29 protein-coding genes are annotated in these 55,522 nt (G+C 56.6%); 13 read left to right on the forward strand and 16 right to left on the reverse strand.

What is annotated here, in order from left to right:
- Positions 1 to 111 precede the first annotated feature (111 nt).
- The 4 genes from JW953_06670 to ftcD form a co-directional block, all read right to left on the reverse strand.
- Positions 112 to 1,242, reverse strand: coding sequence for a hypothetical protein (locus tag JW953_06670; GenBank protein ID MBN1992370.1), 1,131 nt, complete (start codon positions 1,240 to 1,242; stop codon positions 112 to 114).
- Entirely contained in the window at positions 1,226 to 2,479 is a 1,254-nt protein-coding gene (locus JW953_06675; GenBank protein ID MBN1992371.1) for an MFS transporter, read from the reverse strand. The genes JW953_06670 and JW953_06675 overlap by 17 nt, the downstream gene beginning before the upstream one ends.
- A 4-nt stretch (positions 2,480 to 2,483) precedes the next feature.
- Positions 2,484 to 5,861 carry a protein kinase gene (locus JW953_06680; protein MBN1992372.1) on the reverse strand — a complete coding sequence of 1,126 codons (3,378 nt, stop codon included), beginning with the start codon at positions 5,859 to 5,861 and terminating at the stop codon, positions 2,484 to 2,486.
- Between the two features lie 182 nt (positions 5,862 to 6,043).
- Positions 6,044 to 6,934, reverse strand: a complete 891-nt coding sequence (gene ftcD, locus JW953_06685) for a glutamate formimidoyltransferase (protein MBN1992373.1) — start codon at positions 6,932 to 6,934, stop codon at positions 6,044 to 6,046.
- Positions 6,935 to 7,134: 200 nt separating this feature from the next.
- Between ftcD and JW953_06690 the strand changes: the two genes are divergently transcribed.
- From JW953_06690 to JW953_06710, 5 genes are all read left to right on the forward strand, one after another.
- Positions 7,135 to 8,793, forward strand: coding sequence for a GDP-mannose dehydrogenase (locus JW953_06690; GenBank protein ID MBN1992374.1), 1,659 nt, complete (start codon positions 7,135 to 7,137; stop codon positions 8,791 to 8,793).
- 244 nt (positions 8,794 to 9,037) lie between these two features.
- On the forward strand, positions 9,038 to 9,415 hold the full coding sequence (locus tag JW953_06695) for a response regulator (protein ID MBN1992375.1): 378 nt from the start codon (positions 9,038 to 9,040) through the stop codon (positions 9,413 to 9,415).
- Positions 9,412 to 10,014 carry a chemotaxis protein CheC gene (locus JW953_06700; GenBank protein MBN1992376.1) on the forward strand — a complete coding sequence of 201 codons (603 nt, stop codon included), beginning with the start codon at positions 9,412 to 9,414 and terminating at the stop codon, positions 10,012 to 10,014. The genes JW953_06695 and JW953_06700 overlap by 4 nt, the downstream gene beginning before the upstream one ends.
- Before the next feature lie 12 nt (positions 10,015 to 10,026).
- Complete coding sequence (locus JW953_06705) at positions 10,027 to 11,742, forward strand: PAS domain S-box protein (GenBank protein ID MBN1992377.1); 1,716 nt, start codon at positions 10,027 to 10,029, stop codon at positions 11,740 to 11,742.
- Between the two features lie 13 nt (positions 11,743 to 11,755).
- The gene (locus JW953_06710) at positions 11,756 to 15,199 is read left to right on the forward strand and encodes a leucine-rich repeat domain-containing protein (protein ID MBN1992378.1); all 3,444 of its coding nucleotides are present in this window, start codon (positions 11,756 to 11,758) and stop codon (positions 15,197 to 15,199) included.
- 142 nt (positions 15,200 to 15,341) lie between these two features.
- Here the strand turns inward: JW953_06710 and JW953_06715 are convergent, their stop codons facing one another.
- Entirely contained in the window at positions 15,342 to 23,117 is a 7,776-nt protein-coding gene (locus JW953_06715; protein MBN1992379.1) for a tetratricopeptide repeat protein, read from the reverse strand.
- Between the two features lie 294 nt (positions 23,118 to 23,411).
- Here JW953_06715 and JW953_06720 point away from each other — a divergent pair, with 294 nt between their 5' ends.
- The 3 genes from JW953_06720 to JW953_06730 all read left to right on the forward strand — a co-directional run bounded on the left by JW953_06720 (position 23,412) and on the right by JW953_06730 (position 25,936).
- A complete protein-coding gene (locus JW953_06720) occupies positions 23,412 to 23,693 on the forward strand; it encodes a hypothetical protein (protein ID MBN1992380.1) in 282 nt (93 codons plus the stop codon).
- Positions 23,690 to 24,637 carry a pentapeptide repeat-containing protein gene (locus JW953_06725; GenBank protein ID MBN1992381.1) on the forward strand — a complete coding sequence of 316 codons (948 nt, stop codon included), beginning with the start codon at positions 23,690 to 23,692 and terminating at the stop codon, positions 24,635 to 24,637. The genes JW953_06720 and JW953_06725 overlap by 4 nt, the downstream gene beginning before the upstream one ends.
- Positions 24,638 to 24,754: 117 nt before the next feature.
- Complete coding sequence (locus JW953_06730) at positions 24,755 to 25,936, forward strand: LL-diaminopimelate aminotransferase (protein MBN1992382.1); 1,182 nt, start codon at positions 24,755 to 24,757, stop codon at positions 25,934 to 25,936.
- An 85-nt stretch (positions 25,937 to 26,021) separates the two neighbouring features.
- On the opposite strand, the gene JW953_06735 is transcribed toward JW953_06730, so the two are convergent.
- The 10 genes from JW953_06735 to JW953_06780 form a co-directional block, all read right to left on the reverse strand.
- Positions 26,022 to 41,240, reverse strand: a complete 15,219-nt coding sequence (locus JW953_06735; protein ID MBN1992383.1) for a DUF11 domain-containing protein — start codon at positions 41,238 to 41,240, stop codon at positions 26,022 to 26,024.
- Positions 41,241 to 41,300: 60 nt separating this feature from the next.
- Positions 41,301 to 41,603 carry a redoxin domain-containing protein gene (locus JW953_06740; GenBank protein MBN1992384.1) on the reverse strand — a complete coding sequence of 101 codons (303 nt, stop codon included), beginning with the start codon at positions 41,601 to 41,603 and terminating at the stop codon, positions 41,301 to 41,303.
- Between the two features lie 21 nt (positions 41,604 to 41,624).
- Positions 41,625 to 43,046, reverse strand: coding sequence for a redoxin domain-containing protein (locus tag JW953_06745; protein ID MBN1992385.1), 1,422 nt, complete (start codon positions 43,044 to 43,046; stop codon positions 41,625 to 41,627).
- A 36-nt stretch (positions 43,047 to 43,082) separates the two neighbouring features.
- On the reverse strand, positions 43,083 to 43,457 hold the full coding sequence (locus tag JW953_06750) for a hypothetical protein (protein ID MBN1992386.1): 375 nt from the start codon (positions 43,455 to 43,457) through the stop codon (positions 43,083 to 43,085).
- Positions 43,458 to 43,588: 131 nt separating this feature from the next.
- On the reverse strand, positions 43,589 to 44,128 hold the full coding sequence (locus JW953_06755) for a hypothetical protein (protein MBN1992387.1): 540 nt from the start codon (positions 44,126 to 44,128) through the stop codon (positions 43,589 to 43,591).
- Positions 44,129 to 44,204: 76 nt separating this feature from the next.
- Positions 44,205 to 46,730, reverse strand: coding sequence for a S8 family serine peptidase (locus JW953_06760; GenBank protein MBN1992388.1), 2,526 nt, complete (start codon positions 46,728 to 46,730; stop codon positions 44,205 to 44,207).
- 38 nt (positions 46,731 to 46,768) lie between these two features.
- A complete protein-coding gene (locus JW953_06765) occupies positions 46,769 to 46,996 on the reverse strand; it encodes a type II toxin-antitoxin system HicA family toxin (protein ID MBN1992389.1) in 228 nt (75 codons plus the stop codon).
- Entirely contained in the window at positions 46,993 to 47,196 is a 204-nt protein-coding gene (locus JW953_06770; protein ID MBN1992390.1) for a type II toxin-antitoxin system HicB family antitoxin, read from the reverse strand. Before JW953_06770 ends, JW953_06765 begins: the two co-directional genes overlap by 4 nt.
- An 18-nt stretch (positions 47,197 to 47,214) precedes the next feature.
- Positions 47,215 to 48,228 (reverse strand): trypsin-like serine protease, encoded by a 1,014-nt coding sequence (locus tag JW953_06775; protein MBN1992391.1) that lies wholly within the window; start codon positions 48,226 to 48,228, stop codon positions 47,215 to 47,217.
- A 50-nt stretch (positions 48,229 to 48,278) separates the two neighbouring features.
- On the reverse strand, positions 48,279 to 48,542 hold the full coding sequence (locus tag JW953_06780) for a hypothetical protein (GenBank protein MBN1992392.1): 264 nt from the start codon (positions 48,540 to 48,542) through the stop codon (positions 48,279 to 48,281).
- Positions 48,543 to 48,816: 274 nt separating this feature from the next.
- On the opposite strand from JW953_06780, the gene groES reads away from it, so the two are divergent.
- On the forward strand, positions 48,817 to 49,104 hold the full coding sequence (groES, locus tag JW953_06785) for a co-chaperone GroES (protein MBN1992393.1): 288 nt from the start codon (positions 48,817 to 48,819) through the stop codon (positions 49,102 to 49,104).
- A gap of 25 nt (positions 49,105 to 49,129) precedes the next feature.
- Positions 49,130 to 50,767 carry a chaperonin GroEL gene (gene groL / locus JW953_06790; GenBank protein MBN1992394.1) on the forward strand — a complete coding sequence of 546 codons (1,638 nt, stop codon included), beginning with the start codon at positions 49,130 to 49,132 and terminating at the stop codon, positions 50,765 to 50,767.
- A gap of 93 nt (positions 50,768 to 50,860) precedes the next feature.
- Here groL and JW953_06795 read toward each other — a convergent pair whose 3' ends face one another.
- Positions 50,861 to 52,216 (reverse strand): radical SAM protein, encoded by a 1,356-nt coding sequence (locus JW953_06795; GenBank protein MBN1992395.1) that lies wholly within the window; start codon positions 52,214 to 52,216, stop codon positions 50,861 to 50,863.
- 233 nt (positions 52,217 to 52,449) lie between these two features.
- Between JW953_06795 and JW953_06800 the strand changes: the two genes are divergently transcribed.
- The 3 genes from JW953_06800 (at position 52,450) to JW953_06810 (ending at position 55,302) form a co-directional block, all read left to right on the forward strand.
- Entirely contained in the window at positions 52,450 to 53,640 is a 1,191-nt protein-coding gene (locus JW953_06800) for a hypothetical protein (GenBank protein MBN1992396.1), read from the forward strand.
- A 59-nt stretch (positions 53,641 to 53,699) separates the two neighbouring features.
- The gene (locus tag JW953_06805; protein MBN1992397.1) at positions 53,700 to 54,491 is read left to right on the forward strand and encodes an ABC-2 family transporter protein; all 792 of its coding nucleotides are present in this window, start codon (positions 53,700 to 53,702) and stop codon (positions 54,489 to 54,491) included.
- A 106-nt stretch (positions 54,492 to 54,597) separates the two neighbouring features.
- Positions 54,598 to 55,302 carry an ABC transporter permease gene (locus JW953_06810; protein MBN1992398.1) on the forward strand — a complete coding sequence of 235 codons (705 nt, stop codon included), beginning with the start codon at positions 54,598 to 54,600 and terminating at the stop codon, positions 55,300 to 55,302.
- Positions 55,303 to 55,522 lie beyond the last annotated feature (220 nt).

Below are 55,522 nucleotides of genomic sequence, written 5' to 3' on the forward strand. Positions count from 1 at the left end.
GCTCCGAGACGGTCTTGAGACCTAATGACAATCGATCTGCCGTGTCCTGTCTTTTTATATTACCACGTTTTTCTCATACTAATGACACTTTTGGGCAAATGTCAACAGAACCTAAAACCGGCAATAGTTACCGGCCACAATCACCAGGTCAAAAATATCCACCAGGCCATCACCGTTGATATCGGCCACGGAATCATTTGAGCCGTAACGTGCAGCCACAAAGGACAAATCAAAAATGTCAATTCGGCCATCCCCGGTTACATCGCCACGAGGGGTAGGCGTGGGTATGACGGTTGGTGTCGGTTTGGGGGTGGGGGTATAGGTCGGGGTGGCCGGAGGCTGGATGCCGGTGCATAACTGCTCGCTCCACACCCCCTCCCGAAAAGCCACCACGTACATGGCCTTGGCTCCGCCGCCGCCATATTGAGGTCCCCCCAGAGTGATTGCGCCCGGATGGCTATTACAGGCATAGATAACAAAATAATCCAGATTATGGTCACTGACAAAGGCTTTGTTTTCAGTTTGCCGGAACAGGTCCATCCACCCAGGCGGCCGGCTTACCCGCCGGTCGAAATAGATGTAGACAAAAGCGGGTTCATTCAACTCAAAGGTAAGGAAGGTTGAGGTAGAATTGTCCTTATCAGCGTTAGCCGTTTTTATACAGGGAAGATCATCATATTTATCCTTGGAAAAATTGGTGAAAGTGTAATCTCGGTCCAGGTAATACTCATCTCCTATTTTGCACCAACTCAAGTAATAATTTTGGCCGGAGGCTACCCGGATATTTGAAACAAGATCGGTTTCTTGCTGGGGATAGAGGCGCAGCGATGAATATTTTCCACCAAGCACATCTGCACCAAGATTGCCCTCATCTACCATAATCTCTTTGGTCCGGCCCTGCCAATAGGGATGTTCATAGAGTTTGACGATGTACCAGCCCCGCAGTTGAACAGACGAGACATTATTATCGCCAAGAGGGGTTTGGCCCAAATCGGCAATGTCGGTAGTAGTATGGTAACAAACGCCCTTAAAATCTGGCTCCGCGTACAGGTAAACGCCGGGGGTATAATCGGGCGGGCAATCTGGACTGGACTGTAGAAGGTGGCGGGCAATTGCTTGCTCAGGAGGTATCGCCGCGGAAATCGGCTCAAGTTTCAAGAAAATGAGCAGCCAGACCATCACCCCAAAGGCAAACCCTGTAATTATGCTTTGTTTGGTAAAGAACTTACCCTTCGTACCCATATCGCTTCTTTTTTCCCAACCTGACCGCCCACTGCCAAGCCACCCAGAACATCAAGGCGTACAAACCCGCGCTCAAAAGATAAATACCACTCAAGCCAAACAAGGGTATCAGGCCGTAAGCCAAGGGCGGGCCAATGGCGCTGGCTAGATCGCCGGTGGTAAACAACATCCCCAATCGCCGGCCATGTTGTTTTGCCTCAGATAGATCGCCCACCAGCGCTGTGGCCAAACCCTGATTGCTACCACTCGTAATGGCCGTTAAGGGGAGGCCGAGCAGTACGGTTAAGGGCAACCCTAAAGCCAGCAGGCCAAAGCCGGCCACACCGGGCGCTAAACCACCAACGGCTACGGGCCAACGATTATGCAGACGGTCTGACAGTCTGCCCATCACCGGGGCAGCGGCCATCGCCATCAAGGTGGTCAAACCCAACCCAACTCCGGTCAGGGTAGCTACGCCAAACAAACGACCGGCAACGTAAATCGAATCGCCAAACTGCTCCAATAAGAATAAACCAAACGTTGACAGCAGAAACCCGGCCACCACCAGCCGACTCATTCCCAGGAGGGCAAAGGCCGAAGCCAACTGGCTCCGATTGACTGGTTTGACAATGTTAGCAGCAGGCGGCGAGACCTTGCTCCAATTAACGGAAACGGCTCGCCTGAAATGACGAGTTTCGGGCAAGAAAATAAGGGCAATCATCGCTCCTAAAAGAGTCAAACTCGCGCCCACCCCCATGGCGGTATGGTAGCCCAGCCAATCAGTCAGCAAGCCGCCGATCATGGTGCCGCTTGATGAGCCAAGGAAAAAGGAAATCTGGTAAAGGCCAACCCAACGACCCCGGTTGTTTTCACCCGCCAGGTCAAGTACAATGACATTGCCCCCCACCCAGATCCCAGACCAGGCCAATCCCCACAGCAGCCGACCCGCCAGTAAGGGCCAAAATCCCTGGGTGAGCGCGTACAAGGCCGTTGAAACCGCACCGATGACCAAAGCTGCTATAAACAAATACCGGCGCGACCAGCGATCATAAGCCATCCCCGCCGGGCCATTGAACAGCAGCCGAATAAAACGATTGGCCGATAGCAAGATACCCACACTGGCCAATGATACCCCGGCTTCGGTTACGTGCGTAGGCAAAACAACATAGAGTGATGCATCACCAATCAGGGATAAGCTCGTGCCTAACCCAACCGGGATGAGCACGCGCCAGGGCGAGATAACAGTTTCTTCTGGCATAAGCCTACGGCAACAACCGGTCGCCCTGGTCATCAAAGCGGATGACGCCGGTGACGCCTGGATAAGCTGGGATGTTTCGCACGGCCTCGGCCAGAATGTGGCGGCCAATAATCAGGTTGCCGGCTTCATCTTCCACCGAGACAACCTCGATGGCTTGAAGCAGGATGTTTGTGGCATCGTATGTGTAGGCCGCGAAAAAACCTGAGCCTATTTCGGCCAGGGATTGGCCATAGGCATCCTGGTAACTTTGGGCAAATTCCTGGTAGATCGGAGTGTCTACAACTTGTGCATTTTTCTCATCTCCATCCCGGTCATCCCGAAAGACCAGCCGGTTGAACACGTCAAAGCCCTGTTCGGTCAAATTTGGATTGGAGCAGGAAGGAGAAATCCAGACCAAATGAGCGTCTTCGTATACAGGCGCTCCTCCCATGCAAGAAGCCGAGCAAGTGTGACCAACCAGGCCCACAATATTGGCCTCAACGACAACGTCTTGGGCCGCTTTTTGCCCCAAATCAGGATCACCACAGCCGCCATCAACGATGAGACCGGCTTTAATGGGAAATCCTTTGATAGCTGACTTTTCCTCAAGGGCCATCAGAAAAGCGTTTTTTTGGACTGCGCCAAGTTCGGATAGTTCGCCCGAAAGCGCCCCCACAAAAGCCAAGTTGATCGTCCCCCCTGGCGGAATGACAATATCCCCCCACGGGTCAGACGGGATAAGGGTTTCCTTTGATTCTTGAACAGGCGGGCGAACCACCGTTTGTTTGCCTGCCCAGCGTGGCCAGTAACTGGGTATCCAGGTCCAGGGATTCAATATTTCCAGCATCTCGCCTTCTATCAATTTTGGCTCGCCGCTGCCGTTAATATTTACCAGTACTATTCTGGGTTGAGCGTCACCGGCAAACCAGATGGCCAGTTGTTGGCCGTCAGGGTTCCAGGTTATCAGGAAAGGTTCAACGGGCCGGTCAAACGAATGAACCACTTTAGGCGCAGGTTGGTTGGGATCGAGTATGAGAATTTCGTAGGGGATTGTTTCATCGTCAGGGCTATTCAAGAAGGCAATCTGCCGGCTATCGGGCGACCAGGCTGGAATTGAAACACAAAATCTATCATCTCCGGGCAACAATTGTTTGGCCCCCGTACCATCTGGCCGGATGACCCACAGGGAGCAATCGCGCGCAAAAGCGATCAATTGATTATCAGGAGACCAATCAGGGAAAACGTCGTTGGTGTTGCCGCTGGTAAGCTGTTTCAGGTTGGAACCATCAGCCTTGATCAGATAAAGTTTGTGATCATAAATATCGGTTGCCGGGTCTGTACCGGCATCAAAAACGATTTGCTCACCATCGGGCGACCAGGCAAACAGAATAATTGTCTCAAAAGTTAGATTTTGCGTTATTGGCGCAACCCGGTTGGTGACAGCGTTACGGAGGCAAAGTTGGGGCGGTTCCGAGTTTTCACAATGTTCAATGATTTTATCCGTAAGCGTGTCCGCAAAATCGGGCGTCGGCTCCAATGGCGTTGCTGATTCCGGCTCTATTTCAGGGACAGGTTTGGCCTGGCCCCACTGAGGATCCACGGCAGCCGTCCACCAATAAGGAAATTCATCAAGCAGTTCCGGTTGCCCCGAACCATCGGCGTTGACCAACCAGGCGCGGCACTTTTCATCAAGGTAGGTTACATGGGTATTATCGGGGCTGAAAGCCACATCGGGCATTAAACATTCATCATTTTCATAAACGATCGTAGCAATAGACGTAAACGTATGACCCTCATCAGAGACAATCCAAACCTCACGCGTTGCCGGAAAAGTTGGCTCTCCACCTCCGCCCACCATCCCCGAAACTACAATTGACCGGCTATCGGGAGACCACTGCGGCTGTTCCACACATGCGCTTTGTTGTCCATCGCTGTTCCAAATGATTTTCGGCTCAGAACCATCGGGATGCATGATGGCCAGGTCGCAGCCGCTATGGAAAGCCAACCACTCGCCATCCGGGCTCCAGGCCGGACCGATGTCGTTATTAATGGGGGGGAGTTTGGCCAGGTCTGTGCCATCGGCATTGACCAGGTAAAGCGCATGATCTTGCGACGGGTTCCCACCGAGTTCAATGGCCGAAAAGGCAATTTTTTTGCCATCAGGACTCCACGAAACCCCGCCTGTAATCTCAAAATCGGTCTCTGGCAAGATTTTCTGGTCGGGCTGTTCGCGGGGAGGGTCATAGATACACAAGCCGGGACCGTGATCGTCCCAAACGCAGGGTTTCACTCGCCGGGTGCCTTCCGGCAATTCGACCACAGTTACAGAGGGCTGTGTTTCTTCCGCCTGGCCGGATGGAATCAAGCCAACTACAACGGCTACTGCTACTGCCAACAAACCTATCACCAGCACCCCGGCCAAACCAAACGCCCAAACCGGAAACCGGCGGCGCGGCCTGGCAGCCTGACCCGGCACGGCGGTTCCGTGCAGTACGGTGGCGTCTTCAATATCCGGGGTGGTGACCGCTGCCGGAATTTCAGAAGCGATGGTCAGGCTGTCTTCGGCCGGTTGAGTTTGCTCAGGGGAAATTTTGGCTACCGCCCGGGCAAAGGCTGCCACCATATCGCCACAGGTGCGAAAGCGCAGGTTGGGGTCTTTGGTCAGGGCTTTGAGCACCACCCGCTCAATCTCTTCGGACAGTTCGGGGCGGACCTGGCGTGGCAGGGGCAGGGGGTCGTTCAGTTGCATGTGGATCAGGGCAATGGGCGTTTCAGCCTGAAAGGGGGGGCGGCCGGTGACCATCTCGTAGAGGATAATGCCTAACGAGTATTGGTCGGAGGCGGGCGTCAATTCGGTGTTGCCCCGGCATTGTTCGGGACTCATGTAAGCCGGAGTGCCCAGGATACCGCCGCCGGTCAGGTCGAGCGTGCTGGCCACCATTTTGGCAATGCCAAAGTCCATCAGAAAGGCATTGCCGGAAGAATCAAGCAGTACGTTGCTGGGCTTCACGTCGCGGTGCAGCACGCCATGGGCATGGGCGTAATCCAGGGCGGCGGCAATTTGACTCAATAGGCGGCTGGCTTCGGTCAGGGACAACGCCCCTTTCTTCATCCGGTCGGTGAGCGAACCGGCTTCCAGGTAACGCATGACCATATAGGCGATGCCGTTGTCTTCGCCATAGGTGAAGAGGGGCAAAATATGAATGTGTTCCAATTTGGCAATGGCTTTGGCCTCGCGTTCAAAACGCTGGCGAAATTTGGGGTCCTGGGAGAAGTGTTCGGGCAGAATTTTAACGGCCACGTAACGGTCCGTATCGGGATCGTAGGCTTTGTAAACGGTAGCCATTCCACCGATGCCAATTTGTTCAATCAGGCGATAATTACCAAGATTCCGACCGATCATTTTAGGCCCTCCTTCCGGGGAATGGCCAGGGTAAAGAGATCGCGTTAGAAAGCTATCCTGAATGTAGCCAAGGGTTAGCGGCTTATAAAAACCATTATAACACGACTCAACAGGTAATAAAAGGGGGAATCAACGGGGATTTTGCCCGATACCGGACACGGTTACTGCGCCACCTGTTCAACTTATTCAAGCAACGAATACTCCACAATTTGATTTAATTTAAAATCGTGCGCCTGGAGATAGTGTTTGACCACTTCTTCCAATGCCCCCAGGGGCATGGTGCCGATGAGTTCGCTACCGGCAACGCTCACCCCATGCCGGGCCGCCTCCAAACGGATTGTCTCCAGAACTCGAGGGATAGGGGTTTGGGTATAATTGGTCAAATTCATGGAAACCTGCACCAGGCCCTGCTCTTTCACTGCCAGGCCCATGGCTTTAACGTAACGATACCCGCCGCTGCTGTGGCGCACGGCCCGGGCAATTCGCCGGGCAATAGACACGTCGGTTGTGCGCAAATTCACGTTAAAGGCAATCAAGGGAAACCGCGCCCCGGTCACCGTGGCCCCACTTTTGGCATTGAACGTGGCCGGCCCTTCATCCGGCAGCCAGGCCGGGTCTTTAAATTTTTCCGGCAACCCCTCATACTGGCCCCGGCGAATATCGGCCAGATTCACACGCTCCGGTTGCGTGGCGGCGTCTTCATAATAATAAACCGGCACGCCTAACTCGCCCAAAAAGCGGCCAAATTGCCGGGCCAGGTTAACGGCTTCCTCTGTTTCCACCTCGCGCAACGGCACAAACGGCACCACGTCCACTGCGCCTAGACGGGGATGAGCGCCCTGCTGCCGGCTCATATCAATCAGGGTTAAGGCTCTGGCCGCCATAGCTTTGGTTGCGGCCAACACCGGTTCCGGCTCGCCCAGGTAAGTGAGTACCGAGCGATTGTGATCCGCATCAGAGGAATAATTTAAAATTTTGACTCCCTCGATGCGCCGCACTTCAGCCACCACTTGCTCAACAACCTCCCGGTTTCTGCCTTCGCTGATATTAGGGATGCACAGCAAAATCTTCATTTTTCCCTCGCCAAATTAGCGTATCGTTTTGTTTTGGCCCAATTCTACCCGCCCGCATCTTAAATGGCAAAAGTGCCGCAGGGCCAAAGGTTGGTTTTTCTATTTTGGGGCGATTGTCAGTAGAGAGATAGTTATGGTACAATGGGCAAATTGTCGCAACCGCGATATATTATCTTAATTTTGACCAGGAGACATTACAGATGACCAGGGACAAAGAAGTAGCTTATTCGATCAGCCCGGCCGGGGAAAAGTTTGCCTTGCCGCAGGCCGATGAGTATGAGCAGGAATTTAATAAAATCAAAGAATTGGCCGAAAAAGCCCGGCAAGCCGGCCAGGAAGTGGTAGTGGTGATGGGCGTCGGTTTTGTGGGGGCGGTTATGGCGGCCATTATTGCCGACGCCAGGGATAAAGAGGGCCGCCCCAGCAAATTTGTGATTGGCTGCCAACGCCCCAGCACGCGCAGTTACTGGAAAATCCCGCTCCTGAACCGGGGGCAATCGCCGGTGAAAGCGGAAGACCCGGAAGTTGACGCGCTGATTAACCGCTGTGTTAATGAGACAAAAACTCTAGTAGCCACGTATAATAGCGACTGCCTGAAGCTGGCCGACTGTGTGGTGGTTGACGTGCAATGCGATTATGTTAAACACGACCTGGGCGACATGCGCACCGGCGAAACAGATATGGTGGCCCTGGAAGCCACCCTCAAAACCATTGGCGAGAAAATTCCGCCGCATTGTTTAACCCTCATCGAAACAACAGTGGCCCCCGGCACCACCGAATTTGTGGCCTGGCCCATCCTGAAGCGAGCCTTTGCCGCGCGCGGCCTTGAGGCTACGCCGGTGCTGGCGCACAGTTTTGAGCGGGTCATGCCGGGCCGGGAGTATGTGGCCAGTATCCGCGACTTTTGGCGCGTCTGCGCCGGCTGCACGCCGGAAGCCCGCCAGCGCGTGGAAAAATTTCTGCGGGAAATCATCAATACAGACAAATATCCGCTGACCATTATGGACCGGCCAATTGAGTCGGAAACCACAAAAATTGTGGAGAATTCATATCGCGCCACTATTTTGGCTTTTCTCAATGAGTGGAGCATCTTTGCCGAACGTAACGGGGTGGACTTGATCAAGGTCATCGAAGCTATTCGCATGCGTCCCACCCACAGCAATATCATTTTCCCCGGCCCCGGCATTGGCGGGTACTGCCTGCCCAAAGACGGCGGCCTGGGTTACTGGGCCTACCGGCACTTGTTGGGTTTTGAAGACGGCGATAGCGTTTTTAGACTCACCCCAATGGCCATTGACATTAACGATACGCGCGGCCTGCACGTGGCCGAGTTGACCCGCGACGCCCTGCGCAACATGGGCCGTTACATTGCCGGCGCCGACGTGCTCTTATGCGGGGCCAGCTATCGCCAGCATGTGGGCGATACCCGCTATAGCGGCAGCGAGTTGGTGGTGCGCAAGCTGGCCGAGATGGGGGCGCAGATACGGGCACACGACCCCTACGTGGCGCACTGGTATGAACTGGAAAAACAAGAGGCTTACCCCGCGCCGGGACATTCGTGGAAACGGTTTTTCCGCAATCAGGAAGACCTCAAAAACGTGGTGGTGCAAAAAGACCTGTCCACCGCTCTCAAGGGCGTGGAAGCGGTTGTTTTTGCCGTGCCGCATCAACATTACCTTGATCTCAAGCCAGATGATGTGGTGGCCTGGACAGGCAAACCTTTGGCCGTGATTGATTGTTTTGGCATCCTGGATGACGACGCCATCCGGCGATATTTTGAGCTGGGGTGTGAGGTGAAGGGGTTGGGCCGCGGCCACATCCAACAGATCAAAGACGCAGTGCGTAAACTAAAAAGGTAGTCCTTTTAGCCCACATAGGGAGTAGTTTATAAAGCACCAAAAGTCAACTTTACTCTTTTGACGAATGACGGCCAATGACGCTTGACGACCAAAATTGATCAAAAACCGACAAATAAATCGGTCGTTCGTCGGGTAAAAAAGGCTCAATAGAATTGGGAAACACCCCCGCCATAGACATTAAAAATCTGCCATGTTATAATTAAACTAAACCGCGCAAACAAAACCAGCCAAAAAGGGAAAAAATATGGCCCTCATTTTAATTATAGACGACTCCTCCTATCAACGCCGGCTCGTGCGCAAATATATGGAAGCGCAAGGACATCAGACCATAGAAGCAGACAACGGACACGTGGGCCTGGAAATGGCTGCCAGCCACCGGCCTGACTGCATTCTGTTGGACCTCATCATGCCCGAAACCAGCGGGTTTGAACTGCTGGAAAAACTTCAGCAACAAGGTTCAAAGATACCCGTTGTAGTTATCACCGCTGATGTGCAAACCAGCACCCATAAACAATGTCTGGCCCTGGGCGCCCGCGCCATTATCAACAAGCCGGTTGACAGCGAACAACTGTATCAGACCATCAACCACATTCTTGGCTCGCCAGAGGAGGGGGAGGCATGAAACTAACACCTGCCCAAATAGATACTCTCAAAGAATTGATCAATATTGGCGTTGGCCGGGCGGCGGGCATGTTAAACGATATGCTGCAATCCCGCGTGCAGTTGCAAGTGCCCTACGTAAAAATATTCTCCCCGCTCACCTTAAAAGAAGAAATGGGCCAACTGGGCAGCCAAAAGCTTTCCACCGTTCGCCTCAGCTTCAAAGGGCCGTTCTCCGGCATTGCTTCCCTGGTCTTCCCGCCGGATAGCGCCGGGAAATTGGTTGACGTTTTAACCGGCGAAGAGCCGGCCACGCCCGATCTCGACTCCATCAGAATAGGCACGCTCACCGAAGTAGGCAACATCATCCTCAACGGCGTCATGGGTTCCATTGGCAATGTTTTAGAACGCCATATCAATTACTCTGTGCCCACCTACCTTGAGGATAATATTGAAAGATTGCTACTGGCCAACGGCCTCGACGCCAACACCACCATTCTCCTGGCCCATACTCGCTTCACCATCCAACAATTACAAATTGAAGGCGACATCATTCTGCTCTTTGAAGTTGGCTCGTTTGACGCGCTGCTGGCCGCCATTGACGCCATCAACGTTAGCTAAGGAAACATCACCTTGAACGAAATCGAGCTTGCCGAGCAACAATTCAATATCCTCGACCAGGTTCCGGTGGGGGTATTTGTGCTCCGCAAAGACTCTCTCGTTCTTTTTTGGAACCACTGCCTTGAAGATTGGACCGGCATTTCTCGCAGCCGGATAGTGGGCGCAAACATTGGCCGGCACTTTCCCCATCTGCAAGAACCCAAGTATGCCGGTCGTTTACAAAACATATTCGAAGGCGGCCCGCCCGCTATTTTTTCGGCCCAACTGCACAAATCCATCATCCCGGCTCATCTGCCAAACGGCCAGGCCCGCATTCAGCACACCACGGTTACGGCTGTCCGCAGTCCCACTAACCAAGACTTTTACGCCCTTTTTGTGGTGCAGGATGTCACCGACCTGACCGGCCGGATTCAGGATTACCGCCTCATGCGCGATCAGGCCCTGGCCGAGATCAAAGAACGCCAACTGGCCGAAAAAGCGCTGCAACACCGAATTGAGTTTGAAGACCTCATCACGACCCTCTCCACCCACTTCATCAACCTGCCCTCAGACCAAATTGACGAAGGCATTAATCATGCCCTGCAAACCATTGGCGAATTTCTTAAGGTTGACCGGAGTTACATCTTGCTGTTTTCTGAAAACGCAACCAGCATGAGCATCAGCCACGAGTGGGACGCTCCTGGCCTTGAACCGCTCAGCCAAACCGTCAAAGAGTGTCCGGTTGATCATTTCCCCTGGTTTGCCCAAAAAATAAAGCAGTTTGATACCGTCCTTGTTTCAGCCATAGCCGACCTTCCCCCTGCCGCCACTGCTGAAAAAGAAATAAGCCGGGCTAAAAATATTGGAGCCTTGGTCAATCTGCCCCTGGTTTATCGCGATGTCCCGGTTGGCTCTTTGGCCTTTGCCTCTATCCAGGCTCAGAAAAAATGGGCCGAAGAAGATATTGCCCTGCTCAAAATTGTGGGCGAAATTTTTGTTAACGCCCTAGAACGCAAACGCGCTGAAGCCCGGTTACAAGCCTACGCCGCCGACCTGGAACGCAGCAACCACGAACTGCAAACCTTTGCCTACATCGCTTCACACGATTTGCAGGAGCCGCTGCGCAAAATTCAGCTCTTCAGCAACCGCCTGCGCACCCGGCACGGCGACTTATTTAACGAGCAAGCGCGAGATTACCTGGAACGGCTGTTACACGCCGCCACCCGCATGCAAACCCTGATCCAAGACTTGCTGACCTATTCCCGGCTGACCACCCATGCCCAACCCTTTACCCTGGTTGATTTAAACAAAATAGCCTCGGAAGTTCTATCAGACCTGGAAGGACGGATTGAAGAAGTAGGGGGCCAGGTAGCTATCGGCATGCTGCCCACCATCGAGGCCGACCCCATGCAAATGGGCCAACTGCTCCAAAACCTGATCAGCAACGGCCTTAAATATCACCGCCCCACCGAACCGCCACTGGTCAAAGTCCGGGCCAATATTGAAGAGGGATTGTGCCGGCTGACGGTTGCCGACAATGGCATTGGTTTTGACGAAACACATTTAGAGCGCATCTTCCGCATTTTCGAGCGTCTGCACGGTCACAGCAAATACGAAGGCACCGGCATCGGCCTGGCCATTTGCCGCAAAATTGTTGACCGTCACGGCGGCGCAATCACCGCCACCAGCGCCCCAGGCCAGGGAGCTACTTTCATCGTCACCTTACCCCTGGCTCAAAGCAAAACATAACCCGGAGTTAAAAATGTCCCCATCCAGCCCCGATAAAAACTTGGTGACTACGCTCGCCAATAAACTCAAAGTTGAACCCAAAGACGCCGAATATAACAAACAAGGCCGGCTCCGCAAACTTGACCTATCTGAATTGGGCCTGAACGAACTTCCCCCGGAGATCGGGCAACTCGCCTACCTGCAAGAATTGATCCTGAGCAAAAATAACTTGACCATGCTTCCGCCGGAGATCGGCCGGCTAAACAATCTGCGCCGGCTGGCCCTGGATAAAAATCAGCTAACCACCCTGCCTCCCGCGCTTGGCCGCCTGACCCGCTTAAAAATTCTCTCCCTGGCCGACAACCCCCTGCCCCAACTGCCTGCCGCGCTGTGGCAATTATCCAAATTGTGCAGCCTGACCCTGGACGACCTGCCGCTGGGCCAAATTCCGCCTGAACTTTTCCAATTGACCGACCTGCACTACCTGCACCTCCGCAACAATCAACTCAGGTACTTACCGCCGGAGATCGGCCGGTTGAACCGGCTCCTGGGCCTCACCCTGGCCGACAACCAACTGGCCGAACTGCCTGCCGCGCTCTGCCAACTGGCCAATTTGGAGTATCTTCACCTGGGCAATAATGAACTGCGCCAACTCCCCACCGATTTTGGCCGGTTACACAATTTGATGCGCCTTTACCTCTACAGCAATCAACTGACCCAACTCCCCCCTGATTTCTGCCAATTGGTCAACCTGCACATCCTGGAAAGCTCCAACAACCAACTGACCCAACTCCCTCCCAATTTTGGTCAATTGACCAAGCTCCAACTTCTTTCCTTTCACAACAACCGGCTGACCGAACTTCCCCCCGATTTCTGCCAATTGACCGGCCTGAAAATCCTGGACCTGGCCTATAACCAACTCACCCACCTGCCGCCCAACTTGCCCCAATTAAAAAATCTGCACACCCTTTCCCTGGCCCACAATCAACTTTCAGAACTTCCCTCCGATTTTTGCGGCCTGCCCAACCTACAAATCCTCAGCGTCTCTAACAACCAACTGCAAGAACTGCCGCCAGATTTTGCCCGCCTTACTACCCTGCAAATCCTGCACCTGGCCGACAACCAACTCAACCGCCTGCCGCCAGATTTCCATCAGTTCAAGCGGCTCCAGCTTCTTTCTTTGGAACACAACCCCAACCTCCGCACCCCTCCCCCCGAAATTGCCGCCCAGGGCACGGGCGAAGTTTTAGACTATCTGCGCGACCTCCGGCACGGCAGCGTTACCCGTTACGAGGCCAAACTGCTGCTGGTTGGCGAAGGCCGGGCCGGTAAAACTTCGCTCCTGCGGGCATTGCAAGGCCAGCCCTTCGACAGCAACCTCAACAGCACACACGGCATTGATGTCCGCCCCTACGCCCTCCCTCACCCGCATCACCCTCACCAAACCCTTACCCTCAACACCTGGGATTTTGGCGGGCAGCATATCTACCAAACCACCCACCAATTTTTTCTCACCAAACGTTCCTTATACCTGATGGTCTGGAACGCCGGGGTTGGCGTGGAGCAGGCCGGCCTGGATAAGTGGCTCAAAAACATTCAAGTGGTGGCCCCAGACTCGCCGGTGCTGTTGGTGGCCACCCACATTGACCAACGCCAACCTGATCTCAATTACCAGGCCCTCAAAGCCAGGTATCCCCAACTGGCCGGGCATTACGCCGTTAGCAATAAAACCGGCCAGGGTGTTGACACGCTCAAAACTGCTCTAGCCCAAACCGCGGCCCAACTCTCCCTAATGGAACAGCAGTGGCCCCAATCATGGGCGGCGGTTGAACAGGCGCTGCTCAACCGCCCCGAACACCACATTGACCTGGACAAATACATGGCCTGCTGCCGGCAGCCGGGCCTCAAGGCCGATATTGCCCGCGCCACCCTCAGCAGTTACCTGCACGATCTGGGTAAAATTCTCCACTTTCAAGACGACGATTTATTGAGCAACCTGATTGTGCTCAAGCCCAACTGGATCACCAAAGCCATCAGCCGCGTGCTCACCGACGAGCCAACCCGGCAGGCGTTGGGCATCCTCTCTCACGCCGACCTGTCCCGGCTGTGGGCGCAAGACGACAGCGGCGTTGCTTACGAACGCCACCTCTATCCCATCTTTTTACGCCTGATGGAACGATTTGACCTGAGCTACCAGCTTGAAAGCGACGTTCCCGGCAAACCACGCACCCACAGCCTGATCCCTCTTTTGCTGCCTTACCAACCACCGGCCAACCTGCCGCCCTGGCCCGAAAAGCCGCTGGCCGGACAAACCCAGGTGGAAATGATTTACCGGCTGGATTTTGCGCCGCCGGGCATCATGAGCTGGTTTCTGGTGCGCACTCATCGCTACACCAGCGGCCAGCACTGGCGCGAGGGCGTGGTGCTGGCCTATAAGGGCCACCAGGCGCGGGTCGAACTGAATCCGGTGGCCCGCGAACTCCGGCTGGTGGCCTGGGGACCGCAGCCCCAAAACTTTTTCACCATTCTCCGGGAAACCCTGGACCTGATCCTGGCCCGTTTTGAGGGCCTCAAAATTGAGCGCGAAGTGCCATGCATCTGTCACTGGCAGCAGGATACAGCCGAACCCTGCCCGCGTTTTTATCGTTACGCAGATTTGGTGCGGCGGATGGAGGCGGAAAAATACACGGTGGAATGTCCCGACAGTTTTGCGGATGTGTCGGTGCCCACCCTGCTCTACGGCATCCACGCCAGCACCGAGCCGCAAGTAGTGGCCGACATTCGAGACATGAAAAAGGGCCTGCAAGAGCTTTTGGATGGGCAAGAGACCATTTTGGAAAGGTTACAGCAGCAATCGGAGTTGATTGTGCGTAACTTCACCCGCCAGTGGAATCTGGAAATGAAAAAATTTGAGGCGGAGTGTCCCAATACCTTCATCCTGATGCCCGGGGCCGATGGCCGCTTTGACCCCAAAAACTGGGTGAGCCAGGAATACCTGCTTTACCTGGTTTGCCAACACCCCTCTGCGCCCCACCTGGTGGGCCAGGGTTATCCCCTCCGCCAGGCCGAGCAGTGGTGGCTTACCCTTAGCCCCTGGCTGGGACACCTGCTCAAGTTTCTGCACTACGGCCTGCCGGTGGGCGACTTTTTTGGGCTGAAAGATATGCTTGGTTGGAGCGAGGAAGCCCTCAAAAAAATGGATCAGGGCATTAAAATGTTGGAGTTGATCAACAGCGCCCTCCCCCAATTAAGCGCCATTGATTCCCTGGAGCGCGTTACGCCCGAACCTCGCCTGGGCGTGGAAATTGAAACCGTTGGCCCGGCCCTGCGCGCCCTGTACCACTTTCTCAAAGAGGCCGATCCGGCCCAGAAGTGGGGTGGCCTGCACAAAACCGTCACCCCGGACGGCAACATCCTTTGGCTTTGTCAGGAACACCGCCAGCCTTATTTAGTGGAACCGCTGGTTTTGGAAAGATAAAAAAATCCCCCCGGCTGGGGGCAGCAGCCGGGGGTTAATGAAATGAAAGGAGGAGGAAATAAATTATAATTATCATAGCACAAAGTTTTACTGTTGTATGTAACAGTTTGTTACGGTTTGTTACAAAATATTAATATCCCTCCTATTGATACCCAAACATTTTTCTGAAAGCCGGCTTATACCACAAGCCCTCAAAATCAAGGTTCTCGCGGGCCAATTGACGCTTAGACTCGTCCAGTTCAACGGCCTGGGTGAGCCAGGTAATGCAGGCGTCGTCCTGGCCAAGCAGGGCCAAAACGCAGGCTTTGTGGTACACGGCGTCGGCGTCGTCTGGGTCCAGGCGAATGGCCTGGTCAAAGTCTTTCATGGCCTGGGTGTAGTTTTGCCGGTTGTAGTAAGTCAGGCCGCGATTGAGATAGGCTGTGGCATCCTCGGGGTCAAGTTTGATCACTTTGTTAAAATCGTGCAGGGCGTGATCATACTGGCCCAGCTCGTAGTAGGCCAGGGCGCGGTTGGACAGGGTTTTAGGGTCGTCGGGGTCATAGGCCAGGGCGCGCTCGTAATCGGCCAGGGCCTGCTCGTAATCCCCCAGGGCTTCGTAGGCCAGGCCCCGGTAGTTATAGGCGCTGATTTCGGCGGGGGCCAGGCTGATGGCCCGGCTGTAATCTTTGATAGCCTGTTGTAGATTACCCAAATTGTTGTAAGCCAGGCCGCGATTTTTGAAGGTGGCCGGATTGTTGGCGTCAAGGCGCAGGGCCTGGTTGTAATCTTCAATGGCCCGCAGGTAGTCGCCCTGCTTAAAGTAGGCGTTGCCGCAGTTGTTGTAAATGGCCGGGTCTTCCGGGTTGAGGCGCACGGCCTGGTTAAAATCCTCGATGGCCGAGTTGGTGGCCCCCTGCTGCATGTAAATGATTCCCCGGTTATGATAATAAGCGGCATCCTTGGGATTAAGCAAAATGGCCTGGGTAAAATCTTGAATGGCCTGCTGGTATTCACGATTGTTGGCCCGCACGCTGCCCCGGTAGTTATAGGTGGCGGCGTTATCCGGCTCAAGTTCCAGGGCGTGGGTAAAATCGGCCCCGGCCTCTTGGTAGTGCTGCAAGGCCGCGTGGGCCAACCCGCGATTTTGCAGCATTTCCACGTTGCCCGGCTTGAGTTGGATGGCCTGGTTGTAATTTTCCAGGGCCTCGGCATAGTTACCTTGTTCGGTCAGGGCCAGGGCCAGGTTGTGAAACATTTCGGCTTCTTTGGGATTGAGCCGGATGGCCTGCCGGAAGTCGTCCACGGCCCGGTTGGTATCGTTTTGATAGGCGTAGGCCAGACCGCGCTGGTAGTAATAGTCGGCCTGGTCGGGGTTGAGCTGGATGGCCTGGGTGAAGTCGTTGATGGCCCGCTGATATTCGGCATGCTGGACAAAGGCCCGGCCCCGCTGGAAAAAGGTGTCCGCATTTTGCGGCCGCAGGCGAATAGCCTGATTAAAATCTCGGATGGCCTGGCCGGGATCGCCCCGGTCCAGGTGAACGCAGCCCCGATTGTGCAGCGCGTCGGCCTGCTTGGGATTCAGGCGCAGAGCCTCGTCAAAATCCTCCAGGGCCAGGGGGAAGTTGTTTGATTTATAATGGGCAAAGCCGCGCTGATTGAGCGTGAAGGCATCGTCCGGGTGCAAGCGCAGAGCCTGGTTAAAATCGGCCACGGCCTTGGCGTAATCCTGCATCCGAATGTAAGCCAGGCCGCGATAGCGAAAGAGTCGGGCGTCGTCGGTATCCGACAACGTATCGGCCGGGGCCAACTCGGCGGAGAGAGCGATGGCCTGGTCATAATCGGCGATAGCCCTAACGTAATCGCCCCGGCGATTGTGCACCAGGCCACGATTGGCAAAGGCCAGCACCAACTGCGGCTCCAATTGCAAAGCCTCGTTGAAATCCTGCACGGCCAGGTCATACTCGCCCTGGCCGGAGTAAGCCCGCCCCCGCTCGTTGAGTAAATTGGCCCGGCCCACATCCGATTCCAAGGCCAGCGCCTGGCTGAAATCATCAACAGCCCGCTGGTGCTCACCCCGGTGAGAAAAGGTTAAGCCACGATAATAGAGACTCCAAGCCTGGGTGGGGTCATCCGGTTTGAGCGAAAGGGCCTGGTTGAAATCTTGCATGGCCTGGGCGTAGTTGGTTTGCTCGTAATAGGCCCGCCCGCGTTGGTAAAAGGCGGCGGCGTGCAAAGGGTTGAGCCGCAGGGTCAAATTCAAAGACTCAATGGCCTCGGCGAGTTGGCCCAACCTGGCCAAAGCCAGGGCTTTGTGATAGATGACGTCTGCATTTTGGGGAGAGAGCAACAGCGCCTGGTTGTAATCCTCAATGGCGTATTGATAGTTTTCCTGGGCGGCATAAGCCAGGCCACGCTGGTAGAAAATTTCGGGCGATCCGGGATTGACCAAGATAGCCTCATTAAAATCGGCAATGGCCTGCGCCAGGTCATCCTGCCGCACGTGGGCCAGGCCGCGCCGGTACAGGGCCTGCACGTTGCGCGGCTGCAATTTGAGGGCCTGGTTGAAATCGTCAATGGCCTGCAAAATATGGCCCTCGGCGGCGTGCAATATGCCGCGCTGGATAAAGATCTCGGCGTCAGGGGCCAATCCATCGGTTTTGTTCAGGGTCAGGCTGGCCGCCCGATCAAAATCAGCCAGGGCCTGTTTGGCCTGGCCCAATTGGGCATACGCCTGGCCGCGATACTTGTAAAAGAAGGCTTGTCGGGCCGGGCTGGCCGGATCAGCCGGGGCCGCCACCTCCGATGGAGTTGCTTCAGCAGGCGAGTTCCCGGTTTCCTCCAACTGTCCACACTCAAGCCGGATGGCCTGGTCAAAATCCTTGATCGCCCGCTGATAGTTTTCTTGCGCGTAATGCGCCAGGCCGCGCCAGGCGTAAATCTCGGCCTGCCCCGGCCGAAGCCGGATGGCCTGATTGTAATCCTCGATGCCCCGGGCAAAGTTGCCCTGCCGGGCGTAGGCCAGACCCCGTTGAGCAAAGGCTTCCCCGTTTTTGGGGTCTAATTCAATGGCCCGGTCAAAATCGCCGATAGCCTGCTCCAGGGAGGCGTCCACCGCCGCGGGTTCAGTTTGGTCAAGCGTTGCCGGGCCGGCCACCATCTCTAACCCGTCGCCGACACCCAGTTGGCGGAGCCGGGCCAGGCCCCGCTGGGTATAGGCCGGCCCACTATCGGGCATCAACCGAATGGCCTGGCCGTAATCCTCAATGGCCTGCTCATAATTGCCCTGGGCGGCGTAAGCCCCGGCCCGGTTCAGGAACGTGGGGCCATTTTTGATGTCCAACTTAAGGGCCTGGCTGTAATCCTCAATGGCCTGGGCATGATGGCCCAGGCGGGCGTTGGTGAAACCGCGTTGGGCGTAAAATTCGGCGTTTTTGGGGATCAATTTAACGGCCTGATTAAAGTCGGCCAGGGCGCGGGCGTGGTCGCCCTGCTCGCTGTAAATCAGGCCCCGCCGGTAGAACACCTCGCCGTCGTCGGGCTGCAATTGGATAACCCGGTTGTAATCCTCCACTGCCTGGAGAGGTTCGGCCTGGTGCGCGTAAGCCAGGCCGCGATGTTTGAACGCGCCCAGCAAACGGTGGTCCAGGTTTATGGCCCGGCTGAAATCCTCAATGGCGCGGGCGTAGTCGGCTTGTTTAAAATAGGTCAGTCCCCGCCGGTAGAAGAATTCGGCCTGCCGGTCGTCCAGTTTGATGGCCTGGTTGTAATCTTCAATGGCGCGGGCGTATTTTTGGGCCGGCTGGCGATGGCCGCCGGAGAAGTCCACAAAGGCGTTGGCCCGGTTAAAGTAAAATTCGGCCTGGCGAGGGTTGAGCCGGATGGCCTGGTTGTAATCTTCCACGGCCTTATCAAATTCCTGCAACTTGGCGTAAACCAGGGCGCGTTGATTAAAGGCATGGGCGTTGGCGGCATCCAGTTCAATGGCTTTATTGTAATCCTCCACCGCTTCCAGATATTCGTCGCTGGCCGCTTGCGACACGCCCCGATGATAAAAGAATTCGGCCCGGCTAGGGTCTAGGGTTATGGCCTGGTTGTAATCCTTAATGGCCTCCCGGTGTTTGGCCTGGCCCGCATAGGCCCGGCCGCGATAGAACAAGGTAGGCGGGGCGTCGGGCTGCAATTTGAGGGCCTGGTTGTAATCCTCTACCGCCCGCCCAAAGTCTTCCTGGCCGGCCCGCGCCCGGCCCCGGTAGGCGTAGGCATCGGCCTGTTTGGCGTCAAGGGCAATGACTTGGTTGAAGTCAATAATGGCCGGGGCGTACTCCTGCTGTTCCAGGTAGGCCAGGCCCCGGTGTTTGAGGGCGCTGATTTTGGTGGCCGGATCAGGGTTCAGGTTGACGGCCTGGTTCAGGTTTTCAATGGCCTGGCGATGATCTTTTACGGGCAGGGCCAAATAGGCCAGGCCGCGCCGGTAAAAGGCCGGGGCGTTTTGCGGATTGAGAAAGATGGCCTGGCCAAAATCCTCAATGGCGCGTTGGTAGCCGGCCTCCCGAGAACTGCCCGCCGGAACGTATTCAAGATACACGCAAGCGCGCCGGTAAAAGGCCAGGTCGTTTTCGGGGTCAAGTTTAATGGCCTGGTTAAAATCCTGGAGAGCCTGGTCAAAGTTACCTTGAGCGGTAAAGGCCTGGCCGCGTTGCAACAACGCTTCCACATCCCGATTCTGCCGTAAAGCCAGGGCGCGATTAAAATCTTCGATGGCGCTAGGGTAGTCGGCCTCGGCCAGGTAAACCCCGCCGCGATGTTTGTAAGCCGTCACGTTTTGATCGTTAAGTTTGACGGCCTGGTTAAAATCGGCCAAAGCTTTTTTATTGTTTTGCAGACGCACATAGGCGTAACCGCGCTCGGTGTGAACGTCGCTCAAGGCCGACGGCTCCAGATAAAGTGGGGGTGTAGGAAAACCGGGCGGCAGCAAACCGGAGCGTTTATCGCCCTTAGCCTGGCCGGCCTCATGGGTCAGGTTAATGGCCTGGTCAAAATCCTCGACCGCGCGCGCAAACTCCTGCCGGCGATTGTAGGCCAGGCCACGCTGATAAAAGGCCACGGCATATTGGGGGTTAAGGTGGATGGCTTGGTTATAATCCCCGATGGCCCGGGTGTCGTCATCCTGGCGGCTGTAGGCCAGGCCCCGCTCATTGTAGAGAATATCGCGTTCGGTTTCGGGGACCAGTTCAAGGGCCTGGTTGTAATCCTCGATGGCGCGGGCATAATTTTGCAGGGGGGGCAGGGCGTAGGCCAGACCGCGCTGGTAAAAAGCCGTGGCGTAAAGTTTGGGTTTGTCGCTAAATTTCTGACCGGCCTCTAACACCCGGTCAAAATTACGAATAGCCCTGCCGGGATCGTTTTGCTGCATGTAGGCCAGCCCCAGGTTGAAGTAAGAGGCTTTGTCGGCGGGGTTGAGGCGAATGGCCTGATCAAAATCATCAATGGCCTGCTCAAACTTGTTTTGGCGGATGTAGGCCAGGCCGCGCTGGCGGTAGTTGGCCACCTCCTGGGGATTCAGTTCGATGGCCCGGTTAAAATCGGCAATGGCTTTGCTTAGTTCATCTTGGCGCAGATAAACCAGGCCGCGCTGCTGGAAAGCGGCGGCATAGGCCGGACGCAACTTAAGGGCCTGGCTGAAATCGGCCAGGGCCTGATCCAGCTCATTTTGGTCGGCGCGCGCCAGGCCGCGATAAAAATAGGCCACGGCATCGTGGGCGTTCAGGTGGATGGCCTGGTTGTAGTCCTCAATGGCCCGCTCGTAGTTGGCCTGGCCGGCAAAAGCCAGGCCCCGGTCGCTGAAGGCGGCCCCGTTGTCGGGGTCAAGCCGGATGGCCTGGTTGTAATCATCTACGGCGTGCACGTAGTTGGCCAGGCGGGCGTGGGCCAGGCCGCGCCGGTGAAAGATGATGGAGCGGGGCACGGTCAAGGCCGGTCGTTCATCTTGAATGACCTGGCTGAAATCTTTGATCGCCTCATCGCAACGGGCCAGGGCAAAGTGGGCCAGGCCGCGCTCGACGTACAGGGGAATATAATCGGCGGCCAGGGCCAGCCCTTGATTGTAAATCTCAATGGCCTTTTCCTGATCGTGCGCCGCCCGGTAGGTGTACCCCCACCAGTCATAGACAATGGCTTTTTGTTGGGTGGAAAGTTGTTTGCGCGCGGCCAGGCTGCTCAAGACCGGCTGCATCTGCTCCCACTGGCCAGACAACCACGCTTCGGCCAGGGATTTCAACGGAGTCAGCAGGGTGACGAGATCGGCGGAGGCAGGAGAAGCCGTTTCCGGCCCACTTTCTTTCCCGTTGCCCCCGATCACGGCCAGCAGATCAAACATAAATACCGGATTTTCATTCAACGCTTCGATAAAACTGGCCGGCAAAATTTGATGAATTTCGGCCACAGCTTCAGCATCATCTAATAGTCGCAGGGTCAGGGCCAAGCGTTCCAGCATCAGCGCCTCATAATCGGCCCGAGATTGGGGAGAGCTTGATTTTTGCAACTCCGGCCGCAACAAAGCGATCTCCCGATCAAGATATTCCAACAAATTGCGTTTGTCTGCCGCCAGGTCGGTAGCGGGGGTTTGCCGGAGCGCCTCGGCCAGAGTCCTGTCCAGCCCAAATTGGCCGGAGACAGCCCTGGCCCGGACCAGCGCCTGCTGGCCAATGAGCCACTTAAAGGCTGCCCGGCCATCCTTGCCGCCCACTAACGCCAGCAAACGCTGCTGGTCAAAAGAACCGGCCAGGGCCGCTTTTTCCAGCCAGCTTTTTTGGGGTGCGGTAAAAAGTTGGGCCAGATCGGGGCTTTGGCCCGCTTCAAGCGAAAGCCACGTGCCGCCCAGCACCCCCACATTCAACCACACCGGCAAGGAGGCCTGGGGCGCGGCAGAGGCCAGCATGGCCACCCCTTTATCGCCCTGGGCCTGGGTGAGGGTGGTATTCTTTTTGACAAAATCGGTCACTTCATCCGGCGTAAACGGCGCCAACGGCAGGGCCAGAATAAAGTCAGCCCATTGCCGCGACCAACGTTCGTCGGTGGTGAACAAATCATCTCGCCCGGCGATAACGATTCGCAGGTCAAACGCTATCGCCTCGCGGGCGTGGCCCAAGAGGTAGGTCAAGAGCCACTCGCCTGCCACCGGATGGCCGCTTTCGTAGGCGTCAAACATCAGCACCACTTTGGCGGGCGGGGCCTTATCCGCCGGCCCGGCCGGTGTTTTTGCCTTTTTCCCCTCGCCCGGTTCATCTTCCGGCGCGTTCTTTTCCGCTCGGCCTGCTTTTTTGTCGGTTCTCTGCTCGCTCTGCCCGGCCACTTGGTTGAGGTCGGCCACCAGGGCTTGGGTCAACAGATCAACCGGATTTTCAAAGGCCAGGGCCAAATCGGCCTCGTTCCAGCGCAACTCGGCAAATTGGCCGCCGTCGGTTTTGGGCGTGACCTGATCTTGAGAGAGACCCAGGGCCGAAAGGCCCAACAAAGTGGGCCGGTAGAAGTGACGCAGCACCTGTTTGGGATTAGCACTGCGGGTGAGGGCCTTTTTGAGCAGGGTTTGTCGCTTTTGGAGCAGTTGGTCAAATTGGGGGGTGGGAACAGGCTCCCCGGCCTGGTGCAAACCGGCGGCCAAGGCCTGCATGAGCCGGACGGCGTTATGGCCAAAACCGGCGCCGGCATCCAGGCGGCTATAGATAGTTTCCGCCGGGCGGTACCATTCCAACTCGTCCAGCAGGCGAGTTTTGCCCACGCCGCCGGGACCGGAGATGGCCATGATCAGCCGCACTTCCGGGTGGTCTTTAGGGCGGTGATAATGCAGCCGGTAGAGGCCAATTTCTTTTTCTCGACCGGCAAAGAGAGTTTGGCCCGCCTCGGCTTGAGGCAGGGGTTTGCGTTGTGAAAATGGCATCAGCCCATCTCCTTCGGCAATAGCGACGGCCGGTCAGCGGCCGCCGTTTGTTACTTGCGTTCCCAATTACGCCAAACAAGTTTGTTACAAACCTATAGCTTAGCACAAAATGGCCGGGGGGACAATTGTTTGAGGCGTAAATACATGCTACAATGTTCACCGAACGACCGCCGAACGACGAACGACCGCCGACCAACGACAAGATTGACCGATAACCAACTTGGTCCTTTGTCGTTCGTCGTTGGTCAATCGTCAATCGTCGTTCGTCGTCAGTGGTTTAACCGAGAGAAACTTATGCCCAAAATATTGACCCAAACCGATAAACAAAACCTGTTCAACATGGCCTACCAATACTGGCTGGCCCGCAATTGGGACGAGGCGATGGCGGCGGAGGCGGCCGCAGAGGAAGTTTTGGAGGGGAACAGCGACGGGTACGCGGCCTGGCGAGACTTGATTGATTACCTGGAAGTTTTTTACCGGGAAAACGGGCGCGGCATGACCCAGGAAGAAGGCGAAAGCTGGTGGGCGGGCCAGGGACCGGCCGGCTCCGGCGTAGCCGGGTTAGGTGTCGAATGAAAATTGGAACGTACGAGATCAAACCGGAAGCCGATCTGCGGCGGGCCGGGCTGGAAAAGGCGCATCTGCGCGGCGTTAATTTGAGCCGGGCCAATCTGCAAGAGGCGCGGTTGAGCGGGGCCGACCTGAGCGGGGCTAATTTGAGCGAAGCGAATTTGAGCGAGGCCAGGTTTGACGGCGCCAACCTGAAAGAGAGCAATCTGGCCCAGGCCGGGCTGTATCGCGCCAACTTGCACTGGGCCGACCTACGAGAAGCCAATCTGAACGGGGCCAATTTGAGCGGGGCCAGGCTGGATAAGGCCGATTTGAAGGGGGCGGACCTGACCGGGGCCAACCTGAGCGGGGCCAGGCTGGATAACGCCGATTTACGAGGGGCTAACCTGGCCCGGGCCAATGTGCAGGGCGCGTACCTGCAAAACGCCGATCTGAGCGAAACCGACCTGCGGGAAATCAATCTGGAGCGGGCCAAACTGATCGGCGGCCAACTGTACCGGGCCAATTTGAGCAGAACCAACCTGGCGTGCGCCATGTTAAGTCAAGCCAATCTTACTGAGGCGCGTTTAAATGAAACCAATTTGGCCGGGGCTAACCTGGATACCGCCGAACTCAAGGGGGCCAGCTTGCAGCAGGCCAATTTGAGCGGGGCCAGCCTGAAAGGGGCTTCTCTGGGCCGGGCCAACTTGCGGCAAGCCGATTTGAGCGGGGCCAAACTGGGCCGGGCCGACCTGGAAGAGGCTAATCTGGAAAAAGCTAACCTGGCCGAAGCCAACTTGTCCAGGGCCAGGCTCAACGGGGCCAACCTCCGGGAGGCCGATTTGCAAAACGCCTATCTGGAAAGATGCGATTTGACCGGAACCAACCTGAACCGCGCCAGGTATAATCGCGCCACTACCTGGCCTGAAGGATTTGAACCCCCCGTCGAAGCGCATCGGGTTGAAAGCTAAATGAGTTTTTGAAATCATAAAATCAAAAATATGAACCCTAAATAACGGAAAATAACTTTTGTCAACCACAATATGTAGGGGTGTTTTGCCCGCCCGGGTTTGGAGGTAAGGCCAATAATGAACAACAACCGCTGGGCCTCGCAGCGCGCCCAAAATATGCCGGTCAGCATGTTCAACACCATGGACGCGGCCAAAGTGGCCGCCCAACGTAAGGGGTTGGAAATCATTGACCTCTCCGTTGGCTCAAGCGACCTGCCTGCTCCCCCGGCCGCAATGGAAGCCTTGCGAGAAGCCACGCGCCACGCCGAAACGCACGGTTACTGTTTGCACTCCGGCACGCAGGCACTGCGGCAGGCCGCGGCGGGCTGGTTTGAGGAACGATACGGCGGCAATCTGGACCCCGACCACAACGTCCTGGTGCTGGTTGGTTCGCAAGAAGGTTTTGCCCACCTGCTGCTGGCCCTTACCGACCCCGGCGATATGATCCTGGCTCCCGACCCCGGCTATCCCTCTTATTTTGGCGCGATCGCTCTGGCCGGACTGGAATTGGCCAGCCTGCCGCTGTTAGAGGAAAACGGCTTTCTGCCCGACCTCAACGCCGTTCCTTCAGAGGTCGCCCGGCAGGCGCGGGTAATGGCCCTGGCTTATCCCAACAATCCAACGGCGGCGGTGGCTTCGGCCGGGTTTTTCCGGGAAGTGATTGACTTTTGCCGGGACAACGATATTTTTTTGATCCACGATTTTCCTTACGTGGATATGGTTTACGGGGATTACGAAGCGCCGTCGGTGCTGGCGCAGCCGGGCGGAATAGATATTGCGGTGGAGCTTTATTCGTGCAGCAAAAGTTATCACATGGGCGGCTTTAGAATTGGTTGGGCCGCCGGGAACCCGGCGGCCATCGCAGCCCTGGCCCAAGTGAAAAGCGCCATTGATTTCAACCAATATCCCGGCATTCAACAAGCCGCGATTGCGGCCATCAATCAGCCTCGCGCCGAAACTCGCCGGGCGGCCCGGATTTTTGAAACGCGGCGGAATATGCTGGTCAAGGCGCTCAATAACGCGGGCTGGCAAACGCCCCTACCCCAAGCCAGCATGTATGTGTGGACTCGCCTGCCCGCCGGTTTAACCAACTCTTTTGACTTTACGGTCAACCTGGCCGGAGAAACCGGGGTCTGCCTGGCTCCGGGCCGGGGTTTTGGAGAACGCGGCGAGGGTTTTGTGCGTTTTGCCCTGGTACGCGAGCCGGAGGCGCTGGAACGGGCGGTAAAGCGAATCCGAAACTTCTTGGGGGGATTCTAACCAATACTGACAAAATAGGACAGAAATGAGATAAAAAGAGCCACCGGAAGAGTGGCTCTTTTTTGTTGAGGCTTATTGACATTATCTAACGTTGTTTGTTTGGCCAGAGTGATGATACGGCCACTCCTGCGCCTAACAACACCAGCAAGAGCAGGGTTAGACCCACCGGACTTGCGCCCGGTGCGCCTTCTCTTGCGCCCGTTTCCGGCAGGAAGAGAACCGGAATGGTAGGCGTAGGCGCCGGCGGCGGGGCCGGCGCAGGGGGCGGCGCAAGGGGCGGGGTATCGTCGTCATCGTCGTCGTCATCATCATCATCACCTCCATCGGGTGGCGGCGCAGGTATCTCCACGGGCGGGCTGTCATCGGTGCGCGGCGCGCCTTCAGCAAACGAAAGTTCAGCCGAGTTGTTAATAACCTGGGGCGGTGGACTGGCCAGATTATTGACCCGCGTTCTAATAGTCAAGAAGACCTGCTCGCCCGGAGCCAATACCGGAATGGTTATGACAATGGTATTGGACACAGCCGTAGGGATAGCCGGATTCCCGGTTGAAATATTCTCGGCAATAACCGTAACACTGCTAATAACGTTATTGGGCGACCATATTGTGTAGTCGAGCAGGTCAACGGTTAAAGGTAAGGGATCGCGCACAATAAGGTTGGTGGCGTTGGCGTTAGAGTGTGGCGGGGCCGGGTTTTCAATGGTGACAAAGAACCGCACAATCTCTCCGGGTTGGGCCTGGGTGGGATCAACGGTTTTGGCAATGGCCGGGTCAACAATTCTGGTGACCGGCTGGGTGACCGTATCGGTTTGAGTTGGCGTTTCATTGCTGCCAATAATGGCCCGGTTGACCAGGTGAATAAGCACTGTTTCCAGCGGTACAATGGGATAGAGTGCCGCAGCCGGGAGGGTGTCTGTTGAGATAGGCGTAATGGTAATGGTGGGGCTGGGGGTGATTTCCGGGGTGATGGTGATTTCCGGCGTTGGTTGCAGAGTGGCGGTGGGAGTGGCGGTGAGGATGGGCGTGGGGGTGATCTCCGGGGTGATGGTGATGGTCATTTCAGGGGTGGCGGTGGGGGCAGGCGTAGGCGTAACGATGGCGGTGGGGGTAGGGGTGGGGCTTGGGGCAGTTGGCGTGATCACGGCCGTGGCGCTTGGTTCAAGCGTAGCTGTTGCCGTTGGCGTTATTGTTGCTGTGGCCGCAGGCGTGCTGGCCGGCTCGGTTACCGCAGTAGGCGAAACTGTGGCCGTTGGTTCAAGCGTGGCCGTTGGTTCAAGCGTAGCCGTTGGCTCCAGTGTGGGTTCCGGGGTGGGCGCGAGGGTGGCGATTGGTTCAGGCCCAGGCGTATCGGCAGGCGCGAGTTCAGGCGTGGGCGTATCGGTTGGGGTAATTTGAGGTTGCTGCCTTAAAACGGCGGGTTGGGCCAGGCTGCCGGAGCCGCCGACCGCGCCGGCCAGAACTACTTGCGGCAATAGCGCTGCCTCGCCGGTAGCTGTTGGTTCGGCAGTAGATTCAATTACCGGTCCCGGTTCAGGGGTCGAGGTTTCGATGGGCGGCGCGGGGGTGGGAGTTGGCTCGACGGTCGGGGTTTCGGTAGGTGACGCCGGAGTGGGAGTTGGCTCGACGGTTGGCGTTTCGGTCGCCAGAGGGGTCGGCGTTTCGGTTGCGCTCGGCGCAAGCGTGGGGGTGGCAGTTTCGGTTGGTAATGGTGTGGCTGTTGCTTCCAGGGTTGGCACAGGCGTCGGCGATGGCTCGCTGGTCGGCGTTGGCTCGACGGTTGGCCCAAGTGTTGGCGTTGGCTCGATAGTTGCAGCAGGCGTGGTTTGGGTGGTAGGTGTTGGGATAGGGGTGGCGGTTACGGTGAGTGTTGGCGAAGCAGTGATGACGGGTGTGGGGGTTGGCCCAAGTGTTGGCGTGGCCGTAACGGTTATTTCCGAGGTGGCGGTAATTTCGGGCGTGGGGGTCGCCGGCAAGGTGATCACCGGGGTAGCGGTAATGGTCGGTGTTGGCGTAGGGGTAGGTGTGACCACGCCCGTGAGCGTGTTGGTATAACCAATGATGGGCAGGCCGGTGGTATCGCCCGAGAGCACAATCCAACCTTCCGGCGCGTGCATTACGGTCAAACCGGAGGCGGTATCGCTGAGGGTCATATTAACGGTAATGTTAAACTGGACGCACAGCGTCGTTCCGCCAGGGGCCAGGTCGCCTACCGGCCAGCGCAGGCCGGTTACGGTCACCGGCTCAGTACCGGACCAGGTGGCGCCATTGTAAAACTCAACGCTGCCGGTGTTAGTGGTCGCGCTGCCCGGTACGTAGGTGGTGTTAAAGGGGATGAAGTCGGTGATGACCACGTTGGTGGCCAGCAGCGTGCCGCTGTTGGAGTAACACAGGGTGTAGGTCAATCTATCGCCGGGATTGATCTGGGCGGCCGGTTGCAGGCTTTTGGCAAAGTTGATCTGCGGCGAAAGAATGGTCACGGTGGCCGTATCGGTGTCGGTGACGGTGGTGGTGTTGGTATCAACCCCGGTTATCCGAACCAGGTTAGGCGTTGACCCTCCACCCGCCACGTACCGCGCCGTGAAGGTAACCACAATGGCGCCCGTCATGCCGGGCGTAAAGTCGCCCAGGGCGGCAGTCAGGTCGTTCCAGGTGAGCGTGCCCGCCGGGGCGGTGGAATCCGGCGGAACAGTGGCGCTGTTATATTGTAAGTGGGCGGCGTTATAGGTGTCAACCAGGGGCATGGTCAACAGGGTGGTATCGCCGGTATTTTGGACGGTCAAACCGTATACCACCTGCCCGCCCTGGGTAATGGGCGAGGCGCTCAACAAGGTTTTGGTAACCACTACCGCCGGATGCGTTTCCAAGGTGGTGGTGACGCTGTCGGTTTCGGTGACCACGTTGGTGCCGTCGTCGCCATCCACCACAACGGTATTGGTGTAAGAGCCGCCCACTTCGGTGGCGGCGGTGATTTGGAAGGTGACGGTCAAATAACCGCCGGGCGCAACCGGCCCCAAGTTATGCCAAATCAGGGTGACGGGCGGCGGCTGGATGGCCGGATTCTGGGGCGAGGGCATGCCGCTGACCTGGCCGCTGTTGTTAACGTAGGTGAATACGGCGGGCAAGGTATCGGTAACGGTGACGGTGATAGCGGTGCCGCCCGGATTGTAAACCTGGATGGTGTAAGTAGTCACCTGGTTGGGCGAAATAACTTTATGGGCAATGCTTTTGTTCACATCAATGAGCGTGACCAGCACCGTGCTGTTGTCGCCGTCGTCGGGGTCGGTATCAGAGGGCACGTGGTCGGTGTTATCGGTAGGAATGGGATTGCCTTCTTCATCCCGGCCGTCAACGGCGCGGGCCACGTTGGTGTAAACCCCGCGGGGGGTGGTATCGCTCACCAGGGTTTGGAACGTTAAGATAAAGGCCGCACCGCCGGGCAGGGTTTGGTACAGCGGCCAGAAAAGATTGAGACCGCTGGCCGTGGGGTTGGTGATGGGGCCGGCGCCGTTGAGAAAACTGGTGTTGGGGATGTAGCTAAAGTAAACGGCCGGCAGCGTATCGCTAACGTTAACCCCGTAGGCCGGGCCGCTGCCTACATTGCGCACGGTAAAGCTCCAGGTAATAATGTCTCCCGGCGCAACCGGGCTGGGATAAACGGTTTTATTGGTGACCAGGGCCGGCACTTCAACCGTGATGGCGTCGGTATCGGTGACGGTATGCGGCCCGCCGGCGTCTGTCCAGGTAGCCCGGGCATTGTTGGGATAGGGCCGGGTATCCGTAACGGTGGGCCGGTTAGCCACTGTAGCCGTAAAGGTGATGATGAGCGGTTGCGGATTGGCCGCCGGGTTGGTGACCGAACCAAAATTCCAGGTGACAACAACCGGCGCGGCGCCGTTGTTGGGGACGGAAACGGTTTGGACGGGGGGCGGAGCCGGCCCGCTAAAAACGGCGTCGAGGTTATAGATCAAACCCGCGTTCAGGGTGTCGGTGACAATCAAGTTGTGGATGGTGCCCGCCGGCAGGTCAAGCTGAACGGTGTAAGGCACGGTGCCGCTGATGGTGCGGGTTTTATCCGTATCGGCGACTCGTTTGGTGAGCGTAACCGTGCCGCCGGTGGTCACGGTTTCGGTGGTAGCATCGCCGTAATCGTCTAGCGGGCCGCCCGGGCCGTCATCGCCGTTGCGCTCGTCGGGATTGTCGCCGGGGATGCCGGTCCAGGTGGTGGCGGCTATGTTGGTTAAAATTTGGCCCGGCTGGAGAGTGTCGGACATGCGGGCGGTATAGGTGATGACCACCGTGGTGCCCCGCGGGATCACGTTAAAGCCCCATTGTAACGTTTGCCCGGTCTGGTTGAACGAGCTGGCCAACGGGCTGGAGTTCTGCCCCAAAATGTCCAGGCCCAGAGGAATAACGTCGGTAATCACCACGTCGTAAGCATCGGCGGTGCTGGCGGCGGTGTGCGATACTTGCAGGGTGTAAAGCAAAATATCACCAGGCACGCCGGTATTGGGCGCGGCCACCTTGGCAATGTTCAAATCCGGCTCCACAATAACCACCGTCACCGGCGGGGTGGTGGTGATGCTGCCGGTGTCGCGGTGAATCATAGTGGCGGTGTTGGTGAAGATAAGGCCATCTTGGTTGGTGATAACGTTGGCCACAACGCCGGTAATGATGATTTGATATTGATCGGCGGCCGTGATCACGGGCCAGGTTGCCCGCACTTGATTGCCGATGACGGTCACGCTGCCGCCAGAAGCGACCGGCTCTATTCTGGCCGTCACTTTGATCAGGTTGAGCGGCACGTTGTCGGTGACCACCACGGTGGAGAGGGCGTCGGCAACGGACGGTTGAGGAACCGTAATCACGTAGGTTACGGTTTGGCCGATGGCGGCCGAGAGCGGCAGCCGGGTTTTGCTGATGCCGGCGTTGATGGTTTTGTAGAAGCCAAAGTCAAAGGTGTAGTTATTGACCAGCGTGATGGGGGCGGTGGCGGTAACGGTGCCGCCCGCGCCCAACGCGCCGTTGACCACGCCGTTGCTGTCGAGGCCGTTATCTCCCCCCACAAAGGGCGGGGTGGGTGTAAAGTCGCGCAGCGGGCCGCCGGGGGTAAAATTGTCGGCGGTGAGGGTGATGGTGTAAAGCTGGCCGGCCGGAACGGTAAAGGTGTACAGTCCGCCGGCGTTGGTGGTGGTGGTAAAGATGCGCCCGTCGGGATAAGTCACTGTAACCGTGACCCCGGCAAAGGGGATGTCGGTGCCGTCCTGGAGGCCGTCGCGGTTGACATCGTGCCACACGTAGTTGCCCAATTCCACCAACGGCACCAGGCCAAAGTCAACGGTGGGGATGTAGGTTGAGCCATTGGAGTTACTAACAGTATTGTTACCCTGGGCGCCGCTAGCGCCGGGAACCAGGGTGACCGGATTGCTGCGAATGGCGTTGGCGGCGGTGAAGATGACGCCGTTGTCGTCGTGGTCCACGTTGTTGTTGGGATTAAAGGAGGAGGGGATGTTGGTGCTGCTGGTATAACCGGCGGGCGGCAAAATTTCAACCGAGTAGGTGCCGGAGACAAGCCCGGTAAAGGTGTAACGGCCCGTAGCGTCGGTGGTGGTGCTGGCAATGAGCGTGCCGGTAACGTTATACAACCGCACAGGCACATTTGGCGCGGGCAGTTCGCCGGTATCGGTGACGCCGTTGTTGTTGGTGTCAAACCACACGTAATCGCCCAGTGATAGTTGGTAGAAGCCAAAGTCAATGGTCAGGTTTGAATTGGGGTCGGTGTCGCCGTCATCAACCGGCTCGCCGTTGACGGTGAGCGAAACCGGCGTGCTGGCCACAAAACCGCCCGAACCGAGCGTGCCGGAAACCACGCCGTGGTCGCGGTCGTTCAGGTCGCTGTTGCCGCCCACAAAGCCGTCGCTGTTTTGGTAGTTGGCCAGCGGCCCCGCGCCGATAAAGTTGGTGCTGGTAACCACCACCAGGTAGGTTTCGGTGGGGTAGCGGGTGGGCAGCAAATTGGGAAACAGGTAATAGCCGCCGCCGCTGGTGGTAGTGGTGGAGATGAAGCGGTCAATACCGGGGGTAAAAACACCGTCGCCGTTGCTGTCCTGGTACAGTTCCACGGCCACGCCGGGCACGCCCACTTCGCCGGTGTCGGTGACGCCGTTGTTGTTGGTGTCAAACCACACGTAATCGCCCAATGAGACATGATGCACCAGGCCAAAGTCAACGGTGGGGTTGTGGGTGGAGCCGTTGGCGTTGTTGACGGCATTGTTGCCCTGGTCGCCGGCATAACCGGGGGTCAAGGTGACCGGCCCGCTACGGACCACGTTGGTGGCGACAAAAGTAACGCCGTTATCGTCGTGGTCTATGTTGTTGTTGGGGTTAAAGGAGGAGGGGATATCGGTGCTGCTGGTGTAACCGGTGGGCATTACAATTTCCACGTAGTAAGTGCCGGAAAGCAGGTTGGTGAAAGTATAGTAGCCGTTGAGGTCGGTAGTGGTGGTGGCAATGAGGGTGCCGGTAACGTTATACAACTGCACGGGGATGTTTGGCGCGGGCAGTTCGCCGGTATCGGTGACGCCGTTGTTATTGTTGTCAAACCACACGTAGTTGCCCAGAGAAAGTTGGTAGAAGCCAAAGTCAATGGTCAGGTTTGAATTGGGGTCGGTGTCGCCGTCATCAACCGGCTCGCCGCGCACGGTCAGCGATACGGCGGTGCTGGCCACAAAACCGCCCGAACCGAGCGTGCCGGAAACCACGCCGTGGTCATGGTCGTTCAGGTCGCTGTTGCCACCCACAAAGCCGTCGCTGTTTTGGTAGTTGGCCAGCGGCCCCGCGCCGATAAAGTTGGTGCTGGTAACCACCACCAGGTAAGTTTGGGTGGGGGAGAAACTGGGCAGCAGGTTGGTAAAGGTGTAGTGGCCGCCGGCGTTGGTAACGGTGGTGGAAATAAGGCGGTCAACGCCGGGCGTAAAGTCGCCGCTGCCGTCGCTGTCGTAATACAGCTCCATAGCCACGCCGGGAACGCCCACCTCGCCGGTATCGGTGACGCCGTTGTTGTTGGTGTCAAACCATACGTAGTTGCCCAGGGACACCAGTTCCACCAGGCCAAAGTCAAAACTATAATTATTGTCGGTAATGACGGGCGTGGTAATGACCAGCCCGCCGTCGAGCGGCACGCCGTCGGAATCAAGTTCATCATTGCCGCCCCGGTTGATGAGAGTGTTGGTATAGTTTTGCAGCGGGCCGCCGGGGGCAAAATTTTCGGGCACCAGGGTAATGGTGTAAGGCTGGCTAACGGGTACGGTAAAGGTGTAGTAGCCGGTAGGCGTGGTGGTGGTGGTAAAGGTCCGCCCGTCGGGGCAGGTGAGGGTAATGGTGACGCCGCTGCGGCCGTTGCCGGCTCCATCGTTTTGCACCCCGTCCAGATTTTCGTCAAGCCACACGTAGTTGCCAATTTCTACCAATTTGACAAAACCAAAGTCCAGAGTCAGGTCTTCGGTGAAGGCGGGGGTGAGGGTGGTGGTAGTGGCGTACCCCAGGCCCAGGAAGGTATCGGTGATGCGGGCGTTGGAATCGCTGATGGTGTTGGTGGGGCTAACGTAGGGCAAGGTTTGGGTGAAGGGCGCCAGCGGCCCGGTGGTATAGCTGGCGCTGGAAATACGCACGGTGTAGGTGACGTTCAAGGGCAGGTATTCAAAAATATAATAACCGTCGGTGAGGCCGTTGTTGGCGGTGGTGGTGGCGCTGATGAGTTGGCCGGTGGCGCTGTTGAACAACTCCAGCACCACGCCGTTGATGCCGTACTCGCCGGGATGGGTGTCCTGGATGCCGTCGTAGTCAAGATCGTACCATACATAATCGCCCAGCCGGCCCATCGGCCAGTCAAAGCGGTGGGTGTCGGTGTCGGTGTAGGGGCGCACGCCGGGGATGGTTTGGGTAAGCGAGGTGGTGGTAATGCCCACGGTGTTGGTAAACAAATTGCTGTTGTAGATGGCCTCGGATAAACGGGCGGTGTAGGTGAATTGCAGGGTGTTATCGGGCGGCGGCGGCGCATCAAGAAAATCCAGGGTCCAGGTAATGGCCCGGCCGCCGGGCTGCAGCACGCCGCCGCCGGAGATGTTGGTAACGCTGATGCCGGCGGGCAGGTAGTCGGTGATAGCCAGGCTGTAGGCCGGACCGGCACCGCTGTTGACAACGGTGATGGTATAAAGCGCGGTCTGCGGGTTGCTCAAGAGAGAGGCGGTTTTGCTGATGCTGATACGCGGCTCGTAGACGTTGGTGGTGACCACGTTGGTTTGGGTGATCTGTCCGGCGGTGGCGTGGGTCATGACCGCGCTGTTGGTGATGGCGTCGCCATCATTGGCGTCGTTGGCGGGGTTGGGCCATTCGTGCGAGATGCGGGTGGTGACGGTAATGATCACCTGAGTGTAACTGGGGATGCGCGAAACATCAAGCCGGAGATTGTTGGTTAAACCGTTGACATTGGTAATGACGACCCCCGGCGCGGCCGAGGCGCTAACGTCCAACACCCGCAGCCGGGCGTCAATGGTGTCGGTTAGAATAACGTTGTACAGGTTGGCGCTGATGGGCCGGCTGGGGGCAATGATGGTGTAGGTGACCAGCGTGCCCAGCGTGGCCGTAGGCGGAGGGTCAAAGGTGACCGCCTTGAGCGGCCGGGCGTCTACGGTGCGGATGGCGGTTGAATGAGAGCCGCCGCTGTAATCCCGGGAGATGGTGGGAATAGGATTGCTGTTGCCGGGCCAGTTATCGTAGGCCAGGCCGGCCTGATTGGCTAAAATGGTGTTGGCGGTGATGCCGGGCGAGACGCGCAGCACCACGGTTAAGGTGATGGCCCGGTGATTGACCGCGCTGATAGTTGAGGTCAGTTGATTGACGCCCCAGAGCAATACGCCCGTAGCGCCGGGAATGGGCGCCGGTGGAGCGGTGACGGCTGAGGCCGGGTCGTCGCTTTGCAAGGTGTAGGTCATCAGGCTTGTTCCGGCCGGAATGGCGTCGGTGATCACCAGATCGTAACCGGGTAGGGCGGCCTGGCTGGAGATGGTCAAAGTGTAAGTGACCAGGTCGTTGGCCGCCACGTAGCAGCCAGTTTGGCCAAAGCGGGTGACCAGCACATCGTCAATATCTACAAAGCTATTGTTGCTGGCATCAAACAATATTTCTCCGCTGCTGTAGGCAGTGTTTATTACATTGATTTGTTGGATCCCATCTACATAAACTTCAATCTGCGAGCCTTCGGCGCGTATCTCAAAGTGATGCCAGCTACCCAGGCTAATTGTGCTAATGCCATTGCCGATGGTTGTGCCGTCTCGTCTGAGTTGGATATTGCCGTTTGGCAGCCAGCGTAATATGTAACGATTTGTCCCGTTCCTGCGGAAACGGATATCAAAATCGGCGCTGTCGGTGATGGCTTTGCGGCCCATATAGCTCATACTGAAATCGGATATATTGTTCAGCGCCGCATTGGTGCTGTTGCCATCGCCTGAGAAACGGAGCAAGCCAGTTGGGGTTACATTGATGTCTGGGTCCGTGGTGGTCCAGTTTTCTCCGGTACCGTTGTTGAAGTTGGCCTGGTCAATTGTCGCCCGGCAACCGTCAGGCGTTACATAAGACTTGCCAATGTGTAATATCGGCTCCACAATATCCACATCGGCGGTGTCGCTGTAAACGTAGGGCTGGCCGTCGTCAACGTAGGTCATGGTGATGCGGTTGCTCAAACGGACGCCATTTTGGTTGCTGTTTATATTTTTAATTACGCCCGTAATCACGCCATCAATCTGCACCGTGCCGGAGAGATCGCCCAAAAACCACACGACCGGCCCACTGGGATAAGCTCCGCCGGAAATAATGGGTGTGGTGGTGATGATGGTGTCGGGGCCACCCTGGTTGCCGTCGCCGTCGTAGGTGGCCTGTAAAAACGAGGCCACGTAACCCAGGCCGGTTGGCAGGGCGTCGGTGATGACCAAACTTTCGTAAACCGTATCCACATCGGGCAGGAAGGTGGTAAAGGTAAAAACAACCAGGCTGCCGATAGTGCCCGTTTGGAGAGCCGGGTTTTTGATGAATTCTTGCAGTAGGGTGGTGTAGGCGGTATCTGTAAGGGACGCGGTTTCGCAGCCAACGGCGCAAACCGCGGTGGCGGTGACCACGTTGCGATTCAGGCCCGACGCCAGCAAAATGGCGCTGACGGTGGCCGTCCACACGCCGCCGGGAGCGATGTCGGCGGGCGTCCAAGTGATAACCGAACCCGACCCAAACGGCCCGGCGCCGCTTGAGCCGGCGCTGGCGGTAACGGAGATATAATTGCTGCCGACAACATCGGTCACAATCACGTTTTCGGCAATGCCGTCGCCGGTGTTGGTCAGGCGGATGGTCCAGGTGACCGGATCGTCCACGTCAACGGTTTGGGTATCGGGCAATTTGTTCAAGGCAAACGCCGGGGTGCGAACCTGGAGATTGACGGTGTGGGTGGTGGTGAAAGGCCCCCTGTCGGTGCACAGGGCATGGTTATCAAAGCTCATAGTAGCCGTGACCGGCTGGCCGTTGTCTACCGGGCACGCGCCGCTGATGGCACTGTTTTTAACCCGCAACACCAGAATAAATTCGTAGGGATTCTGGCCGTCGTGGCCCGGAATTTCATCCCACTTAAAGACTGGGGCGCTGCCAGTGCCGGTAATGATCTGGGTGAGGGTCAACCCGGAACTGACCGTGTGGCTGTACACATAGCCGGCGGGCAGGGTGACGGTGAGGGTGTTGGAATAAGCCCTGGCCCCCAGGTTTCTGATTCTAATGGGAATATCTCCCTCGCACGTTTGCAGCGGGCCTGGCAGAAGCGTGACGGCCAGGTTGGGGCCGGGGTCCAGCCGGGCGGTATCCTGGGGCACCACGGTGCTGGTGCAGCCGTCGGCGTCGCAGCCAAAGCGGAGGCTGGCGGTGTTGGTGGTAACGTTGGCGCAAACAATGCTACCGGTGACGGTGCCGGTGATATAGAAAACCAGGGGCGCGTCGGGCGGTTCAATGTCGCCAATGTCCCAGGTGATGGTGCGGCTGGCGGTGGTGATATGGGGGGTGTAAGAAATAGTGGCCGTGGCCGTTATAAATTCAAAGTTGTCGGGCCAGATATCCGAAAGAACCACATTATGGGCCACGTAGGAGTTGAGCGTTTCGCGGTTGTCAACCTGTATCCGCCAAATCACCGTATCGCCGGGCGCAGCGTAGACTATTTCGCCAAATTGTCCGCCCGGCGCCCGACCCTGTTTGCTGACAGTCATGTCCGGTTTCAGGGTGCGTAGCGTCAGCGCGTTTTCAGTATAACCCAGGTAGTTGTTGCAGGGGCCAACGGCGCTGGCCTGGGCAAAAGATTGCGGGGCGTTGGGCGGGTCGCACGAGGTGCGGACAGGAACGGTGATGCGCGCCAGGTAGAGCGCCGGCAGTTCGTTGAACCAGGTCATTACCCCGGTAGGCGCAGAGATGGCTTTCCAGATGAGCAGCCTGGTAATTGTGCCGGTGCCGGTGATGGTTTGTATCTCCGGGGTAAAGGCCGTGGTGGTGGCAATGGCCACGTTATCGGCATTGATAATGGTCACGGTAATCGGCGCGCCCGTTACCGGCACCAGGTTGAGCAACGTTTCGGTGATATTAAGCTGGTAAAGGCTAACATCGGGCGAGGCGTTTTTGGTGGTAAAAATCACGTTGCCGTCATCGCACATGGGCAGGTCGGCGGTTTCGCCGTTGTTGGTCAGCAGGTAGGGGTCGGGCGTGTTAAAATCAATGGCGCGTTGGAGTTGGGCGCAGGTTGAGCCAAAACAGCCCAGGTGGGCCGTAATGGTTACGGCCAGGGGGGTACACAGGAACACCCGGGCCGTGACTGTAACTTCACGCTGTTCATTGGGGGCCAGTTGCGAGATGGTGAAAACAGGCGTGTCGGGCGGGCCGGAAATGGGCAGCGTGGGCGCAATGATGTTGCCGGTGCCGCTATTGGTGGTATAGGTAAAAATTGACAGGCCGTTAACGGTATTGGTGACAACCACATTGGTAGCAGTCAAGTTTCCGTTGTTGGTGACAAAAAATTTCCAGATCACTTCTTTGTTGCGCACGGTGTAGCGAATAGGTGTGGCAAAAAGGATGACGTTGGGCGTACGGTAGGTGTGAGCCAGGTGAGCCGTATGAGCATAAGTGTTGGCGCAGCGGCTGTTGAAGGTAACGCCGCCGTCCCAGTCGGCCTCGTTGGTGCAGTTGATGTCCAGATCAAAGGTGATCTCCCCGCCGTTAATGTCTTGGGTGGCCGGGAAGGTAAAGGTGATAACGCCTCGCCCGCCGGGCAGGGCGGTATTGGTGACCACGGTCACTTGCGCCATGGACGGCAACCCGCCGCCGGTGGCAAAATTGCGAGCCGAAGCGATCTCGCCCGCCGATGAGGTAAAAGTCACTACCACGTGGTCGGCCAAGCGGCCGGGGCTGTTATCGGTAAGGCGGATCACGGCCCGGTTGGTTTCGCACTTGTCCAACTGCGCGGGTGAGAGGCTGATGGACAAATCGCCCCGTTCAATGGTCAGGTAAAGGGCCTGGTTAAAGGTCTGGTCACCGGCGCAGGCCTGGTTGTCGCTGACCCCGGGCAGGAACAGCCGCGACCAATCGTAAAAGGTTTGGCTCGACGCGCCGTTCAAGGCCCCATCGGTCACATAAAGGGTGTAGGTGATGTGCAAGGTGATGGTTTGGGTGGGTGCATTGGCGGCTTGCAAAGCGGTCAGGTCAAGCACCAGTTCCCCGTTGGGGCCGGTGGTGGGGGTAATGTAAGCGGTGTAATCCCCCCCGTTCACGGTCACCGACAGCGTATTTGAATAGACCAAGGGCGTTGCACCGGGAGGCAGGGCGCCGCCGCCGCTGCCGCCCAGGGCGTCGGTAAATACTGCGCCGGCCCAGGTGATGATGGTGCTACCTGTCACCTGGTAGGTGTTGACAATCAAAAAGCCGTTGTTGGCGCAGGTTTCGGCGTTGGAGTTTGCGCTGCGGCTGCCGCTGACGCCTTCTTCATTTTCAATGGCCGTATTCACTTGAGCGGTGACCGTAATATCGTTACAGCCGGGACAGGTGACGCCGGCCAGGGCGGTCACGCGATTGTTGACAATCTCCGACGCGCCGCACAGGCCGCCGGTGGTGGTCACGGCCCGGCTGGTGTAAACCAGGGTTACGGAAAAGGCAGCCGCGGTGGGGTCAAACAACAGGCTGACGGTTTGGCCGCCGGTGGCCGACAGGCCGTTCACGTTGCCGCCGCTCTGGTTGGCCACGGTTGGTCCGCCGATGATGGGAAATTGCGAGGGCACAATGTCGGTGAGAACAATGTTGCCGGTAATGGCCTCCCGGCTGCCGGGCGGCACCGAGTTGGGGTTGCTGCCCCATAAGGTAACCTGGTAAGTGAACACCTCGCCGCTGCTGACAATGGGCGGGCCGCTTTTAGACACGTTCAGGGTGGGTATCTGCCCCTGGCCAAACTGGTAACTAAGGCCGGCCGGCGCGCCGGTAAAGGGATTGCTGTCGCAAATATCCTGGTAGAGGGGGGTAAAACTGATCTGGCCGCTGCCCGCTCCGCACACCGCGGCCCGGGGCCGCACTTCAAAGGTCAACGTAACGCCGGTAGTGGGACCGGGCAGGGTGCCGGTGGGGCTGCCGCCGTTAAACGTAAACAGGCCGCTGCCCGGGTCATAGAGCCAGGGCGCGCCCACCGAACCGGGCACAACCTCCAAAAAGCCGGTGTTCAGGCCGGAGGCCAGCCGCAGGTTGCCGGCCGGTCCGCCGGAATTGGCAACGGTAATGGTGACCGTGGGCGTAACCACGCTGCAATAGGGAAAGTTAAGCTGGGGCGGCGCTTGAATGCTTACATTGGGTATTTGGGGCGTAAACAAAATACTGGCCGTTGATTTGACCGGATTGGTGATGTAGGCGTCCCCTTCCAGGTTGCCGCACTCCCACCAGGCCCCCCCCACGTTGGTAAAGTTGCAGGCTTGCACCGTGCCTACCACCGTATAAACCATGGTCTGGTTCACGTTTAAAACGGGAATAGTGGCGCTAAAGGGCAAATTGCCGGTGGGCGGGATCAGGTGTTCGCCGCCTTCGTCGGTGATCACGGCGTTATACACTTTGCCCAGGCCCGTGTTTTGCACAATCAAATTCCAGGTGATGGGCTGGCCAAAATCGGGCGTGCCCAGGTTTTGCAGGGCCGGTTCTTTGCGGATAACCAGGTTGCCCCGGCCGGTGGTCACGTTCAGGCCGCCGGTATTGAGTTCAATAGGCCCCGCCGGGGGCGGGTCGGCGTTGTAGCGCGCGCCCACCCGTAGTTGCTGGCCCGACTGCGCGCCGCAGGTGGCCCGTAATTTAAAATTGAGGGTGATCACCTGGCCGGAGGCCAGGTCCAGGGTGATGCCGGGCGTCCACACAATTGAACCGGGGGCGGTGGTAATTGAAGTAAATGTTAAAAAAGTTGTGCCGGAAATTAATTGATCGCCGCCGTCGTGGATGAAAAAGGTTTGATGGGTAGCAGTCAGATAAACGCCGTAGGCCGTTTGGGTTGAATCGTTGCGGATAACGGCGGTGTAGACCTCGCCCTGCCCGGCGGGGTTGCCGATGCTGGCTACGTCCGGGCCAATAACATACACCGAAAGCGAAGAGGCCGGAATAGCCCGCTGCAAAGGACGCGCCGGGGGCGAGAGGGGCGGGCTGGCCGGGGGATTATTTCTGCCGATAAACCAAGCGGGTAAAACAGCCGATTCCCGCATGCCCGTCGCCGGAGACAGTTCTGAATTTTGGCCGGCAGCATTGAACCAAGCCGGCAAAACCGCGGCGAGGGGCCGACGATTTATCGTTGCCGGCTCAAGGTCAAACCACCCTGGTAAAATATCGGCGGTCGTTGGTCGTTGGTCGTCGGTCGTTCTATCAACAAACCCACCCGGCAAAATATCAGCGGGTTTGGCTGAGGATGGGACCGGGGCCGGTAAATGGGCCAGGGCCGCCGGTTTAGCCAGAGACAACCCGGCGGCGGCGGCAAAATCCACGCCCGGTGTGGCGGAGGGATCAAACCAGGGCGGAATGATGGTCGCAGCAGTGGCGGCAGCAGGCGTCAAGGATTTTTGCCTGAAAATAAATTCCGGCTGCGGAGGGGCGTGCACATTTTTAGCCGGGGTGAGCAGTTCTTCCCTGGCAAGCGCGGGCGCGGCCTGGGGCGGCCATAAATTAACAATGAGGGCAAATAAACTGATAAATGAGCCTAATTTTTGTTTGAATGATGGCATTGGTTCATCATCTTTCTTTCCTCCTCCAACACCATATAAAAATATAGATATGCCGCCTTCTTAAGGTACGTTTTCCAGAATAGTCTGGCTGCCGGGCCGGTCGTTTATATTTTGACCAATATAAGACCAGACCAGTTGCCCCGATTTATCAATAATGAAAACAGCCGGTGTGGCTACCCCATCGCCCAGTAGATTAAAAACTCCGTAGGCCTCGGCCACATGGTGGTTCGGGTCGGCCAAGATAGGAAAGGAAACCCCCGCGATCTGGGCCATAAGTTGCGCCTGGGCCATATCTTGCACCGCCAGGGCCAGCACTTCGGCCTGGCGGTCTACAAATTGTTGGTAATGAGTTTGCAAATCCACGATTTGCTGGCGACAGGGGCCTCAGGTTTGCCCCCGGTAAAAAACCAGGACCACCGTGCGTTTATCTCGATAATCTTGCAAAGAAACAGCTTCACCGCTGCCGGCAGTGAGGCTAAAATCCGGGGCCAGGGCGGCGGCAACAGGCGGAGTTTCGGTTGGAGGGTGAGGGTCATTTCCGCTGCGGGCCTCATCCGCCGGTATTGCCTGCGCCGCCTCGTCCGTTTCGGTTGATACCTCATCCGTCTCGATTGACGTAGGTTCGTCATTTTCGTCTGGCGTGGTCTGGCTGGCGGCCTGGGCCTGCTGCTCTGCTTGTTCTAACAAGGGGGTCAGGTAGGTATCAATAACGGCTTCATCCAGCGGGCCAACGTGTCGGGCGGCAACAAGGCCGTTGGCGTCAATGAACAAGGTGGTGGGGATGCCGCGCACCTCGTAAGTAAGGTCGCTCACGGCGCCGTCCGGGTCAAGGGCCACCGGAAAATTTAACTCCAGTTCTTCTACAAAAACCGCCACCGCCGCCGGGTCTTCTTTAACGTCAACGGCGATCAAGCCAATTTTATCCCCGTATTTAGCGTAAGCGGCTTGCAGGGCCGGTAATTCCCGTTTGCAGGGGGGGCACCAACTGGCCCAAAAATTGAGAATGGCCGGTTGGCCTCTAAAATCGCTCAAGGCGAGTGGCTCACCGTTAAGCTGCGGCAGAGTAAAATCGGGCGCAACCTTGTTTGCATAAGGCCCGGTTGGTATTTCCGATGGAGAGACCAATGCCGGAGATTCATCGGCAGCGGATTCGTTTGGGGTCACTGCTTCAGGTGGCAAATCTGAGGAGGTTGAAGTCACCAGGGAATGATACAGCCCAATTTCAGCTTCGCTTCGGGTTTGGGCCAGCCAGGCGTTCAAATCCCCTTCCTGGCCGGCCAGTTGGTTCAAGGCTGCCTCAACCTGAATCAAACGCCCCACTCGCTCAACCAAATCGGCCCGGTTCAATCCGGCTTGTTCCAGAACCAATACCATCTCCTGGTCCGTTACTTGCCAATTTTGGGTTAAAAGTTGAATTCTGGCTTCAATATCTTCTTTAGAAGCGGGGGAGGGCGAGCCGGCTTCAAGAACAATGATTTCATTGATCAGGCGATCCAGGGTTTCTTCGTTGGTGGCCAGGGGTTGTTGGGCCAGTCGGTTCATGACCGCGTCAAGGCGGGTTGCTTTTTGCCAGGCGGCCCGGGTGATGATCTGCCCGTTGACGGTGGCTACAACCTCATCATTGTTTAACGCCGGTTCGGCGGTTTTTTCAAGGGGGATAGGTTCAGGCGTTAGCTCATTGGCGCCGGCCACGCTTGTTTCCGGTTTGGCCAACTGGCCCATCACCAATAAGCTGCCTACAACAGCGGCTATGGCCAGTCCTAAAATGATAAGAATTGAGAAGATAGATCCATGGGGTTTGGGCATGGTCCTGATCCAGAAAAATTGGCTTAAAACTCTTATTCAATGTTTTTGATGTGGCTGGTGCTGGTCTAACAACGCCTGGCGCACTTCGGTGGCGGTGGTGCGGCTAATGCCCAACTCGCGGGCCAACTGGGCGGTTGGTTTTCCCTGGTACGCGTCCCGGATAAACAAGACGGTTTGTTCGGGTCGAAAGCAGCGCCCGGCAAAAACGGTGCCGCTGTACACATTGTAAATGCCTTTGCAGACCTGACAGCGATACACATCCAGTTTGCTGCGTTTGGTTTGGCGAAACCGCTGGGCGCGGGATACGTCGGCCCGGCAGTGCGGGCATTTTAAACCATGGGGGTGAAAGTATTGCTGGAGCCAGGCCAGGCAAGCCTCCCGATCCATCAATTCGGCAATGGGAAAGTCCATGACGTTAACTTATATCACTTATCCTGAACATCACTTATTCTGAACAGTCTCCCGAAGAATTCTACCATATCCTGGGGAAAAAGAGTACCTCAAAAATTGGGGGTTTTATGTAAAAATATCTGGTGTAAGCTTTAACCCGACAATCGAGATTTGCGGGCGGCTGTGTTTGGGTCGTCGTTGGGGAAATCGGCGGGGGTGACTTTCTCTTCAGCGGCGTCGGCCGCAGTCGGGGCGTCGGTTTCTGTTTCGCTGCCGCCCTGGGCCATTGTTTTGGCGGCTTCTTCCTCCATTGCCCCGGCTAGATCATATTGCTTTTCTACGGCTTCTTTGGCCAGAGCTAATTTCTCTTCCAGGGCTTGCAGCTTTTGTTCCAAATCAATGGCCTGGATGGATTCCTGTTCCAACTCGCGTTCCAGTTCGGTTGCCCGGCGTTGGTGGGCGCGTTGTTCGGCCCGGTCGCCCAGTTGGGCCGCTTCTTCGGCCTGGGCGTGTTCCATTTTAATGCGTTTGGCCAGGAGACGTTCCTGGGTTTCAACCGCAGCCAGGGCCTCGCGGATTTCAGCCAGAAGCCTTTCTTCGTGCTTGTCCAGCGCGCTGCGCCGCCGGCGGCCCGGCAACCCGGCGCGAGCCGTAGCGTTCATTAAGGTTTCTATTTTTTTGAGGAGATCCATTTTTTTAACCTGTTTGTGATACTCTCATTTTACCATGAAGCGGCAGAGAGGTGAAACGGAGTTAAAATCCATTTTTTCACCGGTTGTTCAGAACCATTTTAACTGCGGCCAGGGCGTCAATCTCGCCCCAACCATAAACGTTGTTAGGCACGCCCACTGCCTGGCCGCAAGCGCAGATGTGGGGATTTTCCAACGCCTCAATTTGTTCCATCAATGAAGGGGTGGCTGAAGGCTGCGCCTGAATATCACAGGCGGTGTTGACCGCCACCGGCCTGGCCGATTGGCGAATAATCTCTTCAGTTCTATCAATATGACCGATCAGGTCGGGGTTGGCCGACCAGAGCAGGGCGACCAGCCCGGCCACGTGCGGACTGGCCATGCTGGTGCCGTCTGCCAGGCCGTACCAGCCGCCGGGGATACTGGAGCGTATCTCGGCGCCAGGAGCAGCAATATCGGGTTTAAGCAGCGGGGTTCCGTTAGGCACGGGGCCGCGACTGCTGAACCCAACAATGTCTCCCCACCGATCCGTGGCCCCCACAGAAAAAACAGCATCGTAACGGGCCGGTGGCTCGTTAGCCGTTTGGCAGGCCGGCCCTTCATTGCCCGCGCTCACCACCATCATCATCCCGGCGGCGCGCAGGGCGTCGAGAGCCGGTTGCAGCACCTCGTCATCACAGCCCTCAAAATCGGGGCAGCCCCAGGAGTTGTTGACCAGGTGCGGGGCCAGGGACACGTCGCCGCCGGCAAAGGGATCGCCGCCCACCGGGTAGGGGGCCAGGAAAAACTCCATACAGTCAGTATAGCTGGCCGGGTTGCCGATGCCGCGCCGCATATTTCGGCAGCCAATCCAGCGCGCGCCGGGGGCCATGCCAATCCGGTTGCCCTGGCCGTCGTTGCCCAAAACAATGCCCATTGTGTGAGTGCCGTGGCTATCGTCGTCAAAGGGTATGTCGCTATCTCCCCAGGCGTCGTGCCAGTTGTAATTATGGTTGACCTCCGCCCCATTAACACCGCGATAGGCGCGGCGCAGGGCTGGATGTTGCCAATCGTAGCCGGTATCCTGCCCGCCAACAATGATACCCTGGCCGTTATAGCCCATTTCCCAAACCCGGTCGGCCTGGACCTGGTTTATATTCCATTCAACGCCTTGCTCTGCATCTTGGGGACTGGCGGCATAGCCAAGCGTGGCCGCCGGCTGCGGATAGGGGCGCACATTGGGATTGAGCATCACCCGGGCCACGCCGGGCAAATCGGCAAATTGATCCATCTGGCGATGATGGCCTTTGACTTCGATCATGTTGATCAGGTAAAAGGGGCGATACTCCAGCCCGGCGGCGGCCAGGGCGTCGCGCGCAGGGGTTTGAGTTTTTTGGGCCGTTTCCAGAAGTTGATCGCGCACAAACGCCCGGCGGGCCAGGGGGTCATCAAATTTTTCCGCGCCGTTCAGGTCGGCTTGCTCAACCATGATGATCAGGAAACCGTCATTGTGGAAACCGGGATAACCACGCAAGCGCCACAGCCCCAACCACAGCGCCCATACTACAACGGTTATGGCCAAGGCGATAATGGCGGTGGTCAACTTGGACCAGCGCCAACGAGCGGCCAACCATTGGCGGCCGCCCCACAACAGCAGAGCCAGAATGCCTGCGCCCGCCACCATCCAGAGATGGGCCGCGGTTTGCCAGGGTTGGGTGATGAGGGGCAGTTCAACCCGCGGGTCTGTAAAAAGCAGGGGCGCGGCCCGGTAAGCCCAGGCCAGCAGTATCCCGGCCCAAATACTGCCGGTTAAGGCACGCAGTTCAATCATCATCAGGGCAAAGGGGATGCCGCTGAGGAGCAACACCAGTTTGCCCCAATCGCTGTGGGGCACCAGCAAGCTGGGGGTAAAGGCCACATAAATCAGCAGAGCAGCCAGGGCGGCCAGACCTTTGCGGTGCTGGAAATTGAAGGTGAGCATGCCCAGGACGGCGCCCCGAAAAAAGATTTCATCTGGCAAAGCGGCGGCCAGAGCCTGAATCAAAATAAGCCCGGCTACCCAACTATCGCCCAGGGCGCCGGTGAGGGGCCAGCCGATGGTGACCAGGGCAATCAAGGCCAGCGCCGCAAACAAACCGGCCGGCGGGGGCCGGTCAAGGCCAAAGGCGTGCAACAACATCCGCGGAGAGGAGGGAACGCCGGCCCGGAGCAGGCCAATGCCGCCGAGCGCCAGGGCAACCAGGGTTAAACCAAACAAACGCAGCGGGGCCGCCGAAAACAAGGGCAATACATAAGGCGACTCGTTGGGAGCGCCGGCGGCCCGGAAAAAAGCGTCAACTGTGCTGTAGAGGGCGGTCAACAAGAGGGCCAGGGCAAAAGGCCGCAAGCCGGACCAGCCCCGCTTATACGCCATTCCGGCCAATCCCCCCCCGGCCAGTAAAAGCAGGCCGCCCAAAAGGGTAACGGCCAGCCCATTAGTCAACAGCGGCGGCCAGGCGTCGGGCAGAAAAGTGGTCAATATCCCCACCAGGATGGGGGCGCAAATCAACCAGCCCAAAAGCAGAAAAAAAAGGGAAAGTTGCCCCATTGAAGGCGGGCGCAATTGAGGATTGGGGAAGTTTTGCATGTTTAAAGCAAATCCTGGGCAGTTTGTTGCTTCATTGTTTACAACAGTTGCCGGAACTCTTCTATTTCTAATCTCGCCTGTTTTAAGATATGGGCCAATGTAGACCTTTTAACCGGACGATGGGCCGGCACAGTAATTTTGAGCACCTCGTCGCCAATGCGTTTTTGTAAACGAATATGGCTACCGCGTTGGCGTACAACAACCCAACCATCCCTCTGTAAAGCTTTGATGATTTGGGTGAATGATAAGCTGGGCGTCTTACTCATAACTCAATTTCTTGTATCAAAACTTTTTCATCTAATACCCAGTCATCTTCAACCGGCTCAAGGTAAAGCTCAATTGCCTCCTGAATATTGTTTAGGGCTTCCTGTTCGCTTTCTCCTTCACTAATACAGCCGGGAAGTGAGGGAACGTAAGCAGTAAAACCACCTTCTTCGCTTGGTTCCAAAACTATTTTAAAACGCATCCATCTGCTCCTATGGGGTTACAATACAATCTCTACATTCAGTAAGCTCAACACAGTTTGAATGGGATTGATCAGCGTGGCCACATTAGAACCGGCAAAGAGCAAGCCAACCATGTACCCTTGTTCATCTAAAACTGCCGATCCGGAATCGCCGCCGGCGCTCATGCCGTTGGCCATCAGTTGGTCGGTAAAAGTAGCAATGCGCCCGTTATACTCAACCGACGTGGTGACTTCAATTTGCACAATTTGCCCGCGCGTGTGGTCGGTGGTGCGGCCTGTTTTTTGCACGTTTGTGCCCAGGGTAGCTTGATGCACGCCTTTGGGACGGCCGATTTTAAGAATTTCCGGGTTAAATTGGTTGGGGTTCAGGGGGCGAGCCAGGGCAACGTCTATCAGGTTTTGGCCGGGGGAAGCGCGGTAGGCCGTCATCCGGTGTTGAGAGCCTAAGGCCTGGGCAATGGCATTGAGCGCCTTTTCCAGACCGGTCGCCACATTACAATCTGAGCTGGTGCCGCCAAAATCAATGGGAATATATTCGGCCAGGGTGGCCACCTGGTCGGCCAGCGTGCCGCCGTCGTAGCGGGCCGGTTGAATGATAGCATCGCCGGGCCGGGCCTGGTTGACATTGGCCAACACGTGATTGTTGCTGAGGATGAAAATCTCGCTGCCACGCCGCACCAGGCAACCCAAAGTGCCGGCCGTCACTTCAACATGACCAATAGACACGCCGGCGGGAATCGTTGGCCGCCAGCGGTCCTTGGTTCCCTGAGCGTAACCTTGCCCGGCCAAAAAACGGCCTGTTTCGACTACATCGGTTCTGACCCCGTCCAAATCACGGGGCACGGTGTCACTCTCGGCCAACTGAGCTTTGGGCACTTTTTGGGCCACATTGACCACCACCGCTAATTCATCGGTCAAGACCCCTTCTGATTCTTTGTAGCCCACCCCTACCCCCACCACATTACGACGGCTGAACAGATGGTTGAGATTCTGGCGTTTGATTGAGATAGCCTGGTCTAGTTCTATGTGCATGGTTGCCTCCCGATTATGGTTTAAATGCCAAGATTCACTTGCATACCTGCTTACAAAGCGCTGATTTTACCTACTTCTTGCACGTCAACAGGCACGCCCTCTAATTCTGCAGGAACGATGTCTTGCTGGCTTAAAGCGGCCAGAGGCTTTTTTTGGATTACATTGACTATCACCGCGACTTCAGCCGTAGGTTGGTTATTTTTGCGCTTAAAGCCAACGCCCACGCCGGTTACATTGGCCAGTTTTAGCAATTGTTTTTCGTAATGAGCCTTTATTTTTGACGCTCTTTCAATAGCCTGATCCTGTTCCATCATCCATCTCCCTTAAAGCGGAAGCATTTTTCGGCCAGATTTTCCCACTTTGGCTTAATTATACTCGATAATCAGCTCTAATGAAACTGGTGGGGTCTATCCTGGGGTATAACCGGTTGGATTAGCACTCTTAGTTATTGAGTGCTAAAAATCTATACTCAAATTTGCCAAAATATTTGAATTAAGGTATGATGTCGTCTTGTTGGCTGGCACTCTGGCCGGTCAAGTGCTAAATTCTGCTAATTCAAAATCCAAATTATTAAGGAGGCTTTTTAGAATGAATCTCAAGCCCTTAGGCGACAGATTAATTGTTGACCCCATCGAGCAACAGGAAATGACGGCCAGCGGCATTGTGCTGCCAGAAACGGCCAAAGAAAAGCCCATGCAAGGCAAGGTTGTGGCGGCCGGGCCTGGCGCTCGTAAAGAGGATGGGTCTCGGGTAGCAATGGATGTCAGCAAAGGCGATACCGTGCTTTATGCCAAGTATGCTGGCACCGAAGTGAAGATTGATGATAAGAAGTACCTGATTCTAAAAGAATCTGACGTTTTGGCGATTGTGGAGTAAATAATTACGAGGAGCAAAAAAACTCATGGCAAAACAACTTAGTTTTCAAGAAGAAGCGCGCCGGCACTTAAAAGTTGGCGTAGACACCCTGGCCGAAGCGGTCAAAACCACCCTCGGCCCCAAAGGCCGGAACGTAGCCCTGGATAAAAAGTGGGGCGCGCCCACCATCACCCACGATGGTGTGACCGTGGCCAAAGAGATTGAATTGGAAGACCCCTATGAGAATATGGGCGCGCAACTGCTCAAAGAAGCGGCCACCAAAACCAACGACGTGGCCGGCGACGGCACCACCACCGCTACCGTTTTGGCCCAGGCCATTGTTAATGAAGGTCTCAAAAACGTAGCGGCCGGGGCCAACCCTATGCTCTTAAAACGCGGCATCGAAATGGCTACCGAACGGGCGGCCAAGGCGATCCGTGATAATTCCCTGGAAGTTAAAACCAAAGACGATATTGCCCACGTGGCCAGCATTTCCGCCGCCGATACCGAAATTGGCGATCTGATTGCCGAAGTGATGGACAAGGTGGGCAAAGACGGCGTTATCACCGTTGAAGAGAGCAAGGGCCTGGCCTTTGAGATTGAGTATGTTGACGGCATGCAGTTCGACCGCGGCTACATCAGCCCCTACTTCATCACCGACCAGGATACCATGGCTGCCGTGCTGAACGAACCCTACGTGCTGGTTTACGATAAAAAAATCTCTTCCGCTCAAGACATTGTTCCGCTGCTGGAAAAATTGGTGCAAACCGGCAAGCGCGAACTGTTGATTATTGCCGAAGACGTTGATGGCGAAGCCCTGGCCACCCTGGTGTTGAACAAATTGCGGGGCACCTTCAACGTGTTGGCCGTCAAGGCCCCCGGCTTTGGCGACCGCCGCAAGGCCATGTTGCAGGATATTGCTATTTTAACCGGCGGCACGGTGATCAGCGAGGAAACCGGCCGCAAGCTGGAAAGCGCCACCCTGGACGACCTGGGCCGGGCCGATAAAATTTCGGCCACCAAGGACGATACCACCGTTGTGGGCGGGGCCGGAGCTGAAGCCGACATCAAGGGCCGGATTACCCAGATTAAGGCCGAAATTGAGAACAGCACCTCCGACTACGACCGCGAGAAATTGCAAGAACGACTGGCCAAACTGGCCGGCGGCGTGGCCGTTATTGGGGTGGGCGCTGCCACCGAAGTGGAATTGAAAGAAAAGAAGCACCGCGTGGAAGACGCTTTAAGCGCCACCCGCGCTGCGGTTGAAGAAGGCGTAGTGCCCGGCGGCGGCGTGGCCTTAATCAACACCATTGAGCATCTCAAAGACCTCAAGCATGATGATCCCGACATCAACACCGGCATCAACATTGTGCGCCGCGCCCTGGAAGAGCCGATGCGCCAGTTAGCCCGCAACGCCGGTAAAGAAGGGGCGATCATTATTGAGGAAGTGCGCCGCCAGCATGCCAAAGATAACCGCATTGGCTATGACTTGCTGGCCGACAAGTATGTGGATATGGTGCAGGCCGGCATTACCGACCCGGCCAAAGTGACCCGCAGCGCCGTAGAAAATGCCGCTTCCATTGCCGCCATGATCCTCACCACCGAGGCCCTCATTACCGACATTCCTGAACCCGAACCCCCCATGCCTCCCGGCGGCCCCGGCGGAATGGGCGGGATGATGTAATTTTACCCCGACACCCGGTTGAAGGATTTGCGCGATAAAAAAGCCCCCTTTATTTTGAGAAGGGGGCTTTTTATATGTTGCGGTTTGGAGTAGCTATGAAGAAAATGCGTGTCGCCAGGCAAAGGTGCGGCGGTAGCCATAGTCCGTGCTGAAGCTGCCAAAAACCTTGGCCGGTATCCGGCGCAAGGGATGGCGCGTGAGCGCCCGCAGACCCCGTTGGGCAATCCGCACGGGAGAGTAAATGGCCCGGCAGAGACGGTCATACTCTCGCTCAAATTCCGCCACGGTCATTAGTTGGGGATAGTAGGTTACATGCGCCGTGTCGTAATAGCGCCAGGTTTTACCCGGAATCAAGCGGTTTTCCGCTACCAGTTGGGCGCGGAAAGGGGTGCCGGGATAGGGGGTTAAAATGGTGGCGCTCATGCTGTCCAGGCCGGATTGTTTGGTAAACTCCCAGGTATCCCACATTACCTGGGGAGTGTCGGCGTCGAAGCCAAACACAAAAAGGCCCACCACGCCCAGGCCGTGCGCGTGAATGGTGTTGATAGCTTCCTGGTATTGTTTGACCAAACCTTTGCTTTTGCCGCCTAACTCGCGCCGATTGTCTGGATTGATGGACTCAAAGCCGATAAAAAATTTGTCCAGGTGCGCCCGGCGGGCCAGTTTGAGCAGTTCGGGGTATTTGGCCACCATCATTTCAGCCTGGGTGGTCCAGCCGCGCAGGGGCAGCTTTTCCAGGGCCAGGAATAATTTTTCGGTATATTCCGGGTCAATGGCAAAGGCCAGGCCAAAGTTGTCGTCGGTTAAAAAAAAGCGGTCAATTTTGCGCCGTTCAATCTCTTCCACAATTTCTTCAACCGGGCGAAAGCGCATTTTCTGACCGCTCACGCGAATAGCCGTGCAAAAGGAACAGTTGCGCGGACAGCCCCGGGTAATTTCCATCAGGGGGGTCCAGTAGTTGCGGTTTTCATCTACCTGGGCAATCACCCGGTCCGTCAAAGGGGCCACGCCAGTGAGATCGGCCCAGTCCGTATCATTGTAGTGGGGTTTCAGCGAGTCGTTTTGGAAATCTTTGATGATTTGCGGCCAGGTGCGGTAAGCCTCGCCAGTCACCACCACGTCGGCCCAGCGAGCCACATCTTCCGGCATTAAGGTGGCGTGCGCTCCCCCTACCACCACGGTTTGCACCCCGGCTACATGGGCAAGGTGCGCATAACGCTCGGCGGTTTCAACCGCCAAGGTTTTTGAGGTAATGCCCACCAGGTCGTGCCGGCCTAACGTGCGGATTTTGTCATCCAGGTAGGCCAAATTTTCATCCCAAATTTCCACGTCAAGCTCATCCGGCACCAGCGAGGCCAGCCGCATCAGCGTGTAAGAGGCAGCCGGAGCTTTGCCAAAGATACGGCCCTCACGACCGGGATGGATCAAAACGATTTTTCGGATTTCCAAATGTATCCTCCTTATGCCTTTTAGGTGTCATCACCTCACCGGCTTGCTTTTTTGAACAAGACTGAGTCTAGCACAGGATAAAGTTAGGGGCAATTTTTATAGTCAGAGTTATAATAAATAACAAGGTCTATCTGCACCCGATTTCAGTTTTTGAAAATCCTAGCAGTTTGACGGTGTCTCCACTTGTGTTAAAATCCTGGCTAAAATCTGCCAAAGAGTTAGGAGAACAATAAATGAATGATCGCCAACGTTTTAGAGCCACCATGCATTACCAACCTCGTGATCGCTCGCCGCTGGTGGATTTTAATTTTTGGGATGAGACCCTGCCCGCCTGGCATAAGCAGGGCCTGCCCCAACATGTTAACCGGGCCAACAGCGCCGACTTTTTTGGCATGGATTACAGCCTGGGCAGCGGCGCAGCCAATCCAATGGAGGTGGAGGTTAAGGTGATGCTCTGGCCTCCGTTTGAGGAAATAGTGCTTGAAGACCGGGGCGAGCGCGAGATTGTGCAACAAGAGGACGGCGTGCGAGTGCTGCGCAACAAAGTGGCCGCCTCGATCCCCATGCACGTGGGCCACTTACTGGTTGACCGGGATAGTTGGCGCCGACATTACCAACCCCGGCTCGACCCCACCATACCCGGTCGCTATCCTGACAATTGGGCCAAACCGGTTAAAATTTGGGCCGACCCGCAACGGGATCATCCGGTGTTTCTGCACGGGGGCAGTCTTTACGGCCGCTTGCGCGACTGGATGGGCGTGGAAAAACTTTCCCTGGTGGTGTACGATGACCCGGCCTGGTTTGAGGAGATGGTAATCACCGTGGCCGACTGTATTATTGCCGTTTTAAGCCGCGTGCTGGAAACCGGCGGATGCTTTGAGGCCTGCGGGATGTGGGAGGATATGTGCTACAATGCCGGGCCGCTGTTGAGTCCGCAGCATTTCAAACAATATTTGGGGCCGCACTACCGCCGCATTGCCGACTTGTTACACCGGCACGGCGTGGACGTGATTTGGGTAGATTGTGACGGCAAAATTGATAAATTGATTCCCCTATGGTTGGAAGCAGGGATTAACTGCATGTTTCCGGTGGAGGTTGGCACCTGGGGCGCCGATCCTCTCAAATTCCGCCGGGAGTATGGCCGGGATTTATTAATGATGGGTGGGATGGACAAGAACATTCTGGCTCGCTCTAAACAAGAGATTGAACAGGAAGTCCATCGCCTGGCCCCGCTGGTGGAAGAAGGCGGCTTTATTGGTTTTTGCGACCACCGCGTGCCGCCGACGGTGCCGCTGGATCACTATTTATTTTATTTGGAAATGGCGCGCAAAGTGTGGGGGCACAATATTGACCTCAAGCCGATGAGATTCGCCCTCACCTCCTGTTTAGATAGAGAGAAAAGTGACTGTCACCTGATAAATTAAGAATTACCCTGTCACACAACTTACCATGAAGCGCATAATGTTTGTAGAGTCCGCCAACCATGCGTTTATTCTGGGAAATCAGCAAACTCTCGTTACAGCGGCATCTCACCTACCGGGCCGCTACCATCGCCGGGCTGCTGACCAATATTTTCTTTGGCCTCTTGCGGGCGTCGGTGTTGGTGGCGCTGTACGGCATGCGCCCAGAAGTAGCCGACATCTCGGTGCAGGGGGCGATCACTTACACAGGCCTGACCCAGGCGATCATTGCCTACCTGAGCATTTTTGGCTGGTACGAGATTATGAATTCGGTGTATAGCGGCGAGGTAGGCGCAGACCTGTTAAAACCACTGAGCTACTTCAACTTTTGGCTGGCCCAAGACATGGGCCGGGCCGCAGTTAGCCTGGTATTGCGCGGCCTGAGCATTATGGTTATCTACGCCCTGCTTTTTGAGATCACTTTGCCGACCACTGCCGGGCAGTGGTCGGCTTTTGCCGTGGCCCTGGTTTTGGGTTTGCTGGTCAGCTTTGCCTGGCGTTTTCTGGTCAACCTGGCCGCGTTTTGGACCCCCAACGCGCTGGGCCTGGGGCGGTTTGCCTTTGGCCTTACCTGGGTGATGTCGGGCTTTTTTATGCCCCTCCGCTTCTTTCCCGATTGGTTTGTCACCTTGTGCCGGCTCACCCCCTTTCCGGCCATGGTCAACACCATTGTTGAGATTTACCTGGGCGTGCTCACCGGCCGGGCTGTTTTGTGGGCGCTGCTTGGACAGGTGATTTGGCTGGTCATCCTGACGGGACTGGGCCAGTTAGTTTTGCGGGCCGGTGTGCGCCGTTTGGTCATTCAGGGGGGATAACGTGTGGTTTTGGCTTAATACCTATTGGCGCCTCATCGCCATTCAGATCAAGGCCCAACTGCAATACCGGGTGGCCTTTTTTGCAGAAATTATAGCCACAGCCATTATTTTAGCGACCTTTTTTGTGGCCGTGGTGCTTGTTTTTCAACGCTTTGGCCACATTGCCGGCTGGACCTTGGGCGAGGTTGCCTTTTTGTATGGGCTGGTGGAAGCGGCCTTTGGGACGATGGACATGATTTTCAGCGGTTTTGACCCCGGTTACTTTGGACAACAAGTGCGGCGCGGCGCGTTTGACCAACTGCTGTTACGCCCCCTGAACATCACTCTGCAAGTTTTAGGTTCCGAGTTCGTTATCCGGCGCTTGGGGCGCATCAGCCAGGGGATAGTGATTTTTGGCCTGGCCTTGACCCTGCTGGACATTCAGTGGACGGTGGTTAAACTCATCTATCTGCCCCTGGTGTGGGCCAGCCTGGTCTGCTTTTTTGGCGGACTCTTTATCATTGGCGCAACCATAACCTTTTGGACCGTTGAGTCCATTGAAGTGGTCAATATTTTTACCTACGGCGGCAGCGAGATGATGGCATACCCCATGCACATTTACCCCAACGGCCTGCGCCGGTTTTTTACTTACCTCATCCCGGCCGCCTTTCTCAATTATTATCCGGCCCTTTATTTTTTAGATAAACCCGACCCGTTCAACCTGCCGCCCATCGCCTCTTTCCTGGCCCCCGCAGCCGGATTGGGCACCCTGATGGCGGCGTTACTCTTTTGGCGATACGGCATCAAACATTATCAAAGCACGGGGACGTAGAGATTAGAAATTAGAGATTCTTGGTTTCTCATTTTTCACTTCTATACTAAAAACAGAATGAGACCGATACTTTTGTGGAGCGACAAGCTAACGTCATTTCGAGGCCGTAGGCCGAGAAATCCCCTTCTACAGATACGGTTTTGAGGAGATTTCTCCTGTAAGCGTAGCGGCGTCGAATGACATATCCACCATTGTTACTGAAAGTAACGGTTTCAAACTA

Source organism: Anaerolineae bacterium (assembly GCA_016931895.1).
Taxonomy (GTDB): Bacteria; Chloroflexota; Anaerolineae; order 4572-78; family J111; genus JAFGNV01.

Bases quoted from the DNA above. Each gene is read 5' to 3' on its own strand.
- JW953_06670 (MBN1992370.1), bottom strand. From the start codon at position 1,242: ATGGGTACGAAGGGTAAGTTCTTTACCAAACAAAGCATAATTACAGGG.
- JW953_06675 (MBN1992371.1), bottom strand. From the start codon at position 2,479: ATGCCAGAAGAAACTGTTATCTCGCCCTGGCGCGTGCTCATCCCGGTT.
- JW953_06680 (MBN1992372.1), bottom strand. From the start codon at position 5,861: ATGATCGGTCGGAATCTTGGTAATTATCGCCTGATTGAACAAATTGGC.
- ftcD (MBN1992373.1), bottom strand. From the start codon at position 6,934: ATGAAGATTTTGCTGTGCATCCCTAATATCAGCGAAGGCAGAAACCGG.
- JW953_06690 (MBN1992374.1), top strand. From the start codon at position 7,135: ATGACCAGGGACAAAGAAGTAGCTTATTCGATCAGCCCGGCCGGGGAA.
- JW953_06695 (MBN1992375.1), top strand. From the start codon at position 9,038: ATGGCCCTCATTTTAATTATAGACGACTCCTCCTATCAACGCCGGCTC.
- JW953_06700 (MBN1992376.1), top strand. From the start codon at position 9,412: ATGAAACTAACACCTGCCCAAATAGATACTCTCAAAGAATTGATCAAT.
- JW953_06710 (MBN1992378.1), top strand. From the start codon at position 11,756: ATGTCCCCATCCAGCCCCGATAAAAACTTGGTGACTACGCTCGCCAAT.
- JW953_06715 (MBN1992379.1), bottom strand. From the start codon at position 23,117: ATGCCATTTTCACAACGCAAACCCCTGCCTCAAGCCGAGGCGGGCCAA.
- JW953_06720 (MBN1992380.1), top strand. From the start codon at position 23,412: ATGCCCAAAATATTGACCCAAACCGATAAACAAAACCTGTTCAACATG.
- JW953_06725 (MBN1992381.1), top strand. From the start codon at position 23,690: ATGAAAATTGGAACGTACGAGATCAAACCGGAAGCCGATCTGCGGCGG.
- JW953_06730 (MBN1992382.1), top strand. From the start codon at position 24,755: ATGAACAACAACCGCTGGGCCTCGCAGCGCGCCCAAAATATGCCGGTC.
- JW953_06735 (MBN1992383.1), bottom strand. From the start codon at position 41,240: ATGCCATCATTCAAACAAAAATTAGGCTCATTTATCAGTTTATTTGCC.
- JW953_06745 (MBN1992385.1), bottom strand. From the start codon at position 43,046: ATGCCCAAACCCCATGGATCTATCTTCTCAATTCTTATCATTTTAGGA.
- JW953_06750 (MBN1992386.1), bottom strand. From the start codon at position 43,457: ATGGACTTTCCCATTGCCGAATTGATGGATCGGGAGGCTTGCCTGGCC.
- JW953_06755 (MBN1992387.1), bottom strand. From the start codon at position 44,128: ATGGATCTCCTCAAAAAAATAGAAACCTTAATGAACGCTACGGCTCGC.
- JW953_06760 (MBN1992388.1), bottom strand. From the start codon at position 46,730: ATGCAAAACTTCCCCAATCCTCAATTGCGCCCGCCTTCAATGGGGCAA.
- JW953_06765 (MBN1992389.1), bottom strand. From the start codon at position 46,996: ATGAGTAAGACGCCCAGCTTATCATTCACCCAAATCATCAAAGCTTTA.
- JW953_06770 (MBN1992390.1), bottom strand. From the start codon at position 47,196: ATGCGTTTTAAAATAGTTTTGGAACCAAGCGAAGAAGGTGGTTTTACT.
- JW953_06775 (MBN1992391.1), bottom strand. From the start codon at position 48,228: ATGCACATAGAACTAGACCAGGCTATCTCAATCAAACGCCAGAATCTC.
- JW953_06780 (MBN1992392.1), bottom strand. From the start codon at position 48,542: ATGATGGAACAGGATCAGGCTATTGAAAGAGCGTCAAAAATAAAGGCT.
- groES (MBN1992393.1), top strand. From the start codon at position 48,817: ATGAATCTCAAGCCCTTAGGCGACAGATTAATTGTTGACCCCATCGAG.
- groL (MBN1992394.1), top strand. From the start codon at position 49,130: ATGGCAAAACAACTTAGTTTTCAAGAAGAAGCGCGCCGGCACTTAAAA.
- JW953_06800 (MBN1992396.1), top strand. From the start codon at position 52,450: ATGAATGATCGCCAACGTTTTAGAGCCACCATGCATTACCAACCTCGT.
- JW953_06805 (MBN1992397.1), top strand. From the start codon at position 53,700: ATGCGTTTATTCTGGGAAATCAGCAAACTCTCGTTACAGCGGCATCTC.